General features: G+C 50.3%; 60 protein-coding genes and 1 pseudogene (2 of these 61 running past the window's edge). All 61 read left to right on the top strand.

Annotated features, from left to right (window positions below; translation table 11 throughout):
- Positions 1–111, top strand: the 3' end of a protein-coding gene (codY, locus tag AC0YNV_RS09310) for a GTP-sensing pleiotropic transcriptional regulator CodY (protein ID WP_210041221.1). It extends 660 nt beyond the left edge of the window; 111 of the gene's 771 nt are visible here — the last part of the coding sequence; the start codon falls outside the window, past its left edge; its stop codon occupies positions 109–111.
- Between the two features lie 238 nt (positions 112–349).
- Positions 350–754 carry a flagellar basal body rod protein FlgB gene (gene flgB / locus AC0YNV_RS09305; RefSeq protein WP_210041219.1) on the top strand — a complete coding sequence of 135 codons (405 nt, stop codon included), beginning with the start codon at positions 350–352 and terminating at the stop codon, positions 752–754.
- 5 nt (positions 755–759) lie between these two features.
- Entirely contained in the window at positions 760–1209 is a 450-nt protein-coding gene (gene flgC, locus AC0YNV_RS09300; RefSeq protein ID WP_475767749.1) for a flagellar basal body rod protein FlgC, read from the top strand.
- A gap of 87 nt (positions 1210–1296) precedes the next feature.
- Positions 1297–1554 (top strand): flagellar hook-basal body complex protein FliE, encoded by a 258-nt coding sequence (fliE, locus tag AC0YNV_RS09295; RefSeq protein ID WP_475768401.1) that lies wholly within the window; start codon positions 1297–1299, stop codon positions 1552–1554.
- Between the two features lie 44 nt (positions 1555–1598).
- Positions 1599–3170 carry a flagellar basal-body MS-ring/collar protein FliF gene (gene fliF, locus AC0YNV_RS09290; RefSeq protein WP_475767747.1) on the top strand — a complete coding sequence of 524 codons (1572 nt, stop codon included), beginning with the start codon at positions 1599–1601 and terminating at the stop codon, positions 3168–3170.
- Positions 3171–3181: 11 nt separating this feature from the next.
- Positions 3182–4195, top strand: coding sequence for a flagellar motor switch protein FliG (fliG, locus tag AC0YNV_RS09285; RefSeq protein ID WP_475767745.1), 1014 nt, complete (start codon positions 3182–3184; stop codon positions 4193–4195).
- The gene (locus tag AC0YNV_RS09280; protein ID WP_475767743.1) at positions 4188–5012 is read left to right on the top strand and encodes a FliH/SctL family protein; all 825 of its coding nucleotides are present in this window, start codon (positions 4188–4190) and stop codon (positions 5010–5012) included. The genes fliG and AC0YNV_RS09280 overlap by 8 nt, the downstream gene beginning before the upstream one ends.
- Positions 5002–6327: a flagellar protein export ATPase FliI gene (fliI, locus tag AC0YNV_RS09275; protein WP_475767741.1), complete on the top strand. Its 1326-nt coding sequence runs from the start codon at positions 5002–5004 to the stop codon at positions 6325–6327. Before AC0YNV_RS09280 ends, fliI begins: the two co-directional genes overlap by 11 nt.
- 26 nt (positions 6328–6353) lie before the next feature.
- Entirely contained in the window at positions 6354–6800 is a 447-nt protein-coding gene (gene fliJ / locus AC0YNV_RS09270) for a flagellar export protein FliJ (protein ID WP_475767739.1), read from the top strand.
- Between the two features lie 53 nt (positions 6801–6853).
- Positions 6854–7762, top strand: a complete 909-nt coding sequence (locus AC0YNV_RS09265; RefSeq protein ID WP_475767737.1) for a MotE family protein — start codon at positions 6854–6856, stop codon at positions 7760–7762.
- Between the two features lie 46 nt (positions 7763–7808).
- Positions 7809–9308: a flagellar hook-length control protein FliK gene (locus AC0YNV_RS09260; RefSeq protein WP_475767735.1), complete on the top strand. Its 1500-nt coding sequence runs from the start codon at positions 7809–7811 to the stop codon at positions 9306–9308.
- A 49-nt stretch (positions 9309–9357) separates the two neighbouring features.
- Positions 9358–9876, top strand: coding sequence for a flagellar hook capping FlgD N-terminal domain-containing protein (locus AC0YNV_RS09255; RefSeq protein WP_210041202.1), 519 nt, complete (start codon positions 9358–9360; stop codon positions 9874–9876).
- Positions 9869–10246 (top strand): TIGR02530 family flagellar biosynthesis protein, encoded by a 378-nt coding sequence (locus AC0YNV_RS09250; RefSeq protein WP_475767733.1) that lies wholly within the window; start codon positions 9869–9871, stop codon positions 10244–10246. Before AC0YNV_RS09255 ends, AC0YNV_RS09250 begins: the two co-directional genes overlap by 8 nt.
- Positions 10247–10352: 106 nt before the next feature.
- Positions 10353–11174, top strand: a complete 822-nt coding sequence (gene flgG, locus AC0YNV_RS09245) for a flagellar basal body rod protein FlgG (protein ID WP_210041198.1) — start codon at positions 10353–10355, stop codon at positions 11172–11174.
- 57 nt (positions 11175–11231) lie between these two features.
- Positions 11232–11459 (top strand): flagellar FlbD family protein, encoded by a 228-nt coding sequence (locus AC0YNV_RS09240; RefSeq protein ID WP_210041196.1) that lies wholly within the window; start codon positions 11232–11234, stop codon positions 11457–11459.
- Positions 11456–11938 carry a flagellar basal body-associated FliL family protein gene (locus tag AC0YNV_RS09235; RefSeq protein ID WP_210041194.1) on the top strand — a complete coding sequence of 161 codons (483 nt, stop codon included), beginning with the start codon at positions 11456–11458 and terminating at the stop codon, positions 11936–11938. Before AC0YNV_RS09240 ends, AC0YNV_RS09235 begins: the two co-directional genes overlap by 4 nt.
- A gap of 42 nt (positions 11939–11980) precedes the next feature.
- Positions 11981–12982 carry a flagellar motor switch protein FliM gene (gene fliM / locus AC0YNV_RS09230; RefSeq protein WP_210041192.1) on the top strand — a complete coding sequence of 334 codons (1002 nt, stop codon included), beginning with the start codon at positions 11981–11983 and terminating at the stop codon, positions 12980–12982.
- Entirely contained in the window at positions 12972–14201 is a 1230-nt protein-coding gene (gene fliY / locus AC0YNV_RS09225) for a flagellar motor switch phosphatase FliY (protein WP_475767730.1), read from the top strand. Before fliM ends, fliY begins: the two co-directional genes overlap by 11 nt.
- A gap of 35 nt (positions 14202–14236) precedes the next feature.
- Positions 14237–14599 carry a response regulator gene (locus tag AC0YNV_RS09220; RefSeq protein ID WP_188992526.1) on the top strand — a complete coding sequence of 121 codons (363 nt, stop codon included), beginning with the start codon at positions 14237–14239 and terminating at the stop codon, positions 14597–14599.
- A 61-nt stretch (positions 14600–14660) separates the two neighbouring features.
- Positions 14661–15221, top strand: coding sequence for a flagellar biosynthetic protein FliO (locus AC0YNV_RS09215; protein WP_210041188.1), 561 nt, complete (start codon positions 14661–14663; stop codon positions 15219–15221).
- Positions 15218–15970: a flagellar type III secretion system pore protein FliP gene (gene fliP / locus AC0YNV_RS09210; protein WP_475767728.1), complete on the top strand. Its 753-nt coding sequence runs from the start codon at positions 15218–15220 to the stop codon at positions 15968–15970. Before AC0YNV_RS09215 ends, fliP begins: the two co-directional genes overlap by 4 nt.
- A 25-nt stretch (positions 15971–15995) precedes the next feature.
- Positions 15996–16265 (top strand): flagellar biosynthesis protein FliQ, encoded by a 270-nt coding sequence (gene fliQ / locus AC0YNV_RS09205; protein ID WP_210041183.1) that lies wholly within the window; start codon positions 15996–15998, stop codon positions 16263–16265.
- A gap of 11 nt (positions 16266–16276) precedes the next feature.
- Positions 16277–17065, top strand: coding sequence for a flagellar biosynthetic protein FliR (gene fliR, locus AC0YNV_RS09200; protein WP_210041181.1), 789 nt, complete (start codon positions 16277–16279; stop codon positions 17063–17065).
- Positions 17066–17085: 20 nt separating this feature from the next.
- A complete protein-coding gene (flhB, locus tag AC0YNV_RS09195; protein ID WP_475767725.1) occupies positions 17086–18177 on the top strand; it encodes a flagellar biosynthesis protein FlhB in 1092 nt (363 codons plus the stop codon).
- Between the two features lie 64 nt (positions 18178–18241).
- On the top strand, positions 18242–20275 hold the full coding sequence (gene flhA, locus AC0YNV_RS09190; RefSeq protein ID WP_475767723.1) for a flagellar biosynthesis protein FlhA: 2034 nt from the start codon (positions 18242–18244) through the stop codon (positions 20273–20275).
- On the top strand, positions 20272–21621 hold the full coding sequence (gene flhF / locus AC0YNV_RS09185) for a flagellar biosynthesis protein FlhF (protein WP_475767721.1): 1350 nt from the start codon (positions 20272–20274) through the stop codon (positions 21619–21621). The genes flhA and flhF overlap by 4 nt, the downstream gene beginning before the upstream one ends.
- On the top strand, positions 21614–22486 hold the full coding sequence (locus AC0YNV_RS09180; protein ID WP_475767719.1) for a MinD/ParA family protein: 873 nt from the start codon (positions 21614–21616) through the stop codon (positions 22484–22486). Before flhF ends, AC0YNV_RS09180 begins: the two co-directional genes overlap by 8 nt.
- A 29-nt stretch (positions 22487–22515) precedes the next feature.
- Positions 22516–23781: a protein-glutamate methylesterase/protein-glutamine glutaminase gene (locus AC0YNV_RS09175; RefSeq protein WP_475767717.1), complete on the top strand. Its 1266-nt coding sequence runs from the start codon at positions 22516–22518 to the stop codon at positions 23779–23781.
- 49 nt (positions 23782–23830) lie between these two features.
- A complete protein-coding gene (locus tag AC0YNV_RS09170; RefSeq protein ID WP_475767715.1) occupies positions 23831–25912 on the top strand; it encodes a chemotaxis protein CheW in 2082 nt (693 codons plus the stop codon).
- A gap of 69 nt (positions 25913–25981) precedes the next feature.
- Positions 25982–26443, top strand: a complete 462-nt coding sequence (locus AC0YNV_RS09165; RefSeq protein WP_475767714.1) for a chemotaxis protein CheW — start codon at positions 25982–25984, stop codon at positions 26441–26443.
- Between the two features lie 37 nt (positions 26444–26480).
- Entirely contained in the window at positions 26481–27068 is a 588-nt protein-coding gene (locus AC0YNV_RS09160) for a chemotaxis protein CheC (protein WP_475767712.1), read from the top strand.
- Positions 27065–27559: a chemotaxis protein CheD gene (locus AC0YNV_RS09155; RefSeq protein ID WP_475767710.1), complete on the top strand. Its 495-nt coding sequence runs from the start codon at positions 27065–27067 to the stop codon at positions 27557–27559. The genes AC0YNV_RS09160 and AC0YNV_RS09155 overlap by 4 nt, the downstream gene beginning before the upstream one ends.
- Position 27560: 1 nt before the next feature.
- Positions 27561–27992, top strand: coding sequence for a hypothetical protein (locus AC0YNV_RS09150; protein WP_475767708.1), 432 nt, complete (start codon positions 27561–27563; stop codon positions 27990–27992).
- Positions 27993–27996: 4 nt separating this feature from the next.
- Positions 27997–28782 (top strand): FliA/WhiG family RNA polymerase sigma factor, encoded by a 786-nt coding sequence (locus tag AC0YNV_RS09145; RefSeq protein WP_475767706.1) that lies wholly within the window; start codon positions 27997–27999, stop codon positions 28780–28782.
- 18 nt (positions 28783–28800) lie between these two features.
- Entirely contained in the window at positions 28801–30207 is a 1407-nt protein-coding gene (locus tag AC0YNV_RS09140) for a DUF342 domain-containing protein (RefSeq protein WP_210041157.1), read from the top strand.
- Positions 30208–30265: 58 nt separating this feature from the next.
- Positions 30266–30598: a hypothetical protein gene (locus tag AC0YNV_RS09135; protein ID WP_475767704.1), complete on the top strand. Its 333-nt coding sequence runs from the start codon at positions 30266–30268 to the stop codon at positions 30596–30598.
- Between the two features lie 32 nt (positions 30599–30630).
- Positions 30631–31212 carry a hypothetical protein gene (locus AC0YNV_RS09130; RefSeq protein WP_475767702.1) on the top strand — a complete coding sequence of 194 codons (582 nt, stop codon included), beginning with the start codon at positions 30631–30633 and terminating at the stop codon, positions 31210–31212.
- Positions 31205–31846, top strand: a complete 642-nt coding sequence (locus AC0YNV_RS09125; RefSeq protein ID WP_475767700.1) for a hypothetical protein — start codon at positions 31205–31207, stop codon at positions 31844–31846. The genes AC0YNV_RS09130 and AC0YNV_RS09125 overlap by 8 nt, the downstream gene beginning before the upstream one ends.
- A gap of 232 nt (positions 31847–32078) precedes the next feature.
- Positions 32079–32777, top strand: a complete 699-nt coding sequence (rpsB, locus tag AC0YNV_RS09120; protein ID WP_210041149.1) for a 30S ribosomal protein S2 — start codon at positions 32079–32081, stop codon at positions 32775–32777.
- Between the two features lie 127 nt (positions 32778–32904).
- A complete protein-coding gene (gene tsf, locus AC0YNV_RS09115; protein ID WP_475767698.1) occupies positions 32905–33555 on the top strand; it encodes a translation elongation factor Ts in 651 nt (216 codons plus the stop codon).
- 212 nt (positions 33556–33767) lie between these two features.
- Positions 33768–34496 carry a UMP kinase gene (gene pyrH, locus AC0YNV_RS09110; protein WP_210041145.1) on the top strand — a complete coding sequence of 243 codons (729 nt, stop codon included), beginning with the start codon at positions 33768–33770 and terminating at the stop codon, positions 34494–34496.
- On the top strand, positions 34496–35050 hold the full coding sequence (gene frr / locus AC0YNV_RS09105) for a ribosome recycling factor (protein WP_475767696.1): 555 nt from the start codon (positions 34496–34498) through the stop codon (positions 35048–35050). The genes pyrH and frr overlap by 1 nt, the downstream gene beginning before the upstream one ends.
- An 86-nt stretch (positions 35051–35136) precedes the next feature.
- On the top strand, positions 35137–35889 hold the full coding sequence (locus AC0YNV_RS09100; RefSeq protein ID WP_379112719.1) for an isoprenyl transferase: 753 nt from the start codon (positions 35137–35139) through the stop codon (positions 35887–35889).
- Between the two features lie 26 nt (positions 35890–35915).
- Positions 35916–36713 (top strand): phosphatidate cytidylyltransferase, encoded by a 798-nt coding sequence (locus AC0YNV_RS09095; RefSeq protein ID WP_475767694.1) that lies wholly within the window; start codon positions 35916–35918, stop codon positions 36711–36713.
- 15 nt (positions 36714–36728) lie between these two features.
- Positions 36729–37868, top strand: a complete 1140-nt coding sequence (locus tag AC0YNV_RS09090) for a 1-deoxy-D-xylulose-5-phosphate reductoisomerase (protein ID WP_475768400.1) — start codon at positions 36729–36731, stop codon at positions 37866–37868.
- A 79-nt stretch (positions 37869–37947) separates the two neighbouring features.
- Positions 37948–39228: an RIP metalloprotease RseP gene (gene rseP, locus AC0YNV_RS09085; protein ID WP_210041135.1), complete on the top strand. Its 1281-nt coding sequence runs from the start codon at positions 37948–37950 to the stop codon at positions 39226–39228.
- A gap of 8 nt (positions 39229–39236) precedes the next feature.
- Positions 39237–40685 (top strand): proline--tRNA ligase, encoded by a 1449-nt coding sequence (gene proS / locus AC0YNV_RS09080; protein ID WP_210041134.1) that lies wholly within the window; start codon positions 39237–39239, stop codon positions 40683–40685.
- 28 nt (positions 40686–40713) lie between these two features.
- Positions 40714–45021 (top strand): PolC-type DNA polymerase III, encoded by a 4308-nt coding sequence (locus tag AC0YNV_RS09075; RefSeq protein ID WP_475767692.1) that lies wholly within the window; start codon positions 40714–40716, stop codon positions 45019–45021.
- A gap of 668 nt (positions 45022–45689) precedes the next feature.
- On the top strand, positions 45690–46151 hold the full coding sequence (rimP, locus tag AC0YNV_RS09070) for a ribosome maturation factor RimP (RefSeq protein WP_210041131.1): 462 nt from the start codon (positions 45690–45692) through the stop codon (positions 46149–46151).
- Positions 46152–46230: 79 nt separating this feature from the next.
- Positions 46231–47328 (top strand): transcription termination factor NusA, encoded by a 1098-nt coding sequence (gene nusA, locus AC0YNV_RS09065; protein ID WP_210041129.1) that lies wholly within the window; start codon positions 46231–46233, stop codon positions 47326–47328.
- A gap of 59 nt (positions 47329–47387) precedes the next feature.
- Entirely contained in the window at positions 47388–47720 is a 333-nt protein-coding gene (gene rnpM, locus AC0YNV_RS09060; RefSeq protein ID WP_475767690.1) for an RNase P modulator RnpM, read from the top strand.
- Positions 47665–48036 (top strand): L7Ae/L30e/S12e/Gadd45 family ribosomal protein, encoded by a 372-nt coding sequence (locus AC0YNV_RS09055; RefSeq protein ID WP_475767689.1) that lies wholly within the window; start codon positions 47665–47667, stop codon positions 48034–48036. The genes rnpM and AC0YNV_RS09055 overlap by 56 nt, the downstream gene beginning before the upstream one ends.
- Positions 48029–50875: a translation initiation factor IF-2 gene (infB, locus tag AC0YNV_RS09050; RefSeq protein ID WP_475767687.1), complete on the top strand. Its 2847-nt coding sequence runs from the start codon at positions 48029–48031 to the stop codon at positions 50873–50875. The genes AC0YNV_RS09055 and infB overlap by 8 nt, the downstream gene beginning before the upstream one ends.
- A 7-nt stretch (positions 50876–50882) precedes the next feature.
- Positions 50883–51239, top strand: coding sequence for a 30S ribosome-binding factor RbfA (gene rbfA / locus AC0YNV_RS09045; RefSeq protein ID WP_210041123.1), 357 nt, complete (start codon positions 50883–50885; stop codon positions 51237–51239).
- Positions 51236–51739, top strand: a pseudogene (locus tag AC0YNV_RS09040) (DHH family phosphoesterase); the annotation flags it as partial. The gene rbfA and the pseudogene AC0YNV_RS09040, both read left to right, overlap by 4 nt.
- A gap of 135 nt (positions 51740–51874) precedes the next feature.
- Positions 51875–52249 (top strand): DHH family phosphoesterase, encoded by a 375-nt coding sequence (locus tag AC0YNV_RS09035; protein WP_475768399.1) that lies wholly within the window; start codon positions 51875–51877, stop codon positions 52247–52249.
- Positions 52246–53163 (top strand): tRNA pseudouridine(55) synthase TruB, encoded by a 918-nt coding sequence (gene truB, locus AC0YNV_RS09030; RefSeq protein WP_475767685.1) that lies wholly within the window; start codon positions 52246–52248, stop codon positions 53161–53163. The genes AC0YNV_RS09035 and truB overlap by 4 nt, the downstream gene beginning before the upstream one ends.
- 35 nt (positions 53164–53198) lie before the next feature.
- Entirely contained in the window at positions 53199–54152 is a 954-nt protein-coding gene (locus AC0YNV_RS09025; protein ID WP_475767683.1) for a bifunctional riboflavin kinase/FAD synthetase, read from the top strand.
- A 190-nt stretch (positions 54153–54342) separates the two neighbouring features.
- A complete protein-coding gene (gene rpsO, locus AC0YNV_RS09020) occupies positions 54343–54612 on the top strand; it encodes a 30S ribosomal protein S15 (protein ID WP_188992490.1) in 270 nt (89 codons plus the stop codon).
- Positions 54613–54856: 244 nt separating this feature from the next.
- A complete protein-coding gene (pnp, locus tag AC0YNV_RS09015; protein ID WP_210041117.1) occupies positions 54857–56959 on the top strand; it encodes a polyribonucleotide nucleotidyltransferase in 2103 nt (700 codons plus the stop codon).
- Between the two features lie 189 nt (positions 56960–57148).
- Positions 57149–57671: the 5' portion of a polysaccharide deacetylase family protein gene (locus AC0YNV_RS09010; protein WP_475767682.1), read on the top strand. It continues 473 nt past the right edge of the window; only the first 523 of its 996 coding nucleotides appear in the window; it begins with the start codon at positions 57149–57151; its stop codon lies beyond the right edge, outside the window.

Genomic DNA, 57671 nt, shown 5'->3' with positions numbered 1-57671 from the left:
AAACTGGAGAGTGCGGGTGTAATCGAAACTCGTTCTTTAGGCATGAAAGGGACCTATATAAAAACTTTAAATACGATGCTCCTGCAGGAATTGGCCAAAAATAAAGCCTGAGGACACAGGAAATGTAAAAAGCAGTCCTAAAATCCCGATTTTCAGCCCTATCTTTCAAAAAGATAGGGCTTTTTTCTTATTGTAATAAATTAGGAAATTAAGGAATATTAATTTAACGGCATTTATCGACAAGTAGTTCTCATTTTTTTAATATTCTTTTGTCGAACGAAGCAGGAATGAGGAAAATTCTGTAGAATATTAACAGAAGCAGACAAGATTAGAAAGCGGGGTCTCATCCATGTTATTGAACAGCCCGGGTTTCAACAGGCTGCAGGGTGCAATTAGTGCTGCAGAAATGCGCCAGCGTGTCCTTTCTGACAATGTAGCCAATTCCGACACGCCGGAATACAAACGTTCTGACGTTTCATTCGAGGAGCTTTTGGATCAGAGTCTGAGCAATGGAACGCCTGCTCTGGCAGGAAGGCGGACGAATGCACGCCATATTCCAATCGGCTCATCTTCTTCCGTACCTGCTCCCAGAGTTGTGACGGATGAGAATAGTGTGATGAATAACAACTCCAATAATGTCGATATTGATCGTGAAATGTCGATTCTTGCCGAAAATCAGTTGTCCTATAATTTCTACATTCAGCAGGTTAACCATGATGTCAAAATGATGCGAACAGCAATTGAAGGGAGATAGAAGAGATGAAGCTGACGAACGGATTTAATGCCAGCGCATCAGCTCTGACGGCGCAGCGTTTGCGGATGGACGTCATTTCTTCCAATATTGCCAACGCGGAAACGACCAGAGCAAGCTTTGTCAATGGCCGATACGAGCCGTACAAAAGAAAAATGGTTGTGCTTGAGCCGAATCAACCTTCGTTCTCAAGCATTATGAGCGGTCAGTTGAACGGTACCGGCAACGGTGGAGTAAAAGCGGTTCGCATCATGGAGGACAGCAGCCCTTCCAAATTGGTTTATAATCCGACTCATCCCGATGCCGATGCCAGTGGGTATGTGAATATGCCCAATGTTGATATTGCGAAGGAAATGGTCGATATGATCGCTGCATCACGTTCTTATGAAGCTAATGTCACAGCATTGAATGCGACTAAAGGCATGTTTACGAAGGCGCTTGAGATTGGCAGAAGTTAAAACCAAATCTAACAGATATAATACGGAGGGATTCCAGTGATTAATCAAGCAACGATTAGTCCGGTGCTGTCAAGCCGCTTGACCAATATAAATCCAGTCAGCGAGAAAGCAACACCGGCGGAAATGACGCAAAGCTTCGGGGATTTTCTCCAAAATGCGCTTGACGGAGTCAGCGCTCAAGAATCGAATGTTTCGGCATTAACGGACCAGTTCATGCTGGGACAAGTAGATGTTTCACAAGTGATGATTGCTTCTTCGCAAGCGGAACTCAGTTTGCAGTTAACCTCTCAAATCAGGAATAAGGTGATAGAAGCTTATCAAGAAATAATGCGAATGCAAGTGTAATACCTACTTCTTGAGGAGTCATAGCACATGATTGGGGTGGAATTGTGAACGAGAAATTCGCCCAATATCGGGGGAGAATTGCCCAGTATTGGAATGCAATGGGGAAGAATCAGAAAATATTGCTTGGTGCGTCTGTCGGGGTCCTGCTGCTTTCCGTGATTTTGCTTACCATCTTTTTTTCCAGAACCCAGTATGAAGTGGCCTTTCAAGATCTGGACAGTACGGATTCCGCTGCGGTAATGAATTATCTGGATACGAATAAAATTCCTTACAAGCTTCAGAATGGCGGAACGACGATTTCCGTTCCATCCGCCGACGCTGCCAAGGCCAAGGTGGAAGCCGGCTCTCAGGGACTTGTGCAAAACGGATCGATCGGATTTGAAGCTTTCAATGCCGGTGGATCGATGTTCGGTTCAACGGATCGTGAGTTTGATGTGAAATACCGCAACGCTTTAAACGGCGAGATTCAGCAGCTCCTTAATAATATGCAGGGTGTTCAGAAATCCAACGTTCTGGTCAACTTGCCAGAAACCAGCGTGTTTGTTTCGACAGAAGAGAAGGAACAAGCATCTGCCTCTATCATGATGGATTTCAAGCCAGGTTACCGGCCATCACAAAAAGAAGTAGACGGGTACTACAATCTGGTAAAAACAGCCGTCCCCAATTTAAGTGTCGATAATATTACCATTTCCAGCCCAGAAGGAGAACTGCTTGCCTCGACTGGTGTCGGCGGAAGTGCAGCTGGAAGCGCACTTGCTTTGGAAACCCACTATCAAATTCAGCATAAATACGAAGCCGATTTGAAACGTAATATTCAGCAATTTTTAGGCCGTATGGTCGGTATGGACAATTTGGTCGTGAATGTCCAAAGCACCATTAATTTTGACAAGAAGAAGACTGATCAGCAGCTGGTAGAGCCGCTCCCGAACAACAGTAATAATGGCATTATTATCAGCGAGCAATCGGACAGCAAAACATCCACAGGCTCAAGTGCTGCCGGCGGGGTGGCGGGAACCGGTGCAACGGATGTTCCAGGCTATCAAGCCACAGACGGAGGCGGAGCAGGGAGCTCTGAAGAGAATTCCCAGACCACGAATTATGAAGTGAATCGAATCAACAGCCAAATCGAATCAGGACCCTATGTAATTAAGGATTTGTCAATCAGCGTCGGTGTTGAGAAGACGAGGCTGGATGTTGATACGACAAACGGGATGAATGCCTTCCTTACTTCCCTCGTGCGGTCGCAGCTGATCGAATCCGGCCAGGATGTAAATGATGACGTATTAATAGCGAAAAAGGTTGCGGTTATTGGACAAACATTTGCCAGCACCAGCAGCGATGCTTCGGCATCTGGTTTATCCACAGGATGGCTTATCGGGATCGGCCTTGCAGCGCTGGCTATCATTGCCGGCCTTGTCTTCGTGGTGGTTCGTCGCCGTAAACAAAACGCAGCTCAAGAGGATGATCTCGTCGTTCCCGGTAAAGTGGAATATCCGACGATTGATCTTGATGCTGTTAACAATGAGAGCCAGGTACGTAAGCAGCTTGAGACACTTGCTAAACGTAAACCAGAGGAGTTTGTTAATCTACTCCGTACCTGGCTTGTTGATGAATAGAGGTGGCCCAGGTGGCGAGAATATCACAAGGATTCAGTGGTCGGCAAAAAGCAGCTATCTTGTTAATTTCACTAGGGCCTGAAGTATCCGCTCAAATTTTCAAGCATTTGAGGGACGAGGAAATCGAGCAGCTAACCCTTGAAATCGCCAATGTACGCAAGGTTGATACGATTGACAAAGAAACGATTCTGGGCGAGTTTCATCAGATTTGCCTTGCCCAGGAATATATATCGCAAGGCGGTATCGCCTATGCCAGAGAAATTTTGGAGAAGGCGCTTGGCGAACAGAAGGCATCGGAGGTCATCGGTCGTCTGACAGCTACCTTGCAGGTGCGCCCATTTGATTTCGCCCGTAAAGCGGAGGCAAGTCAAATTCTCAATTTTATCCAGAATGAGAACGCCCAGACCATCGCACTCGTGCTTTCTTATTTGCAGGCGGAACAGTCCGCGCAAATTCTCTCTTCGCTTCCGCAGGAAAAACAGGCGGATGTGGCAAGGAGAGTTGCGTTGATGGACAGTACCTCGCCAGAGGTGATTTCACAGGTAGAACGCATACTCGAACAGAAGCTTTCAGCTACCGTTACTCAAGATTACACCAGTGCAGGTGGAATTGAATCAATTGTTCAAATATTAAATGGCGTCGATCGGGGTACGGAACGTACAATCCTTGATGCGCTGGAAATTCAGGATCCGGAGCTGGCCGAAGAAATCAAAAAAAGGATGTTCGTTTTCGAGGATATCGTCAATATCGACAACCGCTCGATTCAACGGATTGTCCGGGATATCGAGAATGCCGATTTGCAGCTTGCGCTTAAAGTGGCAAGTGAAGAAGTTCGTGAAGCGATCTTCCAGAACATGTCCAAACGTATGGCGGAGACCTTCAAGGAAGAAATGGAATATATGGGACCTGTCAGACTGCGTGATGTTGAAGAGGCTCAGACCCGTATCGTAGCCACAATCCGCAGACTTGAAGAATCAGGAGAGATCATCATCGCGCGCGGTGGAGGAGATGACATCATTGTCTAAACTGTTCAAGTCCTCTGATGTCATTTCAGTTGAAGAGCTCAAAAGGTTGGAATGGTACAACAAATATGCAGCCCGACAAGTAAATGCCGAGGAGCCGGCAGAGCCAGTGGCCGATGAAGAGACGATCTCCCTTCGCGATCAGATCCTGTCGGATGCCGAGGAATTTGCCAAACAGCGTATTGATGAATCAAGCCAGCAGATTGAAGCGATGTACCAGGAAGCCAATGATCAAATCGACGGCTGGTGGCTGGAGCGGCGCCTTCAGGATGAACAGCAGCTTGCTCAGATCCGGGAGGAAGGCTTCCGTCAGGGTCACAGTGAAGGCAAGGCACAGGCAAAGGAAGAGGTGCGGGCCCACTGGGAGTCGATGCTGACCGAGGCCAAGTCCATTCTGGATTCCGCTTATCAGACAAAGGAACAGATCATTCAGGAATCCGAGCCTTTCCTGGTAGAGCTGAGCGCCGCAATTGCCGAGAAAATCATTGCCAGGCAGCTGACGGTTTCCCCGGATTGGTCGCTGGAGCTGATTCGCAAGTCGCTGGAGCGCAGAAGGGAACAGGGAGTCATTATTCTCTGTGTATCTCCCAAGCAGCTGACCTTTGTACAGGCAGCGCGCGAGGAGCTAAGCCTGGCGATTGATTCGCAGGCGGAGCTGCAGATTGTCCCGGATGTGTCAGTCAAGGATTTTGGATGCGTCATCCGCTCCGCTTTCGGAAGCATCGACGCCAGAATCGATACCCAGCTATCCGAAATCAAGCGCGAGTTGATCCAGCTGACCCTGCAGGCAGAAGAGCGGGGGCTGGCTGATGAAGACTAAACAGCTGGATGCTTCAAAATATATTGAGCATATGAGATCAATCGATCCCGTACGCGTTAACGGAAAAGTGACGCAGGTTATCGGACTTACCGTTGAGTCGGAAGGCCCTGACGCCAGTATCGGCGATGTCTGTTATATTTATCCGGTAAAATCCGCCAAGCCTCTCAAAGCGGAGGTTGTAGGCTTTCGCAATAATAAAGTTATTCTGATGCCGCTTGGCGAGCTTCAGTCGATCGGTCCCGGCTGCGATGTGGTGGGTACGGGAAAACCGCTGACCGTGCAGGTTGGTTCCGAATTGCTCGGAAGAGTGCTGGATGGACTGGGACAGCCTCTTGACGGTTCATTTGTTTCCAGCCGGATGCCGCATTATTCAACGCATAACATACCGAGTAATCCTCTCAGCCGACCGCGTGTTCTGAATCCGCTCAGTATTGGCGTCCGCGCCATTGATGGACTGCTGACAATCGGACAAGGACAGCGTGTTGGTATTTTCGCGGGCTCGGGAGTTGGAAAAAGTACCCTGCTCGGGATGGTTGCCCGCAATACATCGGCTGACGTCAATGTCATCGCCCTGATCGGTGAACGTGGACGGGAAGTGCTCGAATTTATCGAGAAGGATCTCGGCCCGGAAGGACTTGCCCGGTCTGTTGTAATTGTTGCGACATCCGATCAACCGGCGCTTATCCGCATCAAGGGTGCACTGATCGCCACCACGATAGCCGAGTATTTTCGCGACCGGGGATTGAATGTGATGCTGATGATGGATTCGGTCACCCGTTACGCGATGGCACTGCGCGAAGTGGGGCTTGCCATCGGTGAACCGCCGGCCACACGAGGCTACACACCGTCTGTATTTGCGAATCTGCCGAAGCTTCTCGAGCGAGCAGGTACGGGGCCGAAGGGCTCCATAACCGCTTTCTATACCGTGCTGGTTGATGGTGATGATATGAACGAGCCTATAGCCGATGCAGTTCGCGGCATTCTGGACGGTCATATCGTGCTCAGTCGGGATTTGGCCAACAAAGGACATTTTCCAGCCATTGATATTCTTTCGTCAGTCAGCCGGGTCATGAAAGAAATTGTGCCCGAAGAGCAGCAGGACGCAGCGAATGAGATGAAACGATTAATGGCGATATATAAGGATTCGGAAGATCTGATCAATATTGGGGCGTACCAGCGCGGATCCAATATGGAAATCGACAAGGCAATTGATTCCAACGAGTCCATAAGAGCTTTCACCCGCCAGAAGACATCGGAAAAAGTAGATTATCAGGAGGCGCAGGAGCGGCTAATTTCTGATTTTCACCCTAAATAACCGTACGCAGGAGATGATGATGGATAATGGCCAGCTTTCATTATGCTTATCAGAAAATCGTCGATCTTAAGTCCAGTGAGAAAACACAAGCGGAATGGCTGCTGTCGGCAGCAATTGGCAAACTGCAGGCGGAAGAGATGACGCTCGGGCAGTTATTTCAGGAGAGGGCATCATGGAGTGAACGTTTGCATGATGCATCCACGACAGCTGTAGCTCTCTCGGAGCTGCTGCTTATGCAGCAGTATGTTAATTATGTGGATGCATGTATCGCGCGCAAGCAAATGGATGTCAAGCAGGCCCAAAGGCAAGTGGATGACAGCCGCACGGTGCTCAGTGGCAAGATGATGGATGAGAAGGTTTGGCAAAAATCCAAGGAACGGGCGCTTGACCGCTTTCGTTCGGTGATCCAGATAAAAGAGCAGAATGAACTCGATGAAATGGCGACAGTACGCTTCATAGCTGCAGCCCGATGATGAAAAATCCAGCTTGACGAATCGGGATATTAGTTCCCGAGGGAGGGGTAAACTTGGCGGATATTGAGAATGAAAAGCAAGGGTATAGCGGTTTTGAGAAATTTATGTTTTTTGTTACCCCTATTTTATTTACGATTGTACTGCTTGGCGTACTGGTTACTTTGTTTGATTTCGATTTGCGGAATAAGGCGCTTGAGGCAGGTAATGCGATTCCCTTATTGAGAGACGTTCTCCCTGAGCCGTCCGTTGCCGGCGAGGAGAACGACAAGAATCAGGAACAAACAATTAATACAAACAATACAGCCAAGATTGCCGAGCTGACGGCTTCGATTGCTGCGAAGGATGCATCGCTTAAACAGGCGGAAGAAGCCAAGACGAAGCAGACGCAGGAAATCAAGGATCTGCAGGCTGAGGTCGATCAGCTTAAGGCATCTAACTCGGCCAAGCAGCTGGACGATGAGCAGTATCAAAACAAAATCGTAGAGCTGGCGAGTATGTATGCCAAAATTACACCGAGCAAGGCGGCCCCGATTCTGGAAAGTATGACAATCGAAGAGGCTGTGCTCGTCCTGGATGCCATGCGTCCGGATGACCGTGTGAAAATTTTGGAGAAAATGACCCCGAAGGTCGCGGCTGACGCAACTGTCATGCTTAAGGATGGCAAGACCGCCAAGGACCGCCAGATCGCAGCGCTGCAGGCGCGCATCAAGCAGCAGGACACGGCCGCCGCACAAACGGTAACTGTGCTGGACAAGGATCAGCTCAAGGCAACCTTCAACACCATGGACGCCAACAGCGCGGCAGATTTGCTGCTGAAAATGGCTGATGTAAGTCCGAGCAAGGTACTTCGCATTTTAAATACAGTGGATGACGCTGCTCGATCCCGAATTGTCGCAGCCATGTCCGGCTTGAATAAAGATATTACTGCACAGCTTGTTTCGAAATTGATGACAGGCAAGTAGGGATATGCGCCTATCGAGGGCTTCTTGGAAAGGAGGTGAAATAAAAATGCAAATGCCTATTTCTCAAGCGGCACCCGGCGCATCTTCGGCACAGGCTGGCACGGCTTCAGCCAAGCAGTCCGGAAGCGATGCTTTTGTCCAAACCTTAGTCCAAACCATTACAGGCAGCAATGCTGGGACTTCGCAAGCCGCAGAAGGCGGAGTTTCCACTGGGAAAATGATGGATGCTGCCCAGCTGACTGCGCTGCTCGGCGAAAATGTTTCAGCGGCCGACTTGATTGCCGCCATCACAGAACTTCTGAAGAAGCTGGATTCCCTGGATAAGGAAGATGGAGATACGTCGGTATCCAAAGAGGATTTGACGGATGCGCTTAAGCAGGTTGAGGATTTGCTTGCCATGCTTGGTGCTGTTCCGCTCATCCCGAAGCCCGTTACTGATCCTGCTGCTGAGTCTGGCGGAACGGAGAATGAACAGCTTCCGACCACTGACTTACCAATCCAGGTCGATGTGGTCACAGGCTCAGCCACAGCCGCAGTTGTTCAGCCGGTCCTCAATGTGCTGTCTGCCGCTGCGGTCCAACCTTCTATTCAGCCGCCGGTTGTTCCTGAAGTGGATAATAGCGAGGCGGTTGCTGTGCTTAAAGCCGGTCTACAGGATGCCCTTGTTGATCTCCGATCCTTGCTTCAGCAGGGAAAAAACGGCAAAACAAATCGCGACCTGCTCGCGGCGGTAGGCCAACAGCTGACCGAGGTTGAGCAAAAACTGGACGGCAAGAAACAGACTGCTGCCCTGCCTCAGGCTTTTACGGGAATAAGCGAGGAAGTGCTTGATTCTCTTCGTCCCATATTAACGGCAGCACCGGCACCCAACGTACACTTGCAGCGGATGGCTCATCAATTGTTCCATGTTGGCGTATTGACGAACCATGCTTCTTCTGAGGAGAAGGTGCTGGCGGCGGAGGACCCTGGAGCGGCAATCGCGGAGGGCCTTGGAACGGAAACGCCGGTTGTTACAGTCAATCAGGAGCTGCAGCGTCAGATCCAAATGGCCAAACCGCTTCTCGTACAGCCTGTTCCGGTCCAGCAGTTTGCTGAAAACATGCAAAATCTGATCGTGAAGCAATTTCATGTTTCGTCGGCAGATGGTGTATCGGAGGCACGCATCTCCTTGTTTCCGGAGCATCTTGGACAAGTTGATGTGCGGATTACCGTCCAGAACGGTTTGTTGACTGCTATGTTTATGACGGATACGTCAGCAGCCAAGGATATGCTGGAGAACCAGATGGCTCAGCTGCGTGCTTCGCTGCTGACACAAGGCCTTCAAGTGGACAAGCTTGAGGTTTCGCAGAACACGGTTCAAACCAGTCTGTTCCAGGATCGTCAAGGGCAAAGCGGTAGAGACCAGCAGTCCGGCAAGCGCGGCAAGGGAAAAGATGACGCACTCGGCGGTATATCAAGCTTTGATACGGATTTGGAAGAATTGGCTGTTGATCAGGCTGTGGACCGTCACATGGGTCTTGGCCGTGGAATTCATGCAAGAGCGTAAGGATTAACCGGGTTTGCAAATTGCTTTAAGGAATGGAGGTGAAGCGAGAATGGCGAATGATGCGATCTCAACCAGCAATGTATGGCCTTACTACTCTTCCAGCAATGTGCAAAATGCTGCGGCCAAACCTAAAGACGACACACTTGGAAAAGATCAATTTTTACGTATTCTTCTCACTCAGCTGCAGAATCAAGATCCCATGCAGCCGCTTGAAGATAAAGATTTTATTGCTCAAATGGCACAGTTCTCATCCGTTGAGCAGCTCATGAGCATGTCAGGGGAATTAACCAAGCTCCGCCAGAATCTCGGGATGGCCTCGACGATGATCGGCAAGGAAGTTCAATGGTATGAGAATGGGGAGAACGGAGAGCTTGTTCCGAAGACCGGAATCGTAGACTCGATCATCGTCACCGAAGGCGTGCAGTATGCCAGAATAGGCGATCAAGATATCAACCTGGACAACATAGTTTCAATCACCAATGCCGGGGAACCTGCCGGTGAAGGCGATGAGCAGCCTGCAGAAAGTGGCGACCCAGCCGCCGAAGGTGGTGAGCCTGCCCATGAATGACCAGATAAAAATTGGCCATCTTAGCTTGTCCAATACGAATCCTGGCTTGCGCAAAACGCCGCCGCAGGAAAAGACGGCAGGAGCCGCATCGTTCAAGGAGGTTCTGGACCGCAATGTTCTGAAGTTCAGCCATCACGCGCAGCAGCGGATGGAGCAGCGGGGGATCTCATTCAAGCCCGAAACGCTGACCAAAATCGTGAACGCGATTGACCAGGCTGCTACAAAAGGGGCCAAGGATTCATTGGTTGTTTATCGGGATATTGCCATGATCGTGAACATTCCAAGCCGAACGGTGGTCACTGCACTTGACGGCAGTTTGCTTCAGGGCAACGTATTTACCCAGATCGACAGCGCAGTAATTGTCTCATAAACGAAACGGCTGGACCTCATGGAGGAAGCCAATTAGCCGCTGATCGACGGAAGCGGCCGGATGGAATGGATTTCGAAACCAGAACGAATGAGGAGGCAAAACAAGCATGTTAAGATCGATGTATTCCGGAGTATCGGGTATGCGCGGATTTCAAACCAAGCTTGACGTTATCGGCAACAATATTGCCAATGTGAATACGGTCGGCTTTAAAGCCGGGCGCGTCATGTTCAAAGACATCCTGAGTCAATCGGTATCGGGTGTTACGCGCCCTGAAGATGCGACTACAGGCGGAGTGAACGCCAAGCAGATTGGTCTGGGCGTTGCGATTGGCTCCATTGATACCATCCATACGCCGGGCAGTGCCATGACGACGAATGTTCCAACCGATGTGCGGATTGACGGAGACGGATTCTTTGTCGTTTCCCCTGACGACGGTACGACAAGGTACTTGACGAGGGCCGGTAATTTTACAGTGGATGCGCTTGGACAGCTTGTGAACGGTGACGGACTGTTCGTGCTGGACAGTGGCGGGGCTCAGATCGTTATGGATCCAGCAGCTGTAAAATCGTTCTCGATCGCACAGGATGGTTCTGTCATTGGTGTGGCTCCTGATGGCACAAGTTCAGTCATTGCCCAGTTAGCTGCGATGAAAGTAGTCAATCCTTCAGGCCTTGAGAAGATCGGAGGCAGCTTGTATAAAGTGACGCAAAATGCCAACCCGGAGGGCGACGATCAGACGCTGACATTCCCTGGCGATCTTGAAGCGGGAACAGGAGCTCTCATAGCCGGACAGCTGGAAATGTCAAACGTCGACCTGACCTCCGAATTTACGGAGATGATCGTGGCGCAGCGCGGATTCCAGGCTAACTCGCGGATTATCACCACATCCGATGAAATTTTGCAAGAGGTAGTTAACTTAAAACGATAGGCAGGATGCCGTAGGGGAGACATTGATGTCTCCCTGACAGGTTAGGGGAGGGAGCCCATGATTAACGTAACTCGTTTGAACGGAACACATTTTTATATTAACGCGCTTCTCATTGAAACGATCGAAGAGACACCGGATACCCTTATTACGCTAACAACGGGGAAAAAAATATTGGTTTTGGAGAAAGCGACTGAAGTGATTTCCTCCATGCAGGCTTATCTTCACTCTATCGGCGTCTATGCGGCGAACGTTAAGAGCGGACAAACGGAGGGACCTTTGACATGAAGAAAATGCTGCCCTGGTTAATTACGATTTTGCTCGCGATAACGCTTATCGCTGTTGTAGCTGTTATTTTATACAAATCTTTAATGGGCGGTGACGAGCCAAAAGACTCTGCTGCCAAAGCGGCAAGCAATGCGGATAGCGTGAAGGTGGAGAAGCTTAACGCCGACGAGCGGGTCGAAGTGACCAGCGAGCTGACCGATATCAAGACCAATCTATCCGAACCCGATTACATTGCTGTAATGGGTCTGGCTTTTCAGATGGACAAGAAATCAACCAAAGAAGATTTCGACAAAATAAAAGAAATCCAAATTCGTCCGATCATTATCCGTACACTATCAGACATGACGCCTGAGCAAATCAATGGCTCCAAGGGAAAAGACGAGCTGAGCTCCAAGCTGCTCAATCTGATTAATCCGGTGCTGCCAAAAGGCAAGCTTATAAAAGTGGAGATCACAAACTTTATCGTAACCAAACTGTAGCTATAAGGCTTAAAGAGCATTCCATTGAAGGGGGTGAAATAGTTGGTTGATGTTTTATCGCAGAACGAGATTGACGCGTTGCTTGCTGCTTTATCATCCGGAGAGATGGATGCGGAAGAACTGAAAAAGGAAGAGACGCAGAAGAAAATTCGCTCTTACGAATTTAAGCGTGCGGTCCGTTTTTCGAAGGATCATATCCGAAGCCTTACCCGGATACACGAGAACTTCGCGCGATATTTGACGACTTATTTCTCGGCACAGCTTCGTACGTTTGTGCAAATTAGTGTCGTCCAGGTGGAACAGCTGCCCTATGATGAGTTTATCCGCTCCATTCCGAAGATGACGATCCTGAATATCTTCGAAGCAGAGCCGCTTGAAGGCCGGATGGTTATGGAGGTTCACCCCAATGTTGCGTATGCGATGCTGGACCGGATGCTCGGAGGTCAGGGTGTCGCCCCATCCAAGATCAATGCGCTGACAGAGATCGAAACTATTATCATGGAGCGGATTTTCAGCCGTACCTTTGAGAGCCTTCAGGAAGCATGGAAGACGATTGTCGATATATCGCCAAGGCTGGAAGCGCTGGAGACCAACCCGCAATTCATGCAAATCGTTTCTCCCAATGAAACGATCGCTCTGATTTCATTGAGTACGAAGATTGGCGATACGACGGGGATGATTAATCTGTGCATACCGCATGTTGTCATCGAACCGATTATGCCAAGACTCTCTGTCCATCATTGGTTTGTATCACAGAAGAAAACACGTGCTCCGGAAGAGGTTGAAGTGCTGAAACAGCGGGTCAGCAAAGCAAAGCTGCCGATTGTGGCCGAGCTTGGTCAATCCAGTATTTCGATCCGTGAGTTTCTGGGTCTTGCGGTAGGAGACGTTATCGCATTGAATAAACCGATCGGTCAGGGACTGGATCTGAAGGTCGGCGATAAATTGAAATTTATCGGCAGTCCGGGTTCAGTCAAAGATCGCTTGGCTGTGCAAATCGATGAAGTGGTCAGTGAGGGAGTGGAGGACGACTATGACGAGTAAAGATTATTTATCACAAGAAGAAATTGATGCCCTGCTGCGTCAATCCTCCGATATGCCGGACATGCCGGATTCGAAGGGGAACCAGCAGGAACTTAACCAGTATTTGAATGCCATGGAGCAGGATGCCCTCGGGGAAATCGGCAATATCACCTTCGGAAGCGCGGCTACTGCGTTATCCACATTGCTCGGCAAGAAAGTTGATATTACAACGCCGGAGGTTTCGATCATTACGCGCACCCAGCTTGATGAAGAGTTTCCGAAACCGCATGTTGCCGTTTCCGTTCATTATGTGGATGGCTTTCAAGGGATCAACTCGCTTGTCATTAAAACCAAGGATGCGCAAATCATCGCGGATCTGATGCTTGGCGGTGATGGGAATCCGGCGGAGGAAGCTTTGAACGAGATACATATCAGTGCCGTACAGGAAGCCATGAACCAGATGATGGGATCGTCAGCGACATCCATGTCCACGATTTTTAATCGGTTTGTCAATATCTCGCCTCCGGGCATTGATATTTTGAACATTTCCAACGGTGAAGGGGTGGATCAGCTTCCGCCTGATGATACCTTCATTAAAATTGCATTCCGTTTGACGATTGGCGATCTGATCGACTCTACTATTATGCAGCTTCTGCCTATTCCGTTCGCCAAGGAAATGGTTGATACGCTTATGGGAGGTGTTGGCGATCCGGCTCCGGTTGCCGCTGCATCATCGACACCTCCTGCAGCCCCTGCAGCTTATTCAGAGCCGCCGAGACAGCCAGCCTATGCTGCAGCCCCGGAAGTGCCGCAAGCACCAATGGCACCGCCTGCTGCGAATGTTCCTCCAATGCCGCCGCAGTACGCTGTACCACCGCAAAATGGACCGCAAACCTACGGTGGAATGCCGAATCGGAACGTTAACGTACAGCCTGTGCAGTTCGCGAATTTTCAGGGTGCGAATTACGTTCAGCCGGATGATTCAAACTTGAATTTATTGCTCGACATTCCGCTTAAAGTCACAGTAGAATTAGGTAGAACTCAAAAGCAAATTAAGGATATTCTTGAGTTGTCGCAGGGTTCGATCATTGAGTTGGACAAGCTTGCAGGAGAGCCGGTCGACATTCTGGTCAATAACAAATTGATCGCCAAAGGCGAGGTTGTCGTTATCGATGAGAATTTTGGCGTCCGGGTCACTGATATCGTCAGCCAATGGGATCGTATTGCAAAGCTTCAATAACATCCAGTTGCACAAACAATTAGGGGGAACAAACGATGGCAAACCGCATTTTGATCGTAGACGACGCTGCGTTCATGAGAATGATGATCCGCGACATTTTAACGAAGAATGGTTACGAGGTAGTCGGAGAAGCACAGGACGGTTCACAGGCAATTGAGAAATACAAGGAATTAAAGCCCGACCTGATTACGATGGATATAACGATGCCCGAGATGGACGGTATTGTGGCACTGAAAGAAATCAAGAAAATCGATGGCAATGCCAAAGTTATTATGTGCTCCGCCATGGGTCAGCAGGCTATGGTTATCGACGCCATTCAAGCGGGAGCCAAGGATTTTATTGTTAAGCCGTTCCAAGCTGACCGGGTAATAGAAGCCATCAAGAAAACGCTCGGTTAGTTTGCTTATGAAACAAATTAGCGGGTTAAGGCTTGCGGGATTTGCAGCGAGCGGATGGATAATGACGGCAAAGGTGTCAGCAGCGGCGGCAGTAAATGATGAGATGCCTGGGGATATTGCCGGACCCGGCATTGGTTACCTGATATGGGTTATTGTCGCTCTTGCCCTGGTAATCGGCCTGATTGTCCTTCTGATCAAGTGGCTTTCCAACAAGAACCGGGGTTGGGGAAGCAACCGGGCTCTTCGTTCATTAGGCGGAATTCCGCTGGGCCAGAACAAGTCACTGCAGGTGGTTGAACTATCCGGCCGCGTTTATGTTGTTGGTGTGGCTGACAGCATTACGCTGCTTGATAAAATAGATGATCCCGAAGCCGCAATGGCCATATTGGATGCGATTGAGCTGCAGAATGGGCGCCAGTGGAATTCCCCATCCGTCACGGATTTCCTGAACCGTTTCCGGAACCGGAGGGAGTCTTCCGGGCCATCGGACGAACCTTGGCAAGCAGCATCCTCATTTCAGGATTTGCTCCAGAGCAAGATGAAGCGTCAATCGGATCAGAAGCAAAAGGTGGAAGATCTGCTTAAAGAGCAAAATCATAATGATCGGTTGTTGGATGAATGAACAAAAAAATCATACTATCGTTTTTTGCAATCCAGTTGCTGGCGCTTTTTTTTCGATCTCACGCCTTTGCCGAGCCTTTGCCCAACATCAGTCTGGATATCGGCGACGGTGGGGAGAGTCCGGGAACAAGCGCGATCTCGCTGCTCCTGATCATTACCGTGCTCAGTGTGGCGCCGGCTATACTTGTTCTGATGACCAGCTTTACACGGATTGTTATTGTGCTGGGATTTGTCCGTACCTCTCTCGGTACGCAGCAGATGCCGCCCAATCAGGTTTTAATCGGGTTGGCCATGTTCCTCACCTTTTTTATCATGGCCCCGACGCTGGGGCAAGTGAATGATGTGGCCCTGCAGCCTTACCTGAAGGGTGAACTGACACAGACCGAGGCGCTCTCCCAAGCGGCAGTACCGATGAAAAAATTTATGTTTAACCAGACAAGGGAGAAAGATCTGCTCCTGTTTATGGATTATACCAAGACCGCGAAGCCTGAAACCTATGAGGACATCCCGATTACGGTTATCATTCCGGCCTATGCCTTGAGCGAGCTGCGTACGGCGTTTCAAATGGGATTTATGATTTTTATTCCGTTTCTGATCATCGACATGGTTGTGGCCAGTACGCTGATGGCAATGGGGATGATGATGCTTCCGCCGGTCATGATTTCACTCCCGTTTAAGATCCTGCTGTTCGTTCTTGTCGATGGATGGTATCTGATTGTCAGGTCGCTGCTGCTAAGTTTCAACACGTAATGCCTGTCAGGGAAGGAGTATAGCCGTGAGTTCAGACTTTGTTATCGGTTTAGCTGGGCAAGCGGTATACACGGTGCTTAAAGCTAGCGCACCCATGTTGGTGCTTGGTCTTGTGGTAGGGCTGCTTGTAAGCATCTTCCAGGCGACGACCCAGATTCAGGAGCAGACGCTTGGTTTTATCCCGAAAATAGTCGCCGTTCTGCTTTCGATTTTGCTGTTTGGTCCATGGATTTTGAACACGCTGGTCGATTTCACTTACAATCTGCTGAATAATTTATATAAATACATCGGATAGGCTGTGAATCGATGGAGGTGTTCGTACAAGGTTTCCCTGTTTTTTTGCTTATTTTTTGTCGAATAACATCGTTTTTCGTCGTGGCTCCTGTCTTTTCTACACGAACGGTGCCGACGACTTTCAAAATCGGGTTTTGTTTTATGTTATCGATCATCGTGTTCATGACCTATGGATTGAAGCAAACCGTCGTACCGGATGCCTCGTTTATTCTCGCGATCATTCGCGAAATATTGGCGGGTGTCCTGCTGGGATTCACAGCTTATCTATTTTTTGCTGCGATTCAGACCGCCGGCGGATTTATGGATCTGCAGATCGGCTTTGGCATCGCGGATGTCATAGATCCCATGACAGGGGCTTCATCGCCTTTGATCGCGAATCTGAAATTTATGATGGCGACCCTCATTTTTTTATCCGTGAACGGTCATCATTTTCTGATTATGGCTTTACTAGACAGTTATGAATGGATACCGCTGTCGAATTCGTTGTTCAGCCATATCTATAATGGCAACATTTCAACCTTTCTTGTCCATACATTTGCTGAAACCTTCATGCTTGCCTTGCAAATGTCCGCGCCGATTGTGGTTGCCATGTTTCTGGCGGATGTCGGGCTTGGTTTTCTTGCGCGCACGGCCCCGCAATATAATGTGTTTGTTATCGGCATTCCGCTCAAAATCATCATCGGGCTGCTTATGCTCGTTATATTGCTTCCGGGTATGCTGGCCATCTTTGAACATTTGTTCTCGCAATTATTCGCAGCCATTCAAGAACTGCTGGGCATCATTCGAAATCCGGCAACTTAAGGCAAGGAGGGCTCACGATCATGCGATCGTATCGTTGGACGCTCGACTTACAGCTGTTTTCACAGGAAAAAACGGAGCGTGCAACGCCTAAAAAGAGGGATGAAGCCCGCCAAAAAGGTCAAGTTGCCAAAAGTCACGAGCTTCCCGGAGCGTTCATCATGATGTTCATTTTTTTTAGTTTCATCATGCTGGGCGGTTATTACAAGCAGCGGCTTATCCTCATGTTTGGTCTGATGCTGGAACAGGATCTCTTGATGGATGTATCGGTTGGCAATGTGATCAGCATGTTTTCCGATTTGATCATGCAGGGGTTGATGCTGCTGGCGCCGATGTTTGCCATCGCCATTATCGTGGCGCTGCTCGGCAATTATCTGCAGTTTGGGTTCTTGCTGACAGGCGAATCCTTGAAAATGGACCTCGGAAAGCTTAGCCCGCTCAAAGGTTTCAAAAATATATTTTCCATGCGCTCGGTTGCCGAATTTGTCAAAAATATTTTGAAATTGCTTGTGATCGGACTCATCGTCTATTTGACCCTATGGAATGAACGCGGTCATATTCTATCGCTTGCGCGCGTTCCGGTGGAGAGCATATTCAGCTATGTGGCCAGCATCACGATTCGGCTCGGACTTGAAATCGGCGCCGTTTTGATCATACTCGCCGTCTTCGATTTTCTTTATCAGAAGTATGAGCATGAGAAAAGCCTGAAAATGTCCAAGCAGGACATTAAGGATGAACACAAGAAATCCGAGGGCGATCCGCTCATCAAGGGCAAGATTCGCGAACGCCAGCGCAGAATGGCGCTGCAGCGGATGATGCAGGATGTGCCTAAGGCCGACGTCGTTATTACCAACCCGACTCACTTTGCTATTGCCCTGCAGTATGACAGTTCCAAAATGGAAGCTCCTACAGTTGTCGCCAAGGGTATGGATTTTGTCGCTTTGAGAATCAGGGAAGCGGCGAAGGAGCATGGCGTTATCACAATGGAAAATAAGCCGCTTGCCAGAGCTTTATATGAAAGAGCGGAAATCGGAGAGACGATTCCGGCTGATTTGTTCCAAGCTGTGGCAGAAGTACTGGCATACGTATATAAGCTTAAAGGCAGAGTGAAATGAAAAAGTTACAAAAAAGTCTGCTTTTGACGGACTTGAAGTATTTTCTAGTGGAGGAGGGAAAGTCATGAAGGCAAGGGACCTGACCATTTTAATCGGAATCATCTGCATCGTTCTCATGATGGTCATCCCGATACCCGTCGGACTGCTCGATGTATTATTAATCGTCAATATCTCCGCTGGGCTGGCAATTTTGCTCATATCCATGAACACGCAGGATGCGCTGCAGTTCTCCATCTTTCCCGCTTTGCTTTTGATTACAACTCTCTTTCGGCTGGCGCTCAATATTTCGACGACCCGTAATATTTTGCAGTACGGAGAAGCAGGTAAAGTCGTTCATACGTTCGGAAGCTGGGTGGCCGGCGGGGAAATCGCGATCGGCTTTGTCGTGTTCCTAATTCTCGTGGTTGTCCAGTTTATTGTTATTACCAAAGGCTCAGAGCGCGTTGCTGAAGTCGCGGCGCGGTTCACCCTCGATGCGATGCCGGGAAAACAAATGAGCATCGATGCGGATCTGAATTCCGGCCTCATTAATGAGCAGCAGGCCAGAGAACGCCGCCATAAGATTGAACGGGAAGCGGATTTCTACGGCTCCATGGACGGAGCCAGCAAATTCGTTAAGGGGGATGCGATCGCATCCATCATTATTCTCATTATCAACTTGCTGGGCGGCTTTATTATCGGGATGGCGATTCACGGCATGTCTTTCTCGGAGTCGCTTCATACCTTCTCGATCCTGACGATCGGTGACGGGCTTGTCAGTCAAATACCTGCACTGCTGATCTCCACGGCAACAGGCCTGATTGTTACGCGGGCGGCATCCGATGGGAATCTTGCTTCGGATCTCTCCGATCAATTGTTCCGTTATCCGAAGCTGCTCTATATTGTTGCGGGAACTATCTCGTTGCTTGGGATTTTCACACCAATTGGCCCTGTTGCGACCTTGCCTTTTGCCGCATTGCTGGCTTTTGCGGGCTACCGGATGCAGAAATCGCTCGTCAAACGGCAGGTTGAAGAAGATATGATGGTGGAAGAACAGCAAATTGAAGAGGTGCGAAGTCCAGAGAGTGTGATCAGCCTGCTGCAGGTTGACCCTATTGAGTTTGAGTTCGGTTACGGTCTGATTCCCCTTGCGGATACGCAGCAGGGCGGCGACTTGCTGGATCGTATCATCATGATACGCAGACAATGCGCTCTGGAGCTTGGGCTGGTGGTGCCGGTTATCCGGATCCGCGATAATATCCAGTTGAAGCCAAATGAATATGTGATCAAGATTAAAGGAAATACGGTCGCCAGAGGCGAGCTGCTGCTTAATCATTATTTAGCTATGAGCCCTGGATTCGATGACGAATCGATTGTTGGCATCGAGACGACGGAGCCGGCATTTGGCTTGCCGGCCATCTGGATCGATGAAGCGAACAGGGAACGGGCTGAGCTTACCGGATACACTGTCGTAGATCCGCCGTCCGTTGTGGCAACGCATTTGACGGAAATTATTAAACGGCATGCGCATGAACTGATTGGACGACAAGAAACAAAGGCGCTTGTGGACAATGTTAGGGAGGCTTATCCGGCGCTTGTCGATGAGCTTATCCCTTCCATATTGACGATAGGCGATATCCAGAAAGTATTGTCCAAGCTTCTTCGTGAGAAAATCTCAATTCGCGACATGGTTACCATATTTGAAACGATGGCCGATCATGGCACCTATACCAAGGATCCCGATATTTTGACCGAGTATGTCAGACAGTCATTGTCCCGCCAAATCACACAGCAGTTCTCGCAAAATGGTGATACGCTGCGCGTCATAACGGTCGGTCCTTCATTAGAGAAGAAAATCGCGGAATCGGTTCAAAGCTCCGAACAGGGAAGCTATCTGGCGATGGATCCAATGGCTACCCAAACGATCTATCAGAAGCTGAATGAGCAGGTAAGCAAGCTGATTCAATCCGGCTATCAGCCCATTGTTCTGGCATCGCCCACCATCCGGATGTATTTGCGGCAAATCGTGGAACGGACGATGCAGGACATTCCGGTACTCTCCTACAGCGAGCTTGAGCCCAGTGTTGAAGTCCAGAGCATCGGGGTGGTTAATCTATGAAGGTGAAACGCTATATAGTAAACGCCGTGCCCGATGCTCTACCCATGATCCGCAGCGAGCTTGGTGTCGATGCCGTCATCCTGGGGACAAAAGTCATCCGTGTTGGCGGCTTCCTCGGGATGTTCAGCAAGAAGAAGATGGAAGTAATCGCTGCTGTGGAAAGTGCAAGCAGCGCAAGGCCTGCACCTGCGGCCCGCCCGCAGCAGCCTGTAGAGCCCAGGCAGACGTCAGCTGCAGCCCATACAGCTTTGGGGACGATTGCGGCACTTGGCGCTCAGCAGACAACAAGCATGAATAACGCAGCTGCCCAATACGCGAATTCGATTCAGAAGCAGGCAGGCGCTTCGCCTGTATCCGTGCAGATCAAGCCCACACAGGCTTCCCGTGAGGCTGCTTTGAACCAGCTAATACCGAAGATCGAGCCTCCAGTGGAAAGAACCGCTGCGGTTTCCGCCAGGAAGATCTCCGATCGCGATTTGATGGATGAAATCATGGATATGAAGCAGTGGATTGTCAAAATGTCCAAGCAGCAGCAGCTGAAAACCTGGCCGGAGCCGCTGCAGGCGTTGTATGACCGACTGAACGGTCAGGAGGTTGAAGCAGCCTGGATTGATAAATGCCTGGATGCTGTTCAGGAGCAGCTGGAAGCACAGAATCTGACAGAACCCAGCCATCAGGCCGTATGGGCGGCGGCGGGCAGAACGCTGGGTCAGTGGCTGGATGATTTCGAAGGCTCCGGTATCAACAAGTCAACGAGAGTCGTCCATTTCGTAGGTCCAACCGGAGTAGGAAAAACCACTTCAATTGCCAAGCTTGCTGCGGAACAGACGTTGAAGGCTGGAAGGAAGGTTGGATTCATCACTTCCGATACGTATCGGATAGCCGCTGTCGATCAGCTTAGAACCTATGCGACCATTCTGAATGTGCCGCTCGAAGTGGTGTTCTCACCCTCCGAGGTAGCCCGGGCATTCACTCAGCTTCAGGATCGGGAGCTGGTGTTTATGGACACGGCAGGCAGGAATTTCCGCAATGAGCTTTACGTATCAGAAGTAAACAGCCTTCTTCAATCAAGCGAACATGCTGAATCCTATCTGGTGCTCAGTTTAACCGGCAAGTATAAGGATATGTCGGCAGTTGCAGAAAACTTTGCCAAATATGGCATACGAAGCGCCATTTTTACGAAACAGGATGAAACCAGCTCCTATGGAGCCATTCTGAATCTTGTCATGGAGCACGGTCTGAAACCGGCTTACATAGCTTACGGACAAACCGTTCCCGATGATATTGCCGCATTCCGCACCGAGAGATATATAGAACAGTTACTGGGGGCGGCAAGGGATGAATGACCAGGCGGAAGCGCTCCGTCACATGGTGCGCAGCCGGGAGCTGCAAAATCAAGGCAGGACAACCCGGGTCATAACGGTGACAAGCGGCAAAGGCGGTGTGGGGAAATCGAATTTCAGCCTGAATTTCTCCCTGGCCCTGCAGAAGCTGGGACTCAAGGTGTTGGTCTTCGATGCTGATATCGGGATGGCCAACATTGATGTATTGATGGGCATTTCCGCACCGTATAACCTGTACCATCTGCTCAAACAGCAAAAAACGATCTGGGACATGATAGAAGAAGGTCCTGGCGGCTTGCATTTTATTGCAGGAGGCTCGGGTTTCAAGGATTTGCTGGATTTGACGCCTGCGGAGCTGGACTATTTTGAGGAACAGATCGGCAAACTGCACGGCGAGTACGACGTCATTATTTTTGATACCGGAGCGGGGCTTTCCAGGGAAACCGTCAAGTTTATTGTCGCAGCCCAGGAAACCTTTGTTGTTACAACACCTGAGCCCACATCCATCACAGATGCCTATGCGCTGATCAAAATGGTGAAAGCGATGGATCATCAAATCGAATTCAAGCTTGTCGTGAACAGGGCCATGGATCATAAAGAAGGCAAGGCTGCTGCCGACAAAATAAGCATGGTCGCTGAACGGTTTCTGGATATAAAGCTCCCTATGCTCGGTATCGTTCTCGATGATCCGAATGTGACCAAAGCGGTCAAAAAACAGGTTCCGTTCTCCATTGCCTATCCGGGAAGCGACGCCACCAAATCCATTCTGGATATTGCGAATCGTTTCATGGCAGTCCCGGATGCTGGGGGTTCTGCCAACAATGGAGTCAAAGGATTTTTACACAAGATGTTCAGGCTGATGAAATAATCCTTTGATTACAGGGAGGAAAAACACCTATGAACGCTCATCGGGTACTCGTGGTAGATGATTCCGCATTCATGCGCAAAATTTTATGCGATATCATCGCCACTGATCCCAAGTTCGAGATTGTTGCCACCGCGGCTAACGGGCGGGAAGCGATTGAGTCTGTGGCACGATGGATGCCGGATGTCATCACGATGGATCTGGAAATGCCGGAGATGAACGGCCTGGAAGCCTTAAGACAAATCATGCGTATTTACAGGGCTCCGATCATCATGCTTTCCAGCATAAGTGACGATGGCGCCAGAGAAACGATCAAGGCGCTGCAGTACGGGGCTTTCGATTTCATCCGCAAACCATCTGGGCCATTGTCGCCTGATATTCATACCGTTGCAGAGCAGCTGCTGGAAAAAATGCGGATTGCCGTCATGACCAAACGTCAGGCCAACCCTGTGCAACCGGCACAAAAGCCGGCTGCGGCGGCAGCTAAGGCAATGGAAGATCTGCAGCAAGTGCTGAAACCGCGCAAACCGGCGAAACCGCCTGTTTCAAATAAAGAGGAAAATGCTTTGCCTGCTGCAAAAACAACGAAGAACGCGGAGGATAAGGAGGCTAAAAATAAGCTTCCTTATCCTCAGACGGATGAATCCTGTTCTCTGGAACCTTTTCAAGAAATGGAGCTTGAAGTACCACGCCTGAAAACGAAGCTTTCGCCTGCCAGCACGTTTCGCCATCTTATTGCAATCGGCACCTCAACAGGCGGCCCCCGTGCCCTGCACGAAGTTATTTCCGCCCTGCCGGGGGATTTGCCGGCGCCGGTGCTGGTTGTCCAGCATATGCCGCCTAAATTTACACGCTCGCTGGCCCAGCGGCTGGACACATTCAGTTCCGTCCACGTCAGGGAAGCGGAGCAGGATGAGCGGGTGTATGCCGGGGTGGTATACATTGCACCCGGAGGCTGCCATATGAAGCTGGCGAAGGATGCAGGCGGGTACTTCATCAAGCTTACCGAGGAGCCTCCGCAGGGCGGACACCGTCCTTCGGTGGATGTCATGTTTGAATCCTGCGCTGCTTTCCCCGAATTAAAACGCCATGCCGTCATTATGACAGGCATGGGGAGCGACGGTATGAAAGGGATGCGGGCTCTCAATGCAAGCGGTGGGGAAAGCGCCATTGCGGAAGCGGAGGAGACCTGCGTTGTTTACGGCATGCCCCGCTCAGCGGTGGAAGCGGGTGTTGCCAAGTCGATTGTTCCACTGCGGCAAATTGCTCCTGCGCTCATAGAAGCGGTCAGGAGATAGAAGCAACCATTATTCGCCTGGAAAATATTTCAACAGGAGGTGCCTTGAAATGGATATGAACGCCTATTTATCAATGTTTATTGATGAATCGAATGATCATCTGCAGTCGCTTAATGAAAACCTGCTAAAGCTGGAGGGCGATCCTGAGGACATCAGCATTGTCCAGGTCATTTTCCGTTCTGCCCACACGCTCAAAGGGATGTCGGCGACAATGGGATATGAAGATTTGGCATCGCTCACCCATGAGATGGAGAATGTTCTGGATTTGGTCCGCAACAGCAAGCTCAAAATGGACAGCTTTATATTTGACACGCTGTTTAAAGGTCTGGACGCTCTTGAGTCGATGGTTCAGGACATTATTGCCGGCGGAACAGGCAAGGCCGATGTTACGCCAATCGTGGCTGCGCTCAAAGCAATTGTCAAAGGGGAGTATCAGAAGGATCAGCCGTCCGGTTCTGCTGCACAATCGTCACCAAGCGGAGCTGGAGACAGTTCTGCGATGCTCGATGAATTCCAGTCCTCGATCCTGCTGCAGTCCATAGAAAGCGGACTCTCCGTATTTCACGTTGTGGTTACCATCCGTGAGGATTGCGTACTCAAAGCGGCAAGAGCCTACATGGTCTTCGACTTTCTGGAGCGAAACGGGGAAGTGGTCAAATCCTCTCCAAGCGTACAGGATATCGAGCAGGAAAAGTTTGATCGTTCGTTTACCGTATTCACGATCGCAAGTATTAGCGGCGACGAGCTGCAAAAGGGCATCGAATCCGTCTCTGAAATCGAGAGCGCGGCGGTTACAGCGCTTGATCGTGACACACTGATGCAGATCGGCGGAGCTGTTTTGCAGACGGCAGCAAGCATGCAAAGTACAGTTCAGGCACCTGCCCCCGCCGTTCAAGCAGCACCGCCTGCTGCTGACTCCTCTGCCGCTGCTGTCCGGCCCCAGACCCCGGCAGCTCCGGCACAAACGGCCCCGGGCAATGCATCCCGGACTATACGCGTTGATATCGAAAGATTGGATGCGCTGATGAATCTTTTCAGCGAGCTGCTTATCGACCGCGTCCGGCTGGAGCAGCTGGCCAGCGAGATCCGGCGCAACGATCTAAATGAAACAGTCGAGCATATGACCCGTGTCAGCGGGGATCTGCAGAATATTGTACTGAAGCTGCGGATGGTGCCTGTGGAGTCCGTTTTCAACCGGTTTCCAAGGATGGTGCGCGATCTTGCCAAATCATTGGATAAGAAAGTCGATCTCGTTATTTCCGGCGCGGACACGGAGCTTGACCGAACGGTCGTGGATGAGATAGGCGATCCGCTCGTTCATCTGCTTCGCAATTCGCTTGATCATGGAATCGAACCGGTTGCCGACCGCATCGCTGCAGGCAAGTCTGAGGTAGGCAGCGTCAATCTGCGGGCATTTCACAGCGGCAACCATGTTTTCATCGAAGTTGAGGAAGACGGACGCGGTATCAACCGCGAGAAAGTCAAGCAAACAGCAATCAAGAACGGAGTTATTACACCGGATGAAGCCAAGCGTCTGACGGATAACGAAGTCAATATGCTGATATTTGCGGCAGGCTTCAGCACAGCTGACAAGATCTCCGATATCTCCGGGCGGGGCGTTGGCCTGGACGTGGTAAAGTCCAAAATCGCAACGCTTGGCGGGCATGTAACCGTCGAATCGGAGCTTGGCAAGGGAACCAAGTTTTCGATCCAGCTTCCGCTTACCCTGTCGATTATCTCGGCTATGCTGATTAAATTAGGCAGCGAGAAGTATGCGATTCCGCTTTCTTCTATTGTAGAGACAGGCATTATCCGCAGAGAGCATATCCGTAAAATTCATGGCAACCGCATGATTGAATACCGCGGCGCGGTTATCCCGGTTATATCGCTTAGCCAGGTTATGGAGTCTACGACGTTCTTTGAGGATAAAGAGGATGAAACGGAAATTGTCGTCATCCGCAAAGGTGATAAAATGGGCGCCATTACGGTGGATGAGTTTATCGGCCAGAGCGAGATCGTATTGAAATCACTCGGCAAGTATTTGACCAACATCGAAGCTGTCTCGGGAGCGACGATACTCGGGGATGGTCAGGTAGCCCTGATTATCGATCCGAATGCGCTTATCAAGTAATTGCAAGGCTTGCTGTCTGCAGCAGGCCATCAAGATGAATCACAGATACTCTCGGGAGGGGATTTAAGCATGGGTGAGGAAATTAAAGTGATCGTCTTTGGACTTGCGTCGGAGGAATACGGTATTGAAGTTGAAAAAGTTCGTACCATTGAACGAATGATTCCAATTACCCGGGTTCCCAAAACACCTTCATTTATCAAGGGTGTCATTAATCTGCGCGGCGTTGTTCTTCCCGTCATTGATTTGCGTGGCCGGTTTGGTCTTGAGGAATCGGAAGCAACGGAAAGCTCCAGAATCGTCATCGTCGCTGTTGATGATCTGGAAGTGGGTTTTATTGTAGACACGGCAAATGACGTTATCGATATTGACACAGACAATATTGACACTCCTCCTGAAGTCGTTGGCGGCATTCAGGCCAAATATTTGCAGGGGGTTGCCAAGATTGGAGATAGCCGGCTGCTCATTATGCTGAATTTGTCCGAAGTGTTGAATAAAAAGGAAATCATTCAGCTTGAGCAGCTAGAGGATTAACCAGGTGAACCCGCTGCTGAAGCTAGAGGGCTTTAAAATGGATGTGTTAAAAGAAGTCGGAAATATCGGCGCCGGGAACGCCGCGACTGCTCTTTCGAGACTCCTGGACAAGCCAGTTGATATGAATGTACCTACTGTCAGCCTAATTCCTTTCGAGCAGGTCGCAGACAGAGTCGGAGGATTCGAACAGGTTGTCGTAGCCGTATTCCTCCGGGTAGAAGGAGACGCTCCAGGAAGCATGTTTTTTCTCATTAAAGAGGACTCTGCCAAAAAGCTGCTCGGGAACCTGCTGTCCATACCGGTAGAGGAGGATTCCGGCTACTCGGAAATGGAATTCTCCGCCTTGTCTGAGATCGGCAACATATTGGCTGGCTCTTATCTCTCCTCTCTTGCGGACTTCACGAAGCTTTCGATGACGCCAACTGTTCCGGCCATTACGGTCGATATGGCAGGTGCCATTATGAGCTATGGAATTACACAGTACGGGGAGATGGGCGATTCGGCACTTCTGATTGATACAACGTTTCTGGAGGGGCAAGAAGAGCTCGAAGGGCATTTCTTTCTCATACCGGATCCGGAGTCGTTTGACAAAATCTTCAGCTCCCTGGGAGTGCCGATCGAATGATACAGCAGAATGTAGTAAAAGTAGGCATGGCCGATCTGAATATCGTAAGCGATGGAAGCACGCTCAAAACATCCGGCCTTGGATCATGTGTGGGCCTGACCCTCTTTGACGAACGGGCGAAGATCGCCGGTATGGCGCATGTGATGCTGCCTTCTTCGGGTATTGCGCGTGAAGCTTCCTATAATATCGCGAAATACGCGGATACTGCGATTCCAGAGCTTATTGAGAAAATGAAGCAGGCTGGAGCCGTCTCTGCCAGACTAATCGCCAAGATGGCTGGCGGCGCTCAGATGTTCGCTTTTGCCTCGCAAAGCGATGCGATGCGGATTGGTCCGCGCAATGTAGAGTCATGCAAACTTGTATTGGCAAAACTATCCATCCCGATTCAATCGGAGGATACGGGCGGGAATTACGGAAGAACCATCGAGTTTGACGGCTTTAGCGGCGTTTTAAGCATCAGAAGCGTCCAGTTTGGTGTAAAGGAGATTTAACATGATTGGAACATGGCGCTGGAACGTTGGACTCGGCCTGTTCGGGGGCGTGCTTACGTTATTATTTTCGCTCGGCAGCAATGGGCTTGAAGTTACCGTTCTGCGGTCTGTTTATGCCTTTATCGCATTTTTTGCGCTGGCGTTTCTATTCCGTATATTATTAGCTGCCAGCTTACGGGGAAACACCCAGGAGGCCGGCGAGGAACCTGGCAAGTCCATGGATGAGAATAAAGGCAGCACCCTTGATGTGTCGACGCCGGATGAAACCGATCAGTTACATGATATGTTGAAAATGCAATTGGATGGGAACGTAAAGACGGATACGGTAGAGCAAGCGCCCTTTCAGCCTCTTACGCCTCCCAAGCTTGTATCAACACAAAACAAAGAGCCTGAAGAATTGGCAAAAGCCATTCGTCACCTGACAGGAGGGTGAAACGATGATTGAGCCGAAAGCGCCTCATTTGTCTAACATCGAGATTTGGCGGAAATGGAAAGAAGACGGAGACACTGAAGCAAAAAAAAGGCTGATTGAGTTTTATTTGACGCTGGTCGATTATGTCAGCAACCGGATGGCGATTGGCTTGCCCAAAAATGTATCCAAAGATGATCTGGCCAGCAATGGGGTAATGGGTCTTATTGATGCCATTGAGAAGTTTGACTACCGCCGGGGTCTGCAGTTCGAGACGTATGCTTCATGGAGAATCCGGGGAGCTATTATCGACGGGCTGCGCCAGGGAGACTGGGTGCCGCGCTCCGTGCGGGAAAAAGCGAAAAAGATCGAAGAGGCCTACCAGCTTCTGGAGCAAAAAGTGCTGCGTTCTGTTACAGATTCCGAGATAAGCAATTATCTGAACGTCAGCGAGAAGGAATTCGGGCACATGCTTCAGGAAATTGCAGTGACGACGGTTTGTTCACTGGAAGATCCGATAAGGGAGGAAGATTCGGAGACCCGGTTATCGCTGCTGGTTGATGAAAAAGCCAAAAATCCTGACCATAAGGTGCATGAGTTCTTTTTGAAGGAATCGCTGGTGCGCGGTATAGAGCGTCTGACCGAGAAAGAAAGAACCGTCGTTTCCTTATTTTATTATGAAGAGCTGTCGTTAAGTGAAATAGCTGAAGTCATGTCCTTGTCTCCGTCTCGAATTTCCCAACTGCATTCAAAAGCTATTTTACGGTTACGGGGGGCACTTGATAAACAGAAGGATCAATTGATGCAAAATTAGTTTGAAGGGGGATCAGCAGTGTCAATTTCCGAAACGCTCGAAGCTTACATTGTCGTCCAGTTGTCGCAGGACAAACTGACATCATTGTTGCAATTCAACGCAGCGGACGAGAAATTCGCCTGTACGCCGAACCAGCTTGAGGAATATATACGCAGCCACGGGATTTTTTACGGACTCAAAACCGAGGTGATTCAGCAGATAGCGCAGCAGCCAAGCCTTTTTTTCTATAAGCAAACAGTTATTGCACAAGGGCTGCCGGCCAAGAACGGGCAGGACGGGGCCATTCGTTTCATTCAGAACATGAAGGAAGAACAGCATAAGCCTACCGAGATTGAAGGCGGCAAGGTTGATTTTAAAGAAGTGAATCAGCTGAAAAATGTTCTTCGCGGGCAGCTCATCGCAGAGAAAATTCCTGCGACCGAGGGTCAAATGGGGAAAACCGTTACGGGAGAAGATCTGCCTTGTAAAAATGGCAAAGAGGCTTATTTTAAATTAGGTAAAAATGTTGTTGTCAATCCGGAGCAAACAGCGTTGTATGCAGCAATTGACGGTCTTATTACCATGACAGACAAGAACAAAATCAATGTGTTTCCCGTATATGAGGTGAACGGGGACATTGACTATAGGGTTGGCAATATCGATTTTGTCGGCACTGTTGTCGTAAGAGGCAATGTGCTGACGGGATTTCGTATAAAAGCTTCGGGAGATATCCGGGTCATCGGCGGTGTTGAAGGGGCCGAGCTGGAGTCGGATGGATCGATCGAAGTAACTGGCGGCATTTTGGCCAGCAATAAAGGATATGTGCGGGCAGGCAAGAATGTAAAAAGCTCCTTCATTCAAGACGGAAATGTTTCCGCTATGGAAGATGTTCTGGTAACCCAAAGCATCATGCACTCACATGTAAGAGCGGGACATAGCGTCGTATGCAGCGGGGCAAAAGGATTGATTGTAGGCGGTATGGTGCAGGCGGGAGAGCGTGTTGTCGCACGCACGATCGGCAATACAATGTCTACGGCAACCGCCATTGAGGTAGGGGTCAGACCTGAGCTGAGAAGCGAGCTGCTTGAACTGCGCCGCCAGGTTAAACAGCTGATGGATAATCTGGACAAGACCGATAAGGCACTGACGCTTCTTGATCAATTGGCGGCGGCCGGGCAGCTGCCTCAGGATAAGATGGGCATGCGCATCAAGCTTGGCGCAACCAAGCGCCAATCGAATGAAGAGATGTCCGGTTTTCGTGAACGGATTCTGGAAATCGAAAAATCGCTGGAGGACACGGACAACGCCAAGGTGGATGCGGTCAATATCATCTATGGCGGAACCAAAATTGTCATTGGACGTTACACGCGTTTCGTGAAGGAACCTATCGAGCGCGTATCGTTCCGCTATTCGGATGGAGATATCATTACAGCGCCTTATCACTAAAATCATAGCGGATATCTTCAAGTAAGCTTTGATCTGCTATGTGCAGGAGGGGAAGCGGATGACCTATCGGTCTATAGACTTGCAAGTATCCATTCCGCGGACACAAGAAAAGGGAAACCTTCAAAACCAATTGAATCAAAAGCCCGTAATCGATCAAACCCGGCTCGAAGGCGATTCGGTGAAACAGACGGAGCAGCTGCGGAGCAAAAACAGTGAGATCGAGCAGAGCGTGAAAATGAGTATCAAGGACCAGCCTCAGCAAGGGAATCACTCCAAGCGAAAGCGGCGCGGGAAAGCCGGGGATGGCTCGATTCAGGATGAAGCGGGTCATTCTGAAGAGGCTGCACACAATCATCCTTACAAAGGCAAACATATTGATATCTCGCTTTGACCGCATGAATCAGCGAATTGCAGGTGAAGGTAATGGAATCATGGCAAATCATCGTACTTCTGGGGGCGCTTGCTATTGTCGGAGGGGTAATGATACCCAGACGAAGCGGACAGGACAATCAATCACAGACTGTGCGGAATATGGAGACGGCGCTCGAGCAGTTCATGGAAAATATGGAAGCGGGCAACCGCGATCTTGCGAATCTCGTTACCAAAGCGCAGCAGGAAACAAGTCAGCAGTCATTGAGCCGTGATAACCGGATCAAGGAGCTGGAACAGCGATGCCTGGAGCTTGAGCACTCGCTTGCCGACCAGGCGAAGCTTCTGCTCGCTGCTGCGTCAGTCTCGGCAGCGCCTGCTGCCGCGGCTGAGACTGATCGTGGAGTGTCTGCCGTCCATTCCGGAGAAGGGCAGCCGGCGGTGCCTAAGTTTGTTGAGCCATTGGCTCCCGCCGAAATCAAACCAACGATACGCAGCCGTTATTTGGAGCTTTTTGAGCTGCATGACGGCGGAAAGTCAGTTGACTCGATTGCCAGAAAGCTCGCGATGAATAAAGGAGAAGTGCAGCTTATTCTCCAGTTATCCAAACAGGAGGAAGCCGCTCGTTATGAATAAAAGGCCATTTCTATTTGGACTCGGTGTTGGAATCATCATAGGGGCATTGCTGCTGCAGTTGATGATAATCGGAGAGAGGCAAGCCAGCGGTCTGGATTCGTTTCAAAAGGAAGACGCAGGCGAGAAGCAGTACACCCAGTCTGAGCTTGACGAACAGCTTGATTTGGAGCGGGAGAAGCTGCAAGCCCAGCAAGGCAGCAGCGGCTCCGTCGGGCAGAAGGAACAGAACGGACCCTCAGCAGGGGATGATAACGAGCTGCAATCTGTGGAGGCCGCCAATTCCGCCATCGAAGGAAACAGCCAGCAGGAACATCAGACTCCAACCGGGCAGGAGACGGCCGGTGGCAGGCCTGCGGAGGGTAACGGATCGGCAGATCCGGGAACAGTGGAGGATAAGCGAATCATCATTCGCATTCCCCCGAATACCAGCCTTACGGAGGCAGCTGAGCTGCTGGGCAAGAACAATATCATTACAGATAAGACCACATTCATAGACCTGATGCGTAATCTTAAAGTGCGTGCAGGCTATTTTCTATTTACAGGCAGCCCTTCTGTCCAGGAGGTAAAAAAGATAATTACCGGCAAGCCGATGCCCCCCGAGGAAGCTGAAGCGGAACTGGCTAATAAGGCATAAGCCGGAAGGTTTTGCTCTTTTTTTATTGTCCGATGGAATTCAATAATGACGCCTTGAGATTCAAGGGAAACGATGTTGCACGTGGACATGCAGATATGGTATATTAATTGACGGTGTTAAAAACACACGCAAATTAATTTCGTTAACGGTGCTTCGGCTCGGTCGAAGTTTTAACGGAAAATGATATTTGCGGAGGAAACCAAAAAAACCATTTAACAGGAGGTGTTGAAGAATGGCGGTTATATCCATGAAGCAGCTGCTTGAAGCTGGGGTGCACTTCGGTCATCAGACTCGTCGCTGGAACCCAAAGATGGATCGTTATATCTTCACGGAACGGAACGGAATCTACATCATTGACTTGCAAAAAACAGTCAAGAAAGTCGAAGAAGCCTACAACTTCGTACGCTCGGTAGCGGAAGAAGGCGGCACAATGCTCTTCGTCGGCACGAAAAAACAGGCACAGGATTCGGTTAAAGAAGAAGCTGAGCGTTGCGGCAACTTCTACATCAACCAACGTTGGCTCGGCGGAACGCTGACTAACTTCCAAACCATCCAAAAACGTATTGAACGTCTGCGCACGCTTGAGAAATGGGAAGAGGACGGCACATTCAACGTGCTGCCGAAAAAAGAAGTTATCATTCTCCGCAAAGAGAAAGATCGCCTCGAGAAATTCCTGGGCGGCATCAAAGGCATGAGAAGCCTGCCAAGCGCACTTTTCATCATTGATCCCCGTAAAGAACGTATCGCAGTTGCTGAAGCCCGCAAACTGGGTATCCCGATTGTCGGTATCGTAGACACCAATTGTGATCCGGACGAAATCGATTATGTCATTCCAGGCAACGATGACGCGATCCGCGCAGTTAAACTGCTTACGGCTAAAATGGCAGATGCCATCGTCGAAGCAAACCAAGGTGAACAAACGACGGCTTAGTCCTCGTTTAATAGAGTCAGCATGAAAAAGGGTGGTCAGACGGTGTAAAACCTCTCACCGCCCTTTTTTTAGGAACAACAAGCAAATCAGTAGGCAAACATTCAAGAATTATAGGAGGTTTATCAAGATGGCGGTTAATGCTAGTGCAGTTAAGGAACTACGTGAGAAAACAGGAGCAGGGATGCTCGATTGCAAGAAGGCTCTCGAAGAAGCAAACGGTGATATCTCAAAAGCTATTGATCTTCTCAGAGAGAAAGGCCTCTCCGCAGCGGCGAACAAAGCTGGCCGTATTGCTACAGAAGGCGTTGTTGAATCCTATATTCATGCCGGAGGCCGAATTGGCGTATTGGTAGAAATCAACTGCGAAACCGACTTTGTTGGAAAAACGGATCAGTTCCGCGAATTTGCCCGTGATATCGCCATGCAAATTGCAGCGGCTAACCCTAAGTTCGTCAGCCGCGAGGAAGTCTCGCAGGAAGAACTGGATAAAGAGCGTGAGATTTTGAAAGCCCAGGCGCTGAACGAAGGCAAACCTGCCAATATCGTTGAGAAAATGGTCGATGGCCGCATCGGCAAATACTATGAAGAGTTCTGTTTGCTGGAACAGCCGTTCATCAAAGATCCTGACAAAACAATTTCGGCCCTGCTGAACGAGAAAATCAGCACGATCGGTGAAAACATTACAATCCGCCGCTTTGTTCGTTATGAGCTGGGTGAAGGCTTGGAGAAAAAAGAAGATAACTTCGTAGCTGAAGTTATGTCGCAAGTAAAAAGATAAATCCGAACGTGCCAGGATGGGGCGGGGCGTCCGCCCCGCCTATTCGTTTGAAGACGCATCATTGCCTCGCATTGAAGAAACTTTCAAATAGGTTTATACATGGGTTCAAGTTCCGTTTATCGCCCTGAAGCAGCTCCCGATAGCAGCAATGGATATTCACCGAATAAAAGTATACGGCCTTGAAACAAGGTCAAAGATGGAGGTATACCACGTTGCAAAGTCCCGTGTACAAACGTATTGTATTAAAAGTAAGCGGCGAATCGCTTTCGGGTAATAATGGATACGGAATCGATGCTGCAGTGATTGCATCTATAGCCGAGCAAGTTAAGGAAGTTGTAGAATTAAAGGTTGAAGTGGCGATAGTCGTTGGCGGTGGGAACATTTGGCGGGGGATTGCAGGTACTGCCAAAGGAATTGACCGGGCGACCGCCGATTATATGGGAATGTTAGCTACGGTAATGAACTCGCTGGCGCTTCAGGATGCTCTGGAGCAGATGGAAGTGCCTACACGGGTACAGACTTCGATCGCCATGCAGCAAATTGCCGAGCCTTATATACGCCGCAGGGCGATTCGCCATCTGGAGAAAGGCCGGGTCGTCATCTTTGCCGCAGGTACAGGTAACCCGTTCTTCTCAACAGATACAACGGCTGCTCTTCGTGCAGCCGAAATCGAAGCAGAGGTCATTCTGATGGCCAAAAATAAAGTGGATGGCGTCTATTCCGCAGATCCTTTCAAGGATCCGACGGCGGAAAAATTCGATACGTTGACATACCTGGATGTACTAAACCGCAATCTCGGCGTTATGGATTCTACCTCAACTTCACTTTGTATGGACAATAATATCCCGCTTGTGGTATTCGCTATTACCAAACAGGGGAATATTAAGCGGGTTGTGCTGGGAGAGAAAATCGGAACCATCGTGAAAGGAAGTGTCGATTAATGCCTCAAACGATAAAGAAAAACGCTGAAGAGCGGATGGATAAAGCGATAGGCGCATTGAAACGCGATCTCTCAACGCTTCGTGCAGGCCGCGCTACTCCAGCCCTGCTGGATCGCGTTCAGGTTGAATATTACGGAACCATGACCCCGGTAGCCCAATTGGCTAATATTAATACTCCGGATTCGCGGACGCTGATCATTCAGCCATGGGACAAAACGTCATTGGGTGCCATTGAGAAGGCTATTTTGAAGTCGGATCTCGGACTTACACCTTCCAATGACGGCAGCACTATTCGCATCGGTATACCGATGCTGACCGAAGAGCGCCGTACGGAACTGGTCAAAATGACCAAGCGTTTTGGTGAGGAAGCCAAGGTTGCCATCCGAAACGTCCGCCGCGATGCGAACGACGATATCAAGAAGCTCGAAAAAACCGATATTTCCGAAGATGAATCACGCCGCCATCAAGAAGATGTTCAGAAGGCGACGGACAAATTTATCGCTGAAGTCGACAAGGTGCTCGTTTCCAAAGAAAAAGAAATTATGGAAGTATAATGCAAGCTCACCGGCCCCTCCGACAGGTGGGGTTTATTGCATAAATTTGACGTTAGCGGTGGGAGGACGAACATGTGTTTCAGCGACTGAGAGCCCTATTCGGTAAAGCGCCGGCGACACCGTTGCAGACGCTTGATACAGACAACATACCGCAGCATATTGCAATCATTATGGACGGCAACGGCAGATGGGCCAAGAGCAGGGGATTGCCCAGGATGGCAGGCCATCATTCCGGAATGAAGACGGTGAAGCGGATTACAATGGCTGCTGACCGGCTTGGCGTGAAGTATTTGACCTTATATGCTTTTTCCACTGAAAACTGGAAGCGGCCCAAAGCGGAAGTGGAATTTTTGATGAAGCTTCCACAGGAGTTTCTGGCTATTGAATTGAAAGAGCTTATGGAAAAAAATGTGCAGGTACGTATGATGGGCTATAAGCAGGCACTTCCTTCACATACACTTGAGGCTGTAGAAGAGGCTATTCGTCAAACGGCTGATAATACCGGACTCGTTCTTAATTTTGCTTTGAATTATGGCAGCCGCAAAGAAATGATTGAAGCCGTCAGACAAATCGGAGAAGACGTGCAAGCCGGGCGTCTGAATCCGGAGGACATTGAAGAATCCCATATGACGGAGCATCTTCTCTCAGCCGGTGTCCCTGATCCCGACCTGCTTATTCGGACCAGCGGTGAACTCAGACTGAGCAACTTTATGCTTTGGCAGCTTGCTTACAGCGAGATGTGGTTTACAGATGTTTATTGGCCTGAATTTACAGACGAGCATTTTTACGATGCCGTTCGCGAATATCAACGTCGAGCGCGTCGATACGGCGGAGTGTAAACGGCTGTACGGGAGTGTGCCTAATCTTGAAACAACGTATCGTAACTGGCGTCATTGGTGGCGCCATATTTATTATTCTGACCGTACTTGGCGGCTGGTTTTTCTATGGGCTGCTGCTGCTGCTCGCATTGATCGGATATGCGGAATTCACGAAAATGAACGGCCTAGCATGGCACCATCCGGCGTCTCTGATTGGATTTGCAGGTATGCTGTTTCTGCTCATTCCCTGGGAAGAGCTTGGAACCGTTCCTCCGCAAACTCTACATATGTTGTGGCTCCTTATGTTTCTGGCACTGGCCGTTACGGTACTTACGAAAAACAAAATGACGATTGACAGCGCGGCTTTGCTGCTGCTCGGAGCTCTTTATGTCGGTTTCGGATTTGAGTCCATGTATGAAGTGCGAAGCGGTGAAGCTTATGGATTGCTGACGACCTGTCTTGCATTCGGAACGATCTGGGCATCCGATATTGGTGCTTATTTTATCGGCAAAGCGATAGGCAGACATAAGCTGTGGCCGGCTATCAGCCCCAATAAGACCATTGAAGGTTCACTTGGGGGCGTAGCGCTGTCCCTGGTTGTCGCCGCTGTGTTTGCGCTGGCAGCCCCGGATGCCGTTGGCATGGGACAGGCGCTGCTGATCGGACTTGTCGCCGCCGTGGCAGGTCAATTGGGCGATCTCATTCAGTCGGCCTATAAACGGGTTCGCGGCATCAAGGATACAGGATCCATTCTTCCCGGTCATGGCGGTGTTCTCGACCGCTGCGACAGCTGGATAGCAGTGTTTCCGCTTCTGGTGCTGACCGGGCTGCTGCCGTTAGCTTAGAAGGACAGGTGAATGATGAAAAAACTTACGATTCTGGGTTCAACGGGCTCCATTGGCACGCAAACGCTTGATGTGGTCAGCCGCGAGCCTGAGGCTTATGAGGTAATCGGATTAGCGGCCGGAGGCAATATCGGAATGCTGATCGAGCAGGCCAAGCGATTTCGGCCGCGTACAGTATGTTTGTCAACAAAAGCGCTTGCGGAAGAAGCTAAGCTTCATCTGCCATCCGGCATGAAGATTGTTTATGGTGAGGAAGGGCTTATCGAGATTGCTGGTGCTCCCGAAGCCGACATGGTCGTGACTGCCATTATGGGAAGCCGGGGTTTGAATGCGACGCTTGCGGCAATTTCAGCCGGCAAAGACATCGGTCTTGCAAACAAAGAGACGCTGGTGACGGCAGGGCATATTGTAATGAAGCGAGCTTCCGAGAAGGGGGTTGCCATTCTTCCGATCGACAGCGAGCACTCGGCTATTTTTCAATGCTTGAACGGAGAAGCTCGATCAGCGGTAAAGGGAATCACGTTAACCGCTTCAGGAGGTTCATTTCGCGAACGCACTAGGCAGCAGCTTGAAGGCGTAACGGTTGAGGAGGCGCTTAACCATCCCAATTGGGCGATGGGAGCGAAAATCACGATCGATTCGGCGACCATGGTGAATAAGGGGCTTGAAGTGATTGAAGCCCATTGGTTGTTTGATTTGGATTATGAGCAGATCGGCGTTCTGATTCATCCGGAAAGCATCATACATTCCTATGTAGAGTATGTGGACAACAGTATCATCGCCCAGCTTGGCATGCCGGATATGCGCGTACCTATCCAATATGCGCTCACATATCCGCAGCGCCGCCCTATACAGACAGAAGCTCTTGATCTTCGGAAGGTAGGCGCGCTGCATTTTCGGGAGATGGATTTTGCAAGATATCCCTGCCTGAGAATGGCCTATGAGTGCGGCCGGGCGGGGCTATCTGCTCCTACGGTATTTAATGCGGCCAACGAAACGGCGGTTGCCCGGTTCCTCGAGGGTGCGATCACGTTTTTGGATATTGAACGCGTTATCGAACAGGTGCTTGAACGCCACACGGTTCTGGAAGTGCCGGATGTGGAGGCGATTGCCGAGGTGGATGCTTGGGCCCGAATGGAAGCTGCATCGATCTAACGTTTAGTTCTCTTGTAACGGACGTGAGAATAATGATAATCTTAGTACAGGCCGTTACGGACAGGAGGCTAGAGCAGCGATGCATATGATTCAGATCGTCTTTATGACGGTATTGGTTTTCTTCGTGATCGTGACCATCCATGAATGGGGTCATTTCTATTTTGCGAAGCGGGCCGGAATTTTGGTGAGAGAATTTGCCATCGGGTTCGGACCGAAGCTGTTCTCGATAAAACGCGGTGAAACCAGGTATACTCTGCGCTTGGTGCCTGCAGGTGGATTTGTGCGGATGGCGGGCGAGGACCCGGAATTGGTGGAAGTCCAGCCAGGTCAGACCGTTGCGGTCAGATTGGTTGACAATGTCGTGACGAGATTGTATCTGGACCGTCTTGACGAGCGTTCCAACGTTATACGCGGCGAGGTCGAAGCCATTGATATTGAACGAAAGCTTAAGCTGACGCTGCTCTCTGACGGCGAGTCGGAGACGTTCGCTATCGATCCTCAGGCACAGATGATTTCCAAGAACCGGGAAACACAGATCGCTCCGGTTGACCGTCAATTCGGCAGCAAGACAGTCGGACAGAGGGCGATTGCGATCTTTGCCGGGCCGATGATGAATTTTATTTTGGCCTTCGTGCTGTTTGGGCTTTATTTTCAAATGGCCGGAGTGCCCGTGGATAATCCTGATCGTCTGCTTATTGGCGATGTTAGTAAAGGCATGCCCGCAGAGAAGGCTGATTTGAAGTCAGGGGATGTCATTGTTTCCATCAATGGACAGAAGATCGGCATTGATTATGATAAAATGATCAAGCTTATCAGCGAGTCCCCAAACAAGCCGATTACTCTGGATATCATTCGCGATGGAAAGCCGATTGAATTCAAACTCACACCCGCGCCCGATCCTGCTTCAGGGGACGGCAAGGTAGGAATTACAGCCGCTTACCCGACGCGGGCTGCAGGATTCGGAGAAACCTTCACTCTGGCGGGAAAAGCCATGAAGTCGATGACAATCAGCATTTTTCAAGGATTCAAGAAATTGATTTTTGGCGAGTTCAAGCTTGATGATTTAGGCGGACCTGTTCGTACTGCGCAGGTAACCAGTCAAATCGCCGAGCAGGGGATAGCGGAACTGACCTCATGGGCGGCGCTTCTCAGCCTGTACCTGGGGATATTTAATCTTTTGCCGGTGCCGGCGCTGGATGGAAGCCGTTTAATCTTCCTGGGTCTTGAGGCTGTCCGGGGAAGGCCGGTTGATCCAAACCGGGAAAGCATGGTGCATTTCATCGGCTTTGCAATGCTGATGCTGCTTATGCTTGCCGTCACCTATAATGACATTTTGCGATTGGTACGAGGGGAGCACTGAGTCCGGTTATGTCGAAAGAGAAGCAGTTTGTCACGGAGATTACGCCGCAGGGCGAGGATTTCTCCAGATGGTATATTGATGTCATCAAAAAGTCTGAATTAATGGACTATTCCCCGGTGCGGGGCTGTATTGTGTTCCGCCCGGATGGTTTTGAAATTTGGGAGCATATGAAGGACGAGCTTGACCGCAGGTTCAAAGAAACGGGTCATCGCAACGCTTATTTTCCCATGCTGATACCCGAAAGCTTTTTCCAAAAAGAGAAGGAGCATGTAGAGGGCTTTAACCCTGAGCTTCCATGGGTAACGGAGGCCGGAGGGGAAAAGCTGGAAGAGAGACTGGCCATCCGGCCGACCTCCGAGACCATTATCGGTCATATGTATGCCAAATGGGTGCAATCCTATCGCGACCTGCCGCTGCTCATCAATCAGTGGGCGAATGTTGTGCGCTGGGAGAAAAGGACGCTTCCTTTCCTGCGGACAACGGAGTTCCTTTGGCAGGAAGGCCACACCGCCCACGAAACGGAAGAGGAAGCAAGAGCCGAGACGGATCAAATGCTGGGTATCTATAAGGACTTCGCGGAGAACTTCCTGGCGATCCCTGTTATCGTTGGACAAAAAACGCCTTCGGAGAAGTTTGCCGGTGCGGTTGATACCTATTCCATCGAAGCGATGATGAAGGACGGGCGCGCGGTCCAGGCAGGAACCTCGCATTATCTGGGCACTAATTTTGCCGTTGCCTTTGATATCAAATACTTGGACCGTGAAAATACACAGCAGTTTGCACATACGACTTCTTGGGGCATGACGACCCGAATGATCGGCGCGCTCATTATGGTCCATGGCGACGATCGGGGACTGGCGCTTCCTCCGAAGGTAGCGCCAACCCAGGTCGTGATGATCCCGATCGGACCGCCGAAGACGCGGGAGCAGGTTGTCGGCCGTGTAGACGAGCTGTACAAGGAACTGAAAAAGGCTGGCGTCCGGGTTAAAGTGGACGACCGCAGCGATGTTAGTCCCGGCTGGAAATTCAATGAATATGAAATGCGCGGTGTGCCGCTGCGTCTGGAACTTGGGCCTCGCGACATGGAGAATGGACAAGTTGTTCTGGTTTCCCGCTTGACCGGTGAGAAGAGAATGGTTGCTCAAGCCGATCTTGTGGTTGAAGTGGAACGCATGCTTGCCGAGATTCAAAGCGGCATGCTTGAGCGGGCGAAGCAGTTCCGTGCGGATCATTCCTATTCGGTCGAAACGCTGGATGAGATGAAGACGCTGATGGAAGAGAAGCGCGGCTTCGCGCTTGCCGGCTGGTGCGGCTCGGAAGCCTGTGAGAAACAGGTCAAAGAAGAGACCGGCGCTACAAGCCGCAATATTCCGTTTGAGCCTTTTGAGCATAAAACCAAATGTCTCGTTTGCGGAGACAAGGCGCAGCATACGGTTGTATTTGCCCGCGCTTATTGATTGTTTGACTTGAATAGGGGAGGAAACGATGAGCCAAACCGGGGAAAAGCGGCATCGCTTTGAGCTGATGATGAAGCAGGCTGAGCTGCCGCAGCAACTGACCGATGAGCATTTTGGGGACGGATATATCGACAAAGTGATCGTAAGCCGGAGCAACCGGGAGTGGACGTTTTGCATACGCAAAACGTCTTTGGTTCCTCTAGCGGCTTTTGGCGTTTTTTGCCGGACCATTCAATCCAAGTTCGCCCATCTTGCAGATGTCTCCTTCTGCTTCACGTATGAAGAAGGGGTAAAGACCGATGAGCTCCTGATTGAATATTGGCCGGCATTTGTAGAATGGGTTCAGAAGCATAATGCTTCGGTAAACGGCTGGCTGGGCAAGGCCCGGCTGGAGGTAGAGAACGGGCTTGCTACGCTTGCGCTGCTTGACGACATGGGACTTGAACTGGCGCGCAAGAAGAAGATTGATGAAATGGCCGTGCAGTTTTTTGAGGATCAATTCGGCCGGAACTGCAGGGTGAAGTTATCAGTTGGCGTAAAGAATCAGGAAGCCTATGAGCAATTCGCCCAGAGGCGTGATCTGGAAGAGCGTGAAGTAATCCAGCAGATGATGACAAGCGCCGCCGCGGAAGCTCCTGAGGTGGCGGAAGGCGATGTGCGGCTGGTCGTCGGCTACGATATCCGTGAGGAACCGGTTCCGATTATGAATATCCTCGAGGAGGAGAAGAAGGTCACCATACAGGGAACTGTCTTCGGCCTTGAAGTGAAGGAGCTTCGTAACGGCAGCACGCTGTTTACTTTTAATGTAACCGACTTTACAGACTCTATCGCGGTGAAGATGTTTGCCAAGACGAAGGACGATGTGAAAGTTCTCAGTCAGCTTTCCAACGGCAAATGGATCAAAGCGCGGGGACGCGTTGAATATGACCGGTTCATGCAGGAACCGGAGCTTGTGATGATGCCTTCAGATCTTCATGAAGTGGTTTCACCCAAGGAAGCCAAGGATGACGCCGAGGAGAAGCGTGTCGAGTTTCATCTTCATTCCACAATGAGTACAATGGACGCTGTTACCCCTATTGATGTTTACATCAAGCAGGCAGCAAAATGGGGACATAAGGCGATTGCGATTACCGATCATGGAAACGTGCAGTGCTACCCGGAGGCGGCGAAGGCGGCCAAGAAGCATGGGGTCAAGGTGTTGTTCGGGTTAGAAGCCAATGTTGTCAACGATGCGATACCTATGGTGATGAACTCGCGTGAAGAAGCCATGCAGAGCGCTGTCTATGTAGTATTCGATATCGAGACGACGGGACTTTCAGTTGTTAATAATAAAATCATTGAGCTGGCCGGCGTGAAAATGCAGGACGGCAAGGAAATTGGCCGTTTCTCGACCTTTATCAATCCTCATGAAGCCATTCCTTATAATATTCAGCAGCTGACCAATATTACGAACGAGATGGTACAGGATGCTCCTGAGCTGGCACCCAAGCTGCGGGACTTCATCGAATTTGTCGGTGATGCTGTACTTGTCGCGCACAATGCAAGATTTGATATGGGCTTTATGCAGGCGGCCTGCAAACAGAACGGATTCCCGGAATTTAAGAATCCCGTGCTGGATACGCTCGAGCTTGCCCGTTTTCTCCATCCGGCGATGAAGAACCACAGGCTGAATACGTTGGCCGATAAATATAAAGCGAGTCTGGAAAGCCATCACCGGGCGATCGATGATTCCATCGCGCTGGGCGGCATCCTGTATGGATTGATTGGCGATGCAGCCAAACGAAATGTGACCGGCTTACATATGCTCAATGATTATGTTGGACTCGATTTGTCAAATATGAGGCCGTTCCACTGCTGTATATATGCGCTTAATGCAGTCGGCAAGAAAAACATGTTCAAGCTGATCTCCCTGTCGCATACGGAGCATTTTAAGCGGGTTGCCTCTATTCCCAAAAGCAAGCTCTCCGAGCTTCGTGAAGGGCTCTTGATTATTTCGGGCTGCGAGAAGGGTGAGTTCTTCGAGGCGGTTATGAATAAATCGCTGGAGGAAGCGGAGGAAGTGGCGCGATATTACGATGTGCTGGAAATTCAGCCTGTCGGCTTCTATATGCATTTGGTCGACAAGGGCTTTGTTGCCAGCCGTGCCGAAATCGAACAGGCTTTGCGCCGCGTTTGCGAGATCGGCGATAAGCTGGGCAAGCCAGTAATCGCCACTGGCAATGTGCATTATTTACTGCCAAGGGAAAAGCTGTTCCGCGATATTACGATCCATGGAATTACGGGTTTTAGCCCGCTTAAAGATATTCGCAAGCCTGATGCCCATTTAAGGACGACCAGGGAAATGCTGGAGGAGTTCGCCTTTCTCGGAGAGGCGAGGGCATTTGAGGTTGTGGTCAGAAATACTTCGGAGCTTGCCGACCGCTTTGAGTCGTTTGATATGTTCCCGGAAAAACTGTTCACCCCCATCATCGATGGGGCGGATGAGGAAATACGCAGCAAATGCTACGATACGGCCAAACGGCTGTATGGGGAAGAACTGCCGGATGTCGTCGTCCAGCGTCTGGAGAAAGAGCTTGTGCCCATCATTAAATTCGGTTTCTCAGCCAACTACCTGATATCCGAGCGTTTGGTCAAAAAATCGAATGAAGACGGGTATCTCGTCGGTTCTCGGGGATCGGTAGGATCATCGGTTGTGGCCACTTTCCTCGGGATATCCGAGGTAAACCCGCTTCCTGCGCACTACAGCTGCCTGGACGAGGCCTGCAAATACAGCGAATGGTTCCTGGACGGGAGCTACCCGAGCGGTTTTGACCTGCCGGACAAAAAATGTCCCAATTGCGGCAAGCCTCTCAAGGGGGAAGGCCAGGATATTCCGTTCGAAACCTTCCTTGGCTTCAAGGGCGATAAAGTACCCGATATCGATCTTAACTTTTCCGGTGAATACCAGCCTATTGCCCATAATTACACCAAGGAGCTGTTTGGTCCGGAAAACGTGTTCCGGGCAGGAACGATCGGTACGATCGCGGAGAAGACGGCATACGGCTATACCAAGAAGTATGAGGAAGATCATGGCAAGAAGTGGCGCGGCGCCGAGATTCTGCGTTTGGCCGGGGGCTTTACCGGGGTGAAACGGAGCACGGGCCAGCATCCAGGCGGGATCGTAGTTGTGCCGGATTACATGGAAGTGGAGGAAGTCACTCCGGTTCAGTATCCTGCCGACGATACGGGCTCCGAGTGGAAAACAACGCACTTTGATTATCATGCCTTCGAGAGCAATCTGCTCAAGCTTGATATACTCGGGCACGATGATCCGACCATGATGAGGATGCTGCAGGATTTAACAGGCGTTGATCCGACAACTATACCAATGAACGATCCGAAGGTCATGAGCATGTTCAATTCCTCGGAAGCGCTTGGTGTCTCAGCCGAGAAAATCCGGACCCCGGTAGCTACATATGGCGTTCCGGAGATGGGCACCAAATTTGTCAGACAAATGCTGGAGGAGACGAAGCCGTCGTCATTTGCCGATTTGCTCCAAATATCCGGCCTGTCGCATGGAACCGGTGTTTGGCTCGGCAATGCCCAGGAGCTGATCAAGAACCGTACCTGCACGATCAAGACGGTTATCGGCTGCCGGGATGACATCATGCTTTATTTGATCTATAAAGCGGGTATGGATGCAGGGCTTGCGTTCAAGATTACGGAAAGCGTGCGGAAGGGCAAGGGACTGACGCCGGAATGGATCGAGGAAATGAAGAACTGCAAGGTTCCCCAGTGGTATATTGATTCTTGTCTGAAAATCGAGTATATGTTTCCGAAGGCGCATGCCGCCGCCTATGTTATATCCGCTGTCAGAACGGCCTTTTTCAAACTTTATTATCCAATTGCCTATTATGCCACCTATTTCACCGTTCGTGCGGAGGATTTCGATCTGGAGCTGCTCTGTCAAGGCTATGACGCGATTTTGCGCAAGTTGATTGAAATCGAGCAAAAGGGTTTTATAGCGACGCCCAAGGAGAAAGGATCCGTATCGCTGCTTGAGATGGCGCTTGAGATGACGGCACGCGGCTTCTCGTTCAAGCCGATTGATCTTTACCGCTCGGACGCCACGAAATTTATCGTTGAGGATCGTTCAATTATTCCGCCGTTTGCGGCCATTGCCGGTATCGGGGACAATGCGGCCCGAAACATTGCTGCTGCGCGGGAGTCAGGCGAATTTCTCTCCGTGGAAGACTTTCAGCAGAAGTCCAAGGCATCCAAAACGATCATTGAAGTGCTCGGAACAATGGGCTGCTTCCGCGGCCTTCCGGAATCGAACCAGCTGTCCTTATTCTAAAATATTCTGGAGATTGCAACGGTACAATGCCAGTGTTTCCAAGAGTGTATGTAATTCCTTTGTTGTCACCACATCATGGTTATGGTATAATCTTTCTGGCAATGCTGATGATACGACTTTTTCGCAGAAGAGTGGGGAAACCCACTCTTTACGTTTTGTCAATAGCTTTTTGCGCTTACGATTAACCGATTGGCCGGTATGATATCGGCCAACAGTTATAGCATTTTTTACGTGCAACTGAATTGCATATGTGCGCAATTAACAGTTGCCGATGCGGCCCCTGGATTGCTTGTATATGCAATTGGCAGTTGCAAAGTTTGACTGACAACTGGGCTGCATAAACAGCAGCTGGCAGTTGCGGATTTGGACTGACAACTGGGCTGCATAAACAGCAGCTGGCAGTTGCAGAATTTGGACTGACAACTGGGCTGCATAAACAGCAGCTGGCAGTTGCAGAATTTGGACTGACAACTGAGCTGCATAAATCGGCAGCTGGCAGTTGCAGAATTTGGACTGACAACTGAGCTGCATAAATCAGCAGCTGGCAGTTGCAGAATTTGGACTGACAACTGAGCTGCATAAATCAGCAGCTGGCAGTTGCAGAATTTGGACTGACAACTGAGCTGCATAATCAGCAGCTAGCAGTTGCAGTGGGGGGTACATCATTTTTGAGCACTGCGAAAATCAAAACCGTCATCGAAGAAATGGTTCAGCCCTTTTTTGACGAACATGGATTTGAGCTTGTTGATGTGGAATATGTGAAGGAAGGCAGCAACTGGTTTCTTCGCATCTTTGTCGACAAGGAAGGCAACATCGATATTGATGAATGTGGACGAATCAGCGAGTTTATAAGCGAGAAGCTTGACGAGAGCGATCCGATTACCGAGGCTTATTTTCTCGAAGTATCGTCGCCCGGCGCGGAAAGACCGCTTAAGAAGCCTCAAGATGTCAGCAAAGCAATCGGCAAGCATGTGTTTGTTACAACCTATGAGCCGGTAAGCGGAGCCAAAGAGTTTGAGGGTACGCTTCTTTCGTTTGACGGTGAAGAAGTTGTCATTGATATGGGCAAAAAGAAGTACACCATTCCATATGCGAAAGTGGCAAGCGCCCGTTTGGCCATCGTTTTCTAATAACGATAGCCGCGCATCTGGTTTATAACTGGTATGACCTAACCACATGGTACGATTCGAAAGGGGGAACTCATTTCCAATGAGCATGGATTTTATAGAAGCACTGTCGGAAATCGAGCGGGAAAAGGGAATAAGCAAAGATATTTTAATAGAAGCGCTGGAAGCTGCTCTTATTTCCAGCTACAAACGCAATTTTAACACCGCCCAGAACGTGAGGGTTGATATTAACCGGTTTACCGGAGTGATTAAAGTCTACGCCCGCAAGACGGTTGTGGATGAGGTTTTCGATCCGCGCCTGGAGATTTCGGTTGAAGCATCCCGCGAGCTGAACCCGCATTACCAGCTGGATGATATTGCCGAAATCGAAGTGACGCCGCGTGACTTTGGACGCATTGCCGCACAAACGGCCAAGCAAGTGGTAACCCAGCGTATCCGCGAAGCGGAGCGGGGGCTCATTTACAATGCGTTTATCGATAAAGAGGAAGATATCGTCAACGGTATCGTACAGCGTCAGGATGTGCGCAATTTGTTCATTGATCTGGGCAAAGTTGAAGCTGTGCTGCCGCTTACCGAGCTGATGCCGACAGATAAATTCAAGCATGGCGACCGCGTCAAGTCGTTTATAACCAAGGTTGAGAACACGACAAAAGGACCGCAAATCTTTCTTTCACGTACGCATCCGGGATTGCTTAAGCGTCTGTTTGAGCTGGAAGTGCCGGAGATCTATGATGGCGTTGTGGAAATCCGTTCAGTGGCCAGGGAAGCGGGCTTCCGCTCGAAGATAGCCGTTCATTCGCGCAATGACGAAGTGGATCCGGTTGGTTCCTGCGTAGGTCAAAAAGGGATGCGCGTGCAAATGATTGTGACGGAGCTCAAAGGCGAGAAGATCGACATCGTCAGGTGGTCGGACAGCGTGGAAGAGTATGTGGCGAATGCACTCAGTCCTTCCAAAGTGCTGGAAGTTATCGTATACGAGCAGGAAAAGATGGCGCGTGTCATTGTGCCGGACTATCAACTATCGCTCGCCATCGGCATTAAAGGACAAAACGCCCGGTTGGCAGCCAAGCTGACAGGATGGAAAATCGATATAAAAAGCGAAACGCAAGCCGAGCAGGAATATGGTCGCCCGAAATCTGCAATGAGCACCATGCATCAGGATTCCGTCTCCGTCGACTAGCGTAAGCTTTATACGGCGTTTGCTGTTTGAAGCGCCTGACGCCACAGGAGGGATGGAAAATGAGACCCAGAAAAATTCCACTGCGCAAATGCGTGGCTTGCCAGGAAATGAAGCCCAAAAAGGAATTAATTCGCATTGTCCGTACTCCGGATGAGCGGATATTGATTGATTTGAAGGGCAAACAGGCAGGACGCGGCGCATACTTGTGCGGCAAAGTCTCCTGTTTCAAGCTGGCGAAGAAGACCAAGGCGCTCGACCGTGCTCTTAAACAACCTGTTGGGATGGACATTTACGATCAGCTTGAACAGGATTTTATTGCCGTGGAGGACCGCTTTAATGCGGAAAAAGATCGGATGGATGATGAAGATGATGATGATGATTCCCAGGCATAAGGCGCTGTCGTCGCTGGGTATGGCGATGCGTGCAGGAAAAGTCATTTCCGGCGATGAGATCGTACTAAAGGCGGTTCGCCAAGGCAAAGCAAAGCTTGTCATTGTGGCCGGCGACGCTTCGGATAATACAAAGAAGAAATTCCAGGACAAGTGCGGAACTTACAATGTGAAGATGGTGGAGCTGTTTGACCGAATCACGCTGGGAGAATCAATCGGCAAGTCGGAGCGGGTGATCATTGCCGTGACGGAAGCGGGGTTCTCCAAGATAATTATACAAAGCTTAACCCAACCTTCGGAGGTGGAGTATATTGACTAAACAAACAGACAGTAAGGACAATAAAGATAAATTAAGGGTTTATGAATACGCAAAATCACTTAATATGAGCAGCAAAGAAATCATCACGATTTTGAAGCGTCTCAATCTGCCGGTCAACAACCATATGAGTGTTATGGAGAATGAAATGGTAGGTAAAGTCGAGGGTTTTTTCCGCGACATCAAATCCAATGCGGCTGCCAAACGCGCCCAGGAGAATGCGACAGTATCGGCAGCGGCACAATCCACTAACCGTCCAGCCCAACCGCAGCTTGAGCGCAAGCCGCAGCAGAACAGCTTGCCTGCCCAGCCGCAGAATGCGGGAGCGGCGCAACAAGGCTCCACAGACCAGTCAGATGCCAACAAAAATACAAACCAGGAACGACAGGGGAATATGAACATAACCAGACCAAGTACGCCAACAGCCAGCACGAACCAGTCGCAACCGTCGCAACAGCCGCAGCAGTCTAGTCAGCCGCAGCAATCCCAGCAACCACAACAGCAGCGTCCATCTTCCTATCAAGGCAATAACCCGCGTCCAAGCGGCCAAGGCCAAGGTGGTCAGCGTCCATCCGGCGGTCAAGGAAGCAGCCAGGGCGGCCAGCGCCCAAGCGGCCAAGGCGGTCAGCGTCCATCCGGCGGTCAAGGAAGCAGCCAGGGCGGTCAGCGTCCGAGCGGCCAAGGCCAAGGCGGTCAGCGTCCATCCGGCGGTCAAGGAAGCAGCCAGGGCGGTCAGCGTCCGAGCGGCCAAGGTCAAGGCGGTGGACAACGTCCGTCAGGTCAAGGCAGCAGCGGCGGCCCGGGAGGCCAGCGTTTCGGTCAGAGCAGCGGAAGCAGCACAGGCGCACAAGGCAGCGCGCGTTCCAATACGCCGCCGCAGAACCGTGGTACACAAGGGCGTGCATTTGACTCCCGTCCGGCACCGGGCTCGGATGACAGAGGAGGCGCGAAGAAGAAACCTGGCGGTCCTGGAGCAGGCGGCAAACGGTTTGACGACAGCCGATCCAGCAATTTCAAAGGCAGCCGCGGCGGCAAAAACCAGCGCGGACGTGGAAACCAGCAGCAGGAACGCAGAGAGAAAATCGACAATACGCCGAAGAAAATCATTGTACGCGGTACAATGACGGTAGGCGATCTGGCCAAATTGCTTCATAAGGATGCATCTGAAGTCATCAAGAAGCTGATCGTTCTGGGTGTCATGGCAACCATTAACCAGGAGGTCGATCTCGACACGGTTCAACTGATCGCCAGCGAATACGGTGTAGAGGTTGAAGTGAAGATTCCGGTTGAAGAGGATGCTTTTGAAACGTTTGAAGAAACGGATGAAGCAGAGGATCTGGAATCCCGTCCACCGGTTGTTACGATCATGGGTCACGTCGATCATGGTAAAACAACTCTGCTCGATGCCATTCGCCATACTAGCGTAACCAGTGGCGAAGCAGGCGGTATCACCCAGCATATCGGTGCTTATCAAGCCGAAATCAATCACAAGAAAATAACCTTTCTCGATACACCGGGCCACGAAGCGTTCACGCTCATGCGGGCACGGGGTGCGCAGGTAACGGATATTACCATTATCGTAGTTGCAGCTGATGATGGCGTTATGCCGCAAACGGTAGAGGCAATCAACCATGCCAAGGCTGCAGGCGTGCCGATCATTGTAGCGGTTAACAAAATCGATAAACCGGATTCCAACCCTGACAAAATCAAGCAGGAGCTGACTCCGTACGAGCTCATCCCGGAAGAGTGGGGCGGCGATACGATATTTGTTAATGTATCGGCCAAACAGCGCATCGGACTTGAAGAACTGCTGGAAATGATCCTGCTCGTTGCTGAAGTGAACGACTACAAATCGAACCCCAACAAACGGGCTCGCGGTACCGTTATTGAAGCCGAGCTGGATAAAGGAAAAGGACCGGTAGCACGTATTCTCGTGCAGCACGGCACATTGAAGGTCGGCGATGCCTTCGTAGCAGGCAACTGCTTCGGACGCGTTCGCGCCATGGTTAATGATAAAGGCAGACGGCTGAAGGAAGCCGGACCGAGTACGCCTGTGGAAATTACGGGCTTGACTGAGGTTCCGCTTGCCGGCGATCCGTTCCTCGTGTTCGAGGATGAGCGCAAAGCAAGAGCAATCGCCGACCGCAGAGCGATCAAACAACGTGAATCCGAGCTGGGTGCCAACTCGCGCGTAACGCTTGAAGATTTGTATAAACACATTGTTGAAGGTGAAATCAAGGACCTGAATGTCATCATCAAGTCCGATGTTCAAGGTTCTTCCGAAGCCCTCAAAGGCTCGCTTGCGAAGATCGATATTCAAGGCGTCCGCGTCAAAATCATTCACAGTGGCGCAGGTGCGATTACCGAATCCGATATTAATCTGGCTTCCGCTTCCAATGCGATTGTAATCGGGTTTAACGTAAGACCTGAGCCGCAGGCGCTTGCGACAGCTGAGCAGGAAAAGGTTGATATTCGTCTCCACAGCATTATTTACAATGTTATCGACGAAATTGAGCATGCTATGAAGGGGATGCTGGATCCGATATTCAAGGAAGTCGTTATCGGCCAGGCGGAAGTCCGCAATATCTTCAAAGTCAGCAAAGTGGGTACGATTGCAGGTTGTATGGTTACTTCGGGGAAAATTGCCCGATCTGCAAAAGCCCGCTTGATCCGCGGCGGAATCGTCGTATTCGAGAGCGAGATCGAATCGCTCAAACGCTTCAAGGATGATGCCAAGGAAGTTGCGCAGGGCTATGAATGCGGAATTACGCTTGAGCGGAACTTTGAACTCAAAGAAGGCGACGTGATCGAGGCCTACGTTATGGAAACAGTAGAGAGGTGATTGACCTATGGCGAAGGTTCGCGTAGGACGTGTAGGTGAACAAATCAAGAAAGAGCTGAGTACACTTATCCAGATGGAGCTTAAAGATCCGCGGATCGGCTTTATCACCGTTACCGGGGTTGAAGTGACAGGCGACTTGTCGCAGGCTAAAGTGTATTTAAGCGTACTGGGCAATGATGAGCAAAAGGAAGAAACGCTCAAAGCTTTGGCACGCGGCACCGGCTTTTTACGGTCGGAACTGGGCAAAAGAATCCGTTTTCGTCATACGCCCGAGCTGCTGTTTAAATTCGACAGCAGCATTGAGTACGGGAGCCGGATTGAATCCCTGCTCGAACAAATCAATAGCGGCAGCGGTGGCAAATGATCGCGGGGCAAGCAGCAGCTTTCCCGGCTGATTATACCAGGCAGCTGGACCAGGCTCTGCAATTCCTTCAAGGGGCAGACCGGTTTCTGATTGTTTCACATGTTCAGCCTGACGGTGATGCCATCAGCTCCACGCTGGTGGCAGGCTGGATTCTGCGTCAGCTTGGCAAGCAGTACGTCATGATGAATGAGGGAGCTGTGCCGGTAAGACTTGATTTTATGGAACAATCGGCTGCTGTTATTAATTTGAGCAAAGAGCAGCCTCTCTCAGAAACATACAACCGGATCATCGCGGTCGATTGTGCCGATTTTCGGCGCATCGGCCTCGTATCCGGTCTATTTGCCGAAGGGGCTAAGCTCCTCAATATTGACCATCATCCTACGAATGACGCATTTGGGGCGATTAATCTGATTCGCACGGATGCAGCGGCAACTGTTGAGATCTTATACGATTTGATTATCCATGCAGGATTTGCGCTTGATTCTGAGGCGGCAACAGCTATTTATACCGGATTGCTGACGGATACGGGCGGCTTTCGTTACTCCAATACAAGCCCTTATGTGATGCAGGTGGCTTCGCAGATGCTGGCGATTGGCATTCCCAGTCATTCTATTGCAGACCGGTTGCTGGAACGTATGACCAAACCGCAGCTTCTGCTGCTGCAGCGCGGGCTCAGCAGGCTGATGTTCTCCGATGACAGCCAGATTGCCTGGCTTTATATCGCATATGAAGATATGGCGGAAACCGGAGCGATAGGCGATGATCTGGAAGGCCTGGTGAACTACGCGCTCAATGTAGAAGGCGTTGAGGTTGGCGTGTTGTTCAAAGAAACCGCAGATGGAAACGTCAAGGTAAGCATGCGTTCCTCCGGTAAAGCGGATGTTGCGGCTATCGCCAAATCATTCGGAGGCGGCGGGCATATCAGAGCAGCCGGCTGTCAGCTTGAGGGGCCCCTTTCAGCTGCAATGACTAAACTGGTGAATGCGGTCAGTGAGGCGTTGGCCCAATGATGGAGGGAATTCTACCTGTTTGGAAGCCGGCTGGATGGACCTCTCATGATGTTGTTGCCAAGGTAAGAGGGATACTCCGTGTGAAAAGAATTGGTCATGCCGGCACGCTTGACCCTCAGGTTACCGGCGTCCTGCCGCTTTGTATCGGACGCGCAACGCGTGTCGTTGAATATGTCCAGGAGCGGCCAAAAGCCTATGAGGCTGTTCTGCAGCTTGGTTTGGCGACAGATACGGAGGATTTGACAGGCGCTATCATCTCGCAGATGGACAACATTACCATTGATGAATCGGAGATACGCCGTACACTGGCCTCCTTCGTAGGCGAGATTATGCAGGTTCCACCGATGTATTCAGCCGTTCGGGTCGAGGGGAAGCGACTTTACGAGTTGGCCCGGGAGGGCCATATCATAGAACGCCAAGCGCGTCCCGTAACCATTTATCGGCTTGAGCTGCTTGAGCTTGAGCTTGGAATGGCGCATCCCCGGATCCGTTTTTCCGTTCAATGCTCCAAAGGCACCTATATCCGCACCTTGTGCGTGGATATCGGTAAAGCGCTGGGAGTTCCTGCGGTTATGGCTGAACTTACACGCACGCTGTCAGGCGGGTTCACGCGGGAGCACTGTCTGACGATGGAAGAGATTCAAAAGCTGCATGTCGCGGGAGAACTCGAGTCTAAACTGCTGCCGGCTGACTCGGCGCTGAGCCATCTGCCCAGCGGTTCAGTAAATGCAGCTACCGCTCAGCATGCTTTTCAAGGCAAGCGTATTCCGTTACAAAATATTCAGACGCTGCAGCGTATAGATGACCAGTCGTTAGTTTGTCTATATCGTGATGACGGATTGTTTCTTGGTTTATTTGAAGCAGATAAGGACACAGGCTCGTTGAAAGCGGTCAAAGTATTTACGTCCGTTTAAAATGAAGTGAAGCTCATAAAGCAGGTGTGACGGCAGTGAAAATAATCTCATTACAATATCCGGTTCAATCCTCTGAGCCCGCAAAATCAGCCCTTCCCAAGACGCTTGCCATCGGTTATTTCGATGGTGTCCACAAGGGGCATCAGAATGTCATCCGCCGCTCTGTCGAAGCTGCACGCAGTACAGGCATTGAGGCTGCAGTAATGACCTTTTACCCGCATCCGAAGGAAGTGCTGGGGCAGGGCGATCAATATGTGAATGGCCTCACTCCATTAGAGGAGAAGATCAACCGTTTCCGTTCCCTCGGTGTGGATGTCGTGTATATCGTTCAATTCGACCTGGAATTCTCCGCAGTAACGCCGGATGAATTTGTCGAGCATGTGCTGCGTCCGCTGCAGGTCAAGAAGGCAGTCGTCGGTTTTGATTTTGCATTTGGATCCCGGGGTGCGGGAAAAGCGGACACGCTTGTCGCACTTGGCGATCCGGATATCGCTGTGGAAATCGTAGAGCCGCTCATGATCGACGGCAAAAAAGTCAGCAGTACCCTTATCCGCGAAGCGCTGGCAGAAGGCAAGCTGGAAATGGCCGAGCATTTCCTCGGGGAACCCTATCATGTACAGGGAACTGTCGTCCATGGTGAAGGCAGAGGCAGCAAGATCGGATTTCCGACCGCCAACCTGGATCCGGAAACGGCTTATGTGGTTCCCCGTCAGGGTGTATATGCCATCATGGCGGAAGTGGACGGAGAGCGGATTCCCGGTGTATTGAACATCGGAGTGAAGCCAACCTTCCATGAGAATCTGACACAACCGGTCATGGAAGCCCATTTATTTGACTTTGACGGCGACCTCTACGGCAAGTCGATTGCGATCCATTTTATTTCTTTTCTCCGCACAGAGAAGAAATTTAATTCGATTGATGAGCTGGTTGGTCAAATTCATGCCGATGCCGATAAGGCCAGAACGATTTTGTCCCAAGGGCAGCGTTAGTCTATCATCGTCTCATAAATAACCCTGCTCCATTTACTTTATATGGGCGATTATGATATACTTCTAGTCGTTGCGGAGAGATGATGCATTTTTGCACATCGCATAAGCGGCAAGAACCTTGGCTTGGCCTGCTCGATCTCACCGACGGCGGCGAGGCTAATGGCGATTAAGATAAAGGAGGTGAACAAGGATGGCACTTACTCAAGAACGTAAGAATCAATTGATCGATGAGCACAAAACCCATGCGAACGACACCGGTTCTCCGGAAGTTCAAATCGCTATCCTGACGCAAAACATCGTCAATTTGACAGACCATCTTCGGGTGCACAAGAAAGATCATCACTCCCGTCGCGGCCTGCTCAAAATGGTCGGTCAACGTCGTAAGCTGTTGGCATATCTGAAAAACAAGGATGTACGACGCTACAGCGCATTGATCGAAAGACTCGGCTTGCGCCGATAAAAGATGCGAGGATAAAAGCAACCTGGTTGTCCAGCCGTCCGGGGTTCCGGTTTGGCTGCTCCGGGTTGCTTTTTGTAAATGTAACGGTATTTTGTATATAACCTCTCAAGAAACTTGCCCCATTTCTGTTATCCCAAAAAGTCTTCTTGCAGCAGGAGAACCTATATAGCTGTCGAATGAAAATCTAATAGACCATGCAGCCCGGCCCTTTATTGGCCTACCAGTTGCAGTGAGGAGGGATTCAATGTTACAACGTGTAGAAATGACGTTAGGCGGACGCCCGCTCGTACTTGAGACGGGTCGACTTGCCAAGCAGGCAAACGCAGCAGTTACGGTTAAATACGGTGAAACTGTCGTACTCTGTACGGTCGTGGCGTCCAATGAACCTAAGCCGCTCGATTTTTTCCCGTTAACCGTCAATTATGAAGAACGTTTATATGCGGTCGGTAAAATTCCCGGAGGATTCATCAAGCGGGAGGGACGTCCGAGCGAGAAGGCCATTCTTTCCAGCAGGCTGACAGACCGTCCGATTCGCCCATTGTTTCCAGACGGATTCCGCAATGATGTGCAGATCGCCAATATCGTGATGAGTGTGGACCAGGATTGCGCTCCGGAAATCGCAGCCATGATTGGAACATCCGCAGCCTTGACGATTTCGGATTTGCCGTTTAACGGACCGATTGGCGGCGTCATTGTAGGTCGCATCGACGGGGAGTTTATCATCAACCCTACGGTTGAGCAGGAGAAGAAAAGCGAGGTTTATGTAGTCGTTTCCGGTACGAAGGATGCCATCATGATGGTTGAGGCGGAAGCGAATGAAGTGCCGGAATCGATTATTCTGGAAGCAATCATGTTCGGCCATGATGAGATCAAGAAAATCGTTGCGACGATAGAAGAACTCCATGGTTTGGCTGGTAAAACAAAAATGGAAGTCAAGCTGCACGCCAGTGATGAGCAAGTGAACGCAGCGGTTCGCGCTTTTGCGTCGGCCCGTCTGGTCGAAGCTGTCCGCATTATTGAGAAGCACGCCAGACAAGAAGCAATTGACCTTGTCAATGCTGAGACTGTTGCTCATTTCGAAGAGCAGTATGCTGATACACCGGAGCTTCTTGGCGATGTGAAAGAAGTCCTCTACGATATTGTCAAGGAAGAAGTAAGGCGTCTGATCACGCATGATAAAGTACGTCCGGATGGACGGGCATTGAGTGAAATCCGCCCTATCGATTGCGATGTTGCTATCCTGCCGCGCACACACGGATCGGGATTATTCACGCGCGGCCAAACGCAGGCGCTTAGCATTTGTACGCTTGGACCGCTTGGAGATGTACAGATACTCGACGGTATCGATTTGGCTGAAACCAAACGCTTCATGCACCATTATAATTTCCCTCCATTTAGCGTAGGCGAGGCTAGACCGCTTCGTCCGCCGGGACGTCGTGAAATCGGACATGGTGCGCTTGGAGAGAGAGCCTTGTCGAAGGTCATACCTTCGGAAGCGGAGTTCCCTTATGCGATTCGTCTGGTGTCTGAGGTGCTGGAATCCAACGGTTCGACAAGCCAGGCGAGTATTTGCGCAAGCACGCTGGCAATGATGGATGCAGGGGTACCGATTAAAGCGCCTGTTGCGGGTATTGCAATGGGACTGATCAAGGACGGAGACCATTTCGCGATCCTCAGCGATATCCAGGGTATGGAAGACCATCTCGGGGATATGGACTTCAAGGTAGCTGGAACAGCCAAAGGCGTTACCGCGATTCAAATGGATATCAAGATTGACGGTATTGACCGTGCTATTCTTGAGGAATCACTTGAACAGGCGCGTCAGGGGCGCATGCACATTCTTGGCAAAATGCTTGAGGTTATGCAGCAGCCGCGCAAAGAATTGTCCCCTTATGCTCCTAAAATCGTGATTATGAATATTCACCCGGACAAAATCCGTGATGTTATCGGTGCCGGCGGTAAAGTCATTAACAAAATCATTGACGAAACCGGCGTAAAAATCGATATCGAACAGGATGGCACTGTCTTTATCGCCTCCTCGAACGCGGAAGCCATTGATCGGGCCAAACAAATCATTGAAGGCATTGTCCGCGAGGTAATTGTCGGCGAGATTTATTTGGGAACGGTCAGACGCATCGAGAAATTCGGCTGCTTCGTCGAAATTTTACCGGGTAAGGATGGACTGGTGCATATTTCGCAGCTGTCGACTGAGCGTGTCGCCAAAGTTGAGGATGTCGTCAAAGTCGGCGATCAAATCACAGTTAAAGTGACGGAAATCGATCAGCAAGGACGCGTTAATCTTTCCCGTAAAGCAGTTCTGACGGCCGAGGCTCCTGCTCAATCGTAACAAGTATACTCACAAACCAATAATTTTTGGATATTCAAGAAGAGAGCCAGATTTCATCTGTCTCTTTTTATTTTGTACATAATATCAGCCGTAATAAAGAAACATCGTCTAGCAGCTCTGTTCTTCTACACCTCTTACATATTGTGGACCAAGCCATAATATGATGAATAAGAAGGGTGGGACAAAGCGATGAAGCTGAAGAAAGCGATCATAATGACGGTTTTCATGTGTGCGCTGCTGCTGATTTTCGGGTTAAGCGGTGATTTATCGGCCTACCTGGCTGAATTGAAACAGGGAAAGGCTGCTACAGCTTTGGGAATTGATATTTCCTCAGATTCTGTCAGGCAGCAGTTGAAGGACGCTATAGAGAAGGAAGCTGTCAAACGCCGCATTGCCCCTGTTGATGCCAGGCTTGACCGCGTATGGAAGGCGATTCCGGGTTATAACGGGCTAGAGGTTGATGTGGATCAAACCTATCGGCTGATGCGCGATGCGCCGGAAAACAGCCCGATCCGTTTCATGTATAAGGAAATTTCCCCAGCGATCAGCCTGGAGCAGTTGGGAAGACAGCCGATCTACAAGGGTAATCCCAATAAGCCGATGGTAGCGCTTATGATCAATGTAGCGTGGGGCAATGAGTTTCTTGAACCGATGCTCAAGACGCTTGAGGAGCAAAATGTAAAGGCGACCTTCTTCTTCGATGGGTCGTGGC

Source organism: Paenibacillus sp. JT31N11, assembly GCF_056269285.1.
Note: the sequence above shows the minus strand (reverse complement) of the source record. Positions and strands in the feature narration are given on the sequence as shown.

Bases quoted from the DNA above. Each gene is read 5' to 3' on its own strand.
- AC0YNV_RS09235 (WP_210041194.1), top strand. From the start codon at position 11,456: ATGAAGAAAATGCTGCCCTGGTTAATTACGATTTTGCTCGCGATAACG.
- flgG (WP_210041198.1), top strand. From the start codon at position 10,353: ATGTTAAGATCGATGTATTCCGGAGTATCGGGTATGCGCGGATTTCAA.
- AC0YNV_RS09155 (WP_475767710.1), top strand. From the start codon at position 27,065: ATGATACAGCAGAATGTAGTAAAAGTAGGCATGGCCGATCTGAATATC.
- flgC (WP_475767749.1), top strand. From the start codon at position 760: ATGAAGCTGACGAACGGATTTAATGCCAGCGCATCAGCTCTGACGGCG.
- AC0YNV_RS09075 (WP_475767692.1), top strand. From the start codon at position 40,714: ATGAGCCAAACCGGGGAAAAGCGGCATCGCTTTGAGCTGATGATGAAG.
- pnp (WP_210041117.1), top strand. From the start codon at position 54,857: ATGTTACAACGTGTAGAAATGACGTTAGGCGGACGCCCGCTCGTACTT.
- rpsB (WP_210041149.1), top strand. From the start codon at position 32,079: ATGGCGGTTATATCCATGAAGCAGCTGCTTGAAGCTGGGGTGCACTTC.
- flhF (WP_475767721.1), top strand. From the start codon at position 20,272: ATGAAGGTGAAACGCTATATAGTAAACGCCGTGCCCGATGCTCTACCC.
- AC0YNV_RS09160 (WP_475767712.1), top strand. From the start codon at position 26,481: ATGGATGTGTTAAAAGAAGTCGGAAATATCGGCGCCGGGAACGCCGCG.
- AC0YNV_RS09250 (WP_475767733.1), top strand. From the start codon at position 9,869: ATGAATGACCAGATAAAAATTGGCCATCTTAGCTTGTCCAATACGAAT.
- frr (WP_475767696.1), top strand. From the start codon at position 34,496: ATGCCTCAAACGATAAAGAAAAACGCTGAAGAGCGGATGGATAAAGCG.
- tsf (WP_475767698.1), top strand. From the start codon at position 32,905: ATGGCGGTTAATGCTAGTGCAGTTAAGGAACTACGTGAGAAAACAGGA.
- rpsO (WP_188992490.1), top strand. From the start codon at position 54,343: ATGGCACTTACTCAAGAACGTAAGAATCAATTGATCGATGAGCACAAA.
- fliJ (WP_475767739.1), top strand. From the start codon at position 6,354: ATGGCCAGCTTTCATTATGCTTATCAGAAAATCGTCGATCTTAAGTCC.
- AC0YNV_RS09135 (WP_475767704.1), top strand. From the start codon at position 30,266: ATGACCTATCGGTCTATAGACTTGCAAGTATCCATTCCGCGGACACAA.
- truB (WP_475767685.1), top strand. From the start codon at position 52,246: ATGATGGAGGGAATTCTACCTGTTTGGAAGCCGGCTGGATGGACCTCT.
- AC0YNV_RS09035 (WP_475768399.1), top strand. From the start codon at position 51,875: ATGACCAAACCGCAGCTTCTGCTGCTGCAGCGCGGGCTCAGCAGGCTG.
- AC0YNV_RS09255 (WP_210041202.1), top strand. From the start codon at position 9,358: ATGGCGAATGATGCGATCTCAACCAGCAATGTATGGCCTTACTACTCT.
- flhB (WP_475767725.1), top strand. From the start codon at position 17,086: ATGCGATCGTATCGTTGGACGCTCGACTTACAGCTGTTTTCACAGGAA.
- AC0YNV_RS09145 (WP_475767706.1), top strand. From the start codon at position 27,997: ATGATTGAGCCGAAAGCGCCTCATTTGTCTAACATCGAGATTTGGCGG.
- fliP (WP_475767728.1), top strand. From the start codon at position 15,218: ATGAACAAAAAAATCATACTATCGTTTTTTGCAATCCAGTTGCTGGCG.
- fliI (WP_475767741.1), top strand. From the start codon at position 5,002: ATGAAGACTAAACAGCTGGATGCTTCAAAATATATTGAGCATATGAGA.
- fliR (WP_210041181.1), top strand. From the start codon at position 16,277: ATGGAGGTGTTCGTACAAGGTTTCCCTGTTTTTTTGCTTATTTTTTGT.
- AC0YNV_RS09090 (WP_475768400.1), top strand. From the start codon at position 36,729: ATGAAAAAACTTACGATTCTGGGTTCAACGGGCTCCATTGGCACGCAA.
- rnpM (WP_475767690.1), top strand. From the start codon at position 47,388: ATGAGACCCAGAAAAATTCCACTGCGCAAATGCGTGGCTTGCCAGGAA.
- AC0YNV_RS09055 (WP_475767689.1), top strand. From the start codon at position 47,665: ATGCGGAAAAAGATCGGATGGATGATGAAGATGATGATGATGATTCCC.
- flhA (WP_475767723.1), top strand. From the start codon at position 18,242: ATGAAGGCAAGGGACCTGACCATTTTAATCGGAATCATCTGCATCGTT.
- rbfA (WP_210041123.1), top strand. From the start codon at position 50,883: ATGGCGAAGGTTCGCGTAGGACGTGTAGGTGAACAAATCAAGAAAGAG.
- rseP (WP_210041135.1), top strand. From the start codon at position 37,948: ATGCATATGATTCAGATCGTCTTTATGACGGTATTGGTTTTCTTCGTG.
- AC0YNV_RS09165 (WP_475767714.1), top strand. From the start codon at position 25,982: ATGGGTGAGGAAATTAAAGTGATCGTCTTTGGACTTGCGTCGGAGGAA.
- AC0YNV_RS09220 (WP_188992526.1), top strand. From the start codon at position 14,237: ATGGCAAACCGCATTTTGATCGTAGACGACGCTGCGTTCATGAGAATG.
- AC0YNV_RS09180 (WP_475767719.1), top strand. From the start codon at position 21,614: ATGAATGACCAGGCGGAAGCGCTCCGTCACATGGTGCGCAGCCGGGAG.
- fliY (WP_475767730.1), top strand. From the start codon at position 12,972: ATGACGAGTAAAGATTATTTATCACAAGAAGAAATTGATGCCCTGCTG.
- AC0YNV_RS09175 (WP_475767717.1), top strand. From the start codon at position 22,516: ATGAACGCTCATCGGGTACTCGTGGTAGATGATTCCGCATTCATGCGC.
- proS (WP_210041134.1), top strand. From the start codon at position 39,237: ATGTCGAAAGAGAAGCAGTTTGTCACGGAGATTACGCCGCAGGGCGAG.
- nusA (WP_210041129.1), top strand. From the start codon at position 46,231: ATGAGCATGGATTTTATAGAAGCACTGTCGGAAATCGAGCGGGAAAAG.
- AC0YNV_RS09170 (WP_475767715.1), top strand. From the start codon at position 23,831: ATGGATATGAACGCCTATTTATCAATGTTTATTGATGAATCGAATGAT.
- AC0YNV_RS09215 (WP_210041188.1), top strand. From the start codon at position 14,661: ATGACGGCAAAGGTGTCAGCAGCGGCGGCAGTAAATGATGAGATGCCT.
- AC0YNV_RS09260 (WP_475767735.1), top strand. From the start codon at position 7,809: ATGCAAATGCCTATTTCTCAAGCGGCACCCGGCGCATCTTCGGCACAG.
- AC0YNV_RS09125 (WP_475767700.1), top strand. From the start codon at position 31,205: ATGAATAAAAGGCCATTTCTATTTGGACTCGGTGTTGGAATCATCATA.
- flgB (WP_210041219.1), top strand. From the start codon at position 350: ATGTTATTGAACAGCCCGGGTTTCAACAGGCTGCAGGGTGCAATTAGT.
- AC0YNV_RS09130 (WP_475767702.1), top strand. From the start codon at position 30,631: ATGGAATCATGGCAAATCATCGTACTTCTGGGGGCGCTTGCTATTGTC.
- AC0YNV_RS09150 (WP_475767708.1), top strand. From the start codon at position 27,561: ATGATTGGAACATGGCGCTGGAACGTTGGACTCGGCCTGTTCGGGGGC.
- AC0YNV_RS09240 (WP_210041196.1), top strand. From the start codon at position 11,232: ATGATTAACGTAACTCGTTTGAACGGAACACATTTTTATATTAACGCG.